This is a genomic window from Piscibacillus salipiscarius JCM 13188 (genome assembly GCF_001311865.1).
In the GTDB taxonomy this organism is placed as follows: domain Bacteria; phylum Bacillota; class Bacilli; order Bacillales; family Alkalibacillaceae; genus Piscibacillus; species Piscibacillus salipiscarius.
The window spans coordinates 1-57671 of the sequence record NZ_BBCD01000016.1; the positions used below are offsets into that span (position 1 = coordinate 1).

Annotated in this window: 45 protein-coding genes and 19 pseudogenes (1 of these 64 running past the window's edge); 11 read left to right on the forward strand and 53 right to left on the reverse strand. The window is 37.3% G+C overall.

The window, feature by feature from the left end:
* Positions 1-22: 22 nt before the first annotated feature.
* The 3 genes and pseudogenes from JCM13188_RS11325 to JCM13188_RS11335 all read right to left on the reverse strand — a co-directional run bounded on the left by JCM13188_RS11325 (position 23) and on the right by JCM13188_RS11335 (position 3818).
* Positions 23-1550, reverse strand: a pseudogene (locus JCM13188_RS11325) (AbgT family transporter).
* Between the two features lie 223 nt (positions 1551-1773).
* A pseudogene (locus JCM13188_RS11330) lies at positions 1774-3357 on the reverse strand (peptide chain release factor 3).
* A gap of 140 nt (positions 3358-3497) precedes the next feature.
* Positions 3498-3818 carry a winged helix-turn-helix transcriptional regulator gene (locus tag JCM13188_RS11335; RefSeq protein WP_054754159.1) on the reverse strand — a complete coding sequence of 107 codons (321 nt, stop codon included), beginning with the start codon at positions 3816-3818 and terminating at the stop codon, positions 3498-3500.
* A 112-nt stretch (positions 3819-3930) separates the two neighbouring features.
* On the opposite strand from JCM13188_RS11335, the gene JCM13188_RS11340 reads away from it, so the two are divergent.
* Complete coding sequence (locus tag JCM13188_RS11340) at positions 3931-4728, forward strand: STAS domain-containing protein (RefSeq protein WP_054754161.1); 798 nt, start codon at positions 3931-3933, stop codon at positions 4726-4728.
* A gap of 217 nt (positions 4729-4945) precedes the next feature.
* Here JCM13188_RS11340 and JCM13188_RS11345 read toward each other — a convergent pair whose 3' ends face one another.
* From JCM13188_RS11345 to JCM13188_RS11465, 26 genes and pseudogenes are all read right to left on the reverse strand, one after another.
* A complete protein-coding gene (locus JCM13188_RS11345) occupies positions 4946-5644 on the reverse strand; it encodes an NAD(P)/FAD-dependent oxidoreductase (RefSeq protein WP_054754164.1) in 699 nt (232 codons plus the stop codon).
* 55 nt (positions 5645-5699) lie between these two features.
* Positions 5700-5786 carry an FAD-dependent oxidoreductase gene (locus tag JCM13188_RS21005; RefSeq protein ID WP_369404978.1) on the reverse strand — a complete coding sequence of 29 codons (87 nt, stop codon included), beginning with the start codon at positions 5784-5786 and terminating at the stop codon, positions 5700-5702.
* Positions 5787-6108: 322 nt separating this feature from the next.
* Positions 6109-6660 carry a DUF8811 domain-containing protein gene (locus JCM13188_RS11350; protein ID WP_054754166.1) on the reverse strand — a complete coding sequence of 184 codons (552 nt, stop codon included), beginning with the start codon at positions 6658-6660 and terminating at the stop codon, positions 6109-6111.
* 155 nt (positions 6661-6815) lie between these two features.
* Positions 6816-8237, reverse strand: a complete 1422-nt coding sequence (locus tag JCM13188_RS11355; RefSeq protein WP_054754168.1) for a S8 family peptidase — start codon at positions 8235-8237, stop codon at positions 6816-6818.
* Positions 8156-8932, reverse strand: coding sequence for a protease inhibitor I9 family protein (locus tag JCM13188_RS11360; RefSeq protein ID WP_054754170.1), 777 nt, complete (start codon positions 8930-8932; stop codon positions 8156-8158). The genes JCM13188_RS11355 and JCM13188_RS11360 overlap by 82 nt, the downstream gene beginning before the upstream one ends.
* 459 nt (positions 8933-9391) lie before the next feature.
* Positions 9392-10533, reverse strand: a pseudogene (locus JCM13188_RS21010) (ABC transporter substrate-binding protein).
* Between the two features lie 107 nt (positions 10534-10640).
* Positions 10641-11348 carry an ABC transporter ATP-binding protein gene (locus JCM13188_RS11370; RefSeq protein ID WP_054754172.1) on the reverse strand — a complete coding sequence of 236 codons (708 nt, stop codon included), beginning with the start codon at positions 11346-11348 and terminating at the stop codon, positions 10641-10643.
* The gene (locus JCM13188_RS11375; RefSeq protein ID WP_054754174.1) at positions 11332-12057 is read right to left on the reverse strand and encodes an ABC transporter ATP-binding protein; all 726 of its coding nucleotides are present in this window, start codon (positions 12055-12057) and stop codon (positions 11332-11334) included. Before JCM13188_RS11375 ends, JCM13188_RS11370 begins: the two co-directional genes overlap by 17 nt.
* A gap of 25 nt (positions 12058-12082) precedes the next feature.
* A pseudogene (locus JCM13188_RS11380) lies at positions 12083-13076 on the reverse strand (branched-chain amino acid ABC transporter permease).
* 28 nt (positions 13077-13104) lie between these two features.
* Positions 13105-13971 carry a branched-chain amino acid ABC transporter permease gene (locus JCM13188_RS11385; RefSeq protein ID WP_054754176.1) on the reverse strand — a complete coding sequence of 289 codons (867 nt, stop codon included), beginning with the start codon at positions 13969-13971 and terminating at the stop codon, positions 13105-13107.
* 22 nt (positions 13972-13993) lie between these two features.
* Positions 13994-15580, reverse strand: a complete 1587-nt coding sequence (locus JCM13188_RS11390) for a long-chain-fatty-acid--CoA ligase (RefSeq protein WP_054754178.1) — start codon at positions 15578-15580, stop codon at positions 13994-13996.
* 24 nt (positions 15581-15604) lie between these two features.
* On the reverse strand, positions 15605-16357 hold the full coding sequence (locus JCM13188_RS11395; RefSeq protein ID WP_054754180.1) for an SDR family NAD(P)-dependent oxidoreductase: 753 nt from the start codon (positions 16355-16357) through the stop codon (positions 15605-15607).
* 67 nt (positions 16358-16424) lie between these two features.
* The gene (locus JCM13188_RS21015) at positions 16425-16715 is read right to left on the reverse strand and encodes a 2-phosphosulfolactate phosphatase (protein WP_369404979.1); all 291 of its coding nucleotides are present in this window, start codon (positions 16713-16715) and stop codon (positions 16425-16427) included.
* The gene (locus JCM13188_RS21020) at positions 16646-17113 is read right to left on the reverse strand and encodes a 2-phosphosulfolactate phosphatase (RefSeq protein WP_054754183.1); all 468 of its coding nucleotides are present in this window, start codon (positions 17111-17113) and stop codon (positions 16646-16648) included. Before JCM13188_RS21020 ends, JCM13188_RS21015 begins: the two co-directional genes overlap by 70 nt.
* A 13-nt stretch (positions 17114-17126) precedes the next feature.
* Positions 17127-18191, reverse strand: a pseudogene (locus JCM13188_RS11410) (phosphotransferase family protein).
* A gap of 19 nt (positions 18192-18210) precedes the next feature.
* Positions 18211-19380 (reverse strand): thiolase family protein, encoded by a 1170-nt coding sequence (locus JCM13188_RS11415; RefSeq protein WP_054754185.1) that lies wholly within the window; start codon positions 19378-19380, stop codon positions 18211-18213.
* 15 nt (positions 19381-19395) lie between these two features.
* Positions 19396-20168 (reverse strand): annotated as a pseudogene (locus JCM13188_RS11420) (SDR family oxidoreductase).
* Entirely contained in the window at positions 20158-21387 is a 1230-nt protein-coding gene (locus JCM13188_RS11425; RefSeq protein WP_054754187.1) for an acyl-CoA dehydrogenase, read from the reverse strand. Before JCM13188_RS11425 ends, JCM13188_RS11420 begins: the two are co-directional and overlap by 11 nt.
* A gap of 166 nt (positions 21388-21553) precedes the next feature.
* Positions 21554-22528, reverse strand: a complete 975-nt coding sequence (locus JCM13188_RS11430; protein WP_054754189.1) for a quinone oxidoreductase family protein — start codon at positions 22526-22528, stop codon at positions 21554-21556.
* A 57-nt stretch (positions 22529-22585) separates the two neighbouring features.
* Complete coding sequence (locus JCM13188_RS11435) at positions 22586-23149, reverse strand: TetR/AcrR family transcriptional regulator (RefSeq protein WP_054754191.1); 564 nt, start codon at positions 23147-23149, stop codon at positions 22586-22588.
* 68 nt (positions 23150-23217) lie between these two features.
* Positions 23218-24378, reverse strand: a pseudogene (locus JCM13188_RS11440) (acyl-CoA dehydrogenase family protein).
* Positions 24379-24437: 59 nt separating this feature from the next.
* A pseudogene (locus JCM13188_RS11445) lies at positions 24438-24841 on the reverse strand (MaoC/PaaZ C-terminal domain-containing protein).
* Positions 24838-25287, reverse strand: coding sequence for a MaoC family dehydratase N-terminal domain-containing protein (locus JCM13188_RS11450; RefSeq protein WP_279401758.1), 450 nt, complete (start codon positions 25285-25287; stop codon positions 24838-24840). The pseudogene JCM13188_RS11445 and the gene JCM13188_RS11450 overlap by 4 nt, the downstream one beginning before the upstream one ends.
* Positions 25288-25302: 15 nt before the next feature.
* Complete coding sequence (locus JCM13188_RS11455) at positions 25303-26064, reverse strand: SDR family NAD(P)-dependent oxidoreductase (RefSeq protein ID WP_054754195.1); 762 nt, start codon at positions 26062-26064, stop codon at positions 25303-25305.
* A gap of 93 nt (positions 26065-26157) precedes the next feature.
* Entirely contained in the window at positions 26158-26955 is a 798-nt protein-coding gene (locus JCM13188_RS11460; RefSeq protein ID WP_054754197.1) for an iron-containing alcohol dehydrogenase family protein, read from the reverse strand.
* Positions 26952-27356, reverse strand: coding sequence for an iron-containing alcohol dehydrogenase (locus tag JCM13188_RS11465; protein WP_054754199.1), 405 nt, complete (start codon positions 27354-27356; stop codon positions 26952-26954). The genes JCM13188_RS11460 and JCM13188_RS11465 overlap by 4 nt, the downstream gene beginning before the upstream one ends.
* A gap of 199 nt (positions 27357-27555) precedes the next feature.
* Between JCM13188_RS11465 and JCM13188_RS11470 the strand changes: the two genes are divergently transcribed.
* Positions 27556-28077 carry a metal-dependent hydrolase gene (locus JCM13188_RS11470; protein ID WP_054754201.1) on the forward strand — a complete coding sequence of 174 codons (522 nt, stop codon included), beginning with the start codon at positions 27556-27558 and terminating at the stop codon, positions 28075-28077.
* On the opposite strand, the gene JCM13188_RS11475 is transcribed toward JCM13188_RS11470, so the two are convergent.
* The 9 genes and pseudogenes from JCM13188_RS11475 to JCM13188_RS11515 all read right to left on the reverse strand — a co-directional run bounded on the left by JCM13188_RS11475 (position 28052) and on the right by JCM13188_RS11515 (position 34124).
* Complete coding sequence (locus JCM13188_RS11475) at positions 28052-28753, reverse strand: RluA family pseudouridine synthase (protein WP_054754203.1); 702 nt, start codon at positions 28751-28753, stop codon at positions 28052-28054. The two genes, JCM13188_RS11470 and JCM13188_RS11475, sit on opposite strands and share 26 nt — an antisense overlap.
* A gap of 102 nt (positions 28754-28855) precedes the next feature.
* A complete protein-coding gene (locus tag JCM13188_RS11480; RefSeq protein WP_054754205.1) occupies positions 28856-29104 on the reverse strand; it encodes a YkuS family protein in 249 nt (82 codons plus the stop codon).
* A gap of 68 nt (positions 29105-29172) precedes the next feature.
* The gene (locus JCM13188_RS11485; protein WP_054754207.1) at positions 29173-30126 is read right to left on the reverse strand and encodes a P1 family peptidase; all 954 of its coding nucleotides are present in this window, start codon (positions 30124-30126) and stop codon (positions 29173-29175) included.
* Between the two features lie 43 nt (positions 30127-30169).
* Entirely contained in the window at positions 30170-30391 is a 222-nt protein-coding gene (locus JCM13188_RS11490; RefSeq protein ID WP_054754209.1) for a hypothetical protein, read from the reverse strand.
* 219 nt (positions 30392-30610) lie between these two features.
* A complete protein-coding gene (lipP1, locus tag JCM13188_RS11495; RefSeq protein WP_054754211.1) occupies positions 30611-31558 on the reverse strand; it encodes a LipP1 family hormone-sensitive lipase in 948 nt (315 codons plus the stop codon).
* Positions 31559-31751: 193 nt separating this feature from the next.
* Positions 31752-32876: pseudogene (locus tag JCM13188_RS11500) on the reverse strand (MBL fold metallo-hydrolase).
* Positions 32877-32889: 13 nt separating this feature from the next.
* Positions 32890-33278, reverse strand: a pseudogene (locus JCM13188_RS11505) (DsrE/DsrF/DrsH-like family protein).
* 16 nt (positions 33279-33294) lie between these two features.
* Positions 33295-33865: pseudogene (locus JCM13188_RS11510) on the reverse strand (sulfurtransferase TusA family protein).
* Between the two features lie 13 nt (positions 33866-33878).
* Positions 33879-34124 carry a rhodanese-like domain-containing protein gene (locus JCM13188_RS11515; protein ID WP_439646634.1) on the reverse strand — a complete coding sequence of 82 codons (246 nt, stop codon included), beginning with the start codon at positions 34122-34124 and terminating at the stop codon, positions 33879-33881.
* A 335-nt stretch (positions 34125-34459) separates the two neighbouring features.
* Between JCM13188_RS11515 and JCM13188_RS11520 the strand changes: the two are divergent.
* Both JCM13188_RS11520 and JCM13188_RS11525 read left to right on the forward strand, forming a co-directional pair.
* Positions 34460-35634: pseudogene (locus tag JCM13188_RS11520) on the forward strand (hypothetical protein).
* Between the two features lie 132 nt (positions 35635-35766).
* Positions 35767-36903, forward strand: a complete 1137-nt coding sequence (locus JCM13188_RS11525) for a metal-dependent hydrolase family protein (RefSeq protein WP_279401759.1) — start codon at positions 35767-35769, stop codon at positions 36901-36903.
* A gap of 53 nt (positions 36904-36956) precedes the next feature.
* Here the strand turns inward: JCM13188_RS11525 and JCM13188_RS19125 are convergent, their stop codons facing one another.
* Together JCM13188_RS19125 and ku are read right to left on the reverse strand one after the other, a co-directional pair.
* Positions 36957-37091: a hypothetical protein gene (locus JCM13188_RS19125; RefSeq protein ID WP_279401760.1), complete on the reverse strand. Its 135-nt coding sequence runs from the start codon at positions 37089-37091 to the stop codon at positions 36957-36959.
* A 434-nt stretch (positions 37092-37525) separates the two neighbouring features.
* Positions 37526-38394 (reverse strand): annotated as a pseudogene (gene ku, locus JCM13188_RS11530) (non-homologous end joining protein Ku).
* 92 nt (positions 38395-38486) lie between these two features.
* Here ku and ligD (JCM13188_RS11535) point away from each other — a divergent pair.
* From ligD (JCM13188_RS11535) to JCM13188_RS21820, 6 genes and pseudogenes are all read left to right on the forward strand, one after another.
* Complete coding sequence (gene ligD, locus JCM13188_RS11535) at positions 38487-39776, forward strand: non-homologous end-joining DNA ligase (RefSeq protein WP_279401762.1); 1290 nt, start codon at positions 38487-38489, stop codon at positions 39774-39776.
* A 1-nt stretch (position 39777) separates the two neighbouring features.
* Positions 39778-40224: a non-homologous end-joining DNA ligase LigD gene (ligD, locus tag JCM13188_RS19130; RefSeq protein ID WP_369404973.1), complete on the forward strand. Its 447-nt coding sequence runs from the start codon at positions 39778-39780 to the stop codon at positions 40222-40224.
* 217 nt (positions 40225-40441) lie between these two features.
* A pseudogene (locus tag JCM13188_RS11540) lies at positions 40442-41838 on the forward strand (spore germination protein).
* Between the two features lie 7 nt (positions 41839-41845).
* Positions 41846-42124, forward strand: a complete 279-nt coding sequence (locus tag JCM13188_RS11545; protein ID WP_054754214.1) for a GerAB/ArcD/ProY family transporter — start codon at positions 41846-41848, stop codon at positions 42122-42124.
* Positions 42063-42947, forward strand: coding sequence for a GerAB/ArcD/ProY family transporter (locus JCM13188_RS11550; RefSeq protein ID WP_279401764.1), 885 nt, complete (start codon positions 42063-42065; stop codon positions 42945-42947). Before JCM13188_RS11545 ends, JCM13188_RS11550 begins: the two co-directional genes overlap by 62 nt.
* Before the next feature lie 63 nt (positions 42948-43010).
* Positions 43011-44014, forward strand: a pseudogene (locus JCM13188_RS21820) (Ger(x)C family spore germination protein).
* A 66-nt stretch (positions 44015-44080) separates the two neighbouring features.
* Here the strand turns inward: JCM13188_RS21820 and JCM13188_RS11560 are convergent.
* The 12 genes and pseudogenes from JCM13188_RS11560 to JCM13188_RS11610 form a co-directional block, all read right to left on the reverse strand.
* Entirely contained in the window at positions 44081-44335 is a 255-nt protein-coding gene (locus JCM13188_RS11560) for a phage holin family protein (RefSeq protein WP_054754220.1), read from the reverse strand.
* Between the two features lie 13 nt (positions 44336-44348).
* Positions 44349-45035, reverse strand: a complete 687-nt coding sequence (locus JCM13188_RS11565) for an N-acetylmuramoyl-L-alanine amidase (RefSeq protein WP_054754222.1) — start codon at positions 45033-45035, stop codon at positions 44349-44351.
* 151 nt (positions 45036-45186) lie between these two features.
* Positions 45187-46179: a zinc-binding dehydrogenase gene (locus JCM13188_RS11570; protein WP_054754224.1), complete on the reverse strand. Its 993-nt coding sequence runs from the start codon at positions 46177-46179 to the stop codon at positions 45187-45189.
* Positions 46176-47130 (reverse strand): annotated as a pseudogene (locus JCM13188_RS11575) (ArsA family ATPase). The gene JCM13188_RS11570 and the pseudogene JCM13188_RS11575 overlap by 4 nt, the downstream one beginning before the upstream one ends.
* Before the next feature lie 14 nt (positions 47131-47144).
* A complete protein-coding gene (locus tag JCM13188_RS11580) occupies positions 47145-47414 on the reverse strand; it encodes a cory-CC-star protein (RefSeq protein ID WP_054754226.1) in 270 nt (89 codons plus the stop codon).
* 135 nt (positions 47415-47549) lie between these two features.
* On the reverse strand, positions 47550-47738 hold the full coding sequence (locus tag JCM13188_RS11585) for a hypothetical protein (RefSeq protein ID WP_054754228.1): 189 nt from the start codon (positions 47736-47738) through the stop codon (positions 47550-47552).
* A gap of 120 nt (positions 47739-47858) precedes the next feature.
* Positions 47859-49590 (reverse strand): annotated as a pseudogene (locus JCM13188_RS11590) (carbon starvation CstA family protein).
* 723 nt (positions 49591-50313) lie between these two features.
* Positions 50314-50463, reverse strand: coding sequence for a hypothetical protein (locus tag JCM13188_RS19140; protein ID WP_279401765.1), 150 nt, complete (start codon positions 50461-50463; stop codon positions 50314-50316).
* Positions 50460-50978 carry a hypothetical protein gene (locus JCM13188_RS11595; protein WP_279401766.1) on the reverse strand — a complete coding sequence of 173 codons (519 nt, stop codon included), beginning with the start codon at positions 50976-50978 and terminating at the stop codon, positions 50460-50462. The genes JCM13188_RS19140 and JCM13188_RS11595 overlap by 4 nt, the downstream gene beginning before the upstream one ends.
* A 69-nt stretch (positions 50979-51047) precedes the next feature.
* Positions 51048-51389: a zinc ribbon domain-containing protein gene (locus JCM13188_RS11600; protein WP_054754232.1), complete on the reverse strand. Its 342-nt coding sequence runs from the start codon at positions 51387-51389 to the stop codon at positions 51048-51050.
* 19 nt (positions 51390-51408) lie between these two features.
* Positions 51409-51774 carry a hypothetical protein gene (locus JCM13188_RS11605; RefSeq protein WP_054754233.1) on the reverse strand — a complete coding sequence of 122 codons (366 nt, stop codon included), beginning with the start codon at positions 51772-51774 and terminating at the stop codon, positions 51409-51411.
* A gap of 155 nt (positions 51775-51929) precedes the next feature.
* Positions 51930-56243, reverse strand: a pseudogene (locus JCM13188_RS11610) (S8 family serine peptidase).
* A 520-nt stretch (positions 56244-56763) separates the two neighbouring features.
* On the opposite strand from JCM13188_RS11610, the gene JCM13188_RS11615 reads away from it, so the two are divergent.
* Entirely contained in the window at positions 56764-57363 is a 600-nt protein-coding gene (locus JCM13188_RS11615; protein WP_054754234.1) for a pyroglutamyl-peptidase I, read from the forward strand.
* A 68-nt stretch (positions 57364-57431) separates the two neighbouring features.
* On the opposite strand, the pseudogene JCM13188_RS11620 reads toward JCM13188_RS11615, so the two are convergent.
* Positions 57432-57671 (reverse strand): annotated as a pseudogene (locus JCM13188_RS11620) (phosphatidylglycerophosphatase A family protein); it runs 317 nt beyond the window's last position.

The window sequence follows — 57671 nt, forward strand, 5'->3', positions numbered from 1 at the left end:
ATTCAGGCTGAGATTTTACTAATTAATTATTATAAAAGAATGATGATCCTGGACCTAAGTCGACACCTAACATCATCCATACGAATAGTAATAATGTCCAGAACACTAAGAATGCCATTGAGTATGGGAACATAACTGAGATCATCGTACCAATACCCATCTTCTTGTCATACTTCTGTGCGAATGCATGATAATCGCAAAGTATGTCATAAGTGGTGTAATAATATTTGTAGATGAGTCAGCAATACGGTAAGCCATTTGAGTTAACTCTGGTGATAAACCTAATTGCATCATCATCGGTACGAAAATTGGAGCTAACATTGCCCATTTGGCCGATGCACTTCCGATAAACAAGTTAATAAACCCAACTACTAACATAAATAGAACTAGCAATAAGAATGGCATGTCATTTAAGTTTAAGAACTCAAGGAAGTTCGCACCTAGCACACCAAGAACAATACCCATGTTCGATTCTGCAAAGTAAGCAACGAACTGACCAGCTGTGAAGGCTAGTACAATAAACATCCCCATTGATGCCATTGTGTCTGTTAATTGACTGGCAACGTCCTTATCACTTTAATATTCTTCGTCACAATTCCATAAACGAGACCCGGAACAAAGAATAAGATTGTAATAACTGGAACAAGAGATTGCATGAATGGTGATTGAATAACCGCTCCATTCTCACCACGTAACGGTGCATCACCAGGTACGATTAATAGTGATAAGAGAACAGCTGATACGACAAATGAAATAATTGCCCAAGTTAAACCTTTCTTTTCAATTGGCTTTAACCCGTTTAAATCTTCACGGTAATCACCTTTATACTCGCCAAGACGTGGTTCAACGATTTTTTCTGTAACCCACGCACCAACAAGAGTTAATAGAAATACTGATGCAATGATGAAGTACCAGTTCATTGCAATGTTAATTGTTTCTGCATACTCAGGACTAATCATCGCTGCAGCATCAATTGTTAATTCACCTAACATCGCATCTGTCGCTGATAGGAACAAGTTGGCACTGAAACCAGCAGATACACCAGCGAATGCAGCTGCAAGACCTGCAAGTGGATGTCTTCCTAATCCTGCAAAGATAACCGCACCTAATGGAGGCAATACGACATAACCTGCATCAGAAGCTACACTTGACATGATCCCTGCGAATACAAGACCTGCTGTGATTAAAACTTTTGGTATGGATAGAACAAATCCGCGTAAAGCAGCACTAATCAGACCAGTGCGTTCCGCAATTCCAATACCTAACATGGTCGCTAGTACAACACCTAATGGAGCGAATCCAATAAAGTTGTCCACCATGCTTTCAAATATATATCGAATTCCTTCAGAGCTTAGAAGACTTTTAACTTCTACTGTTTTATCTTCCCCTGGATGTTCAACGCTTACGCCAAACATAGAAACAACTGCTGATACAACAATTACTAATAATGCTAATATGGCAAATAGCGTAATAGGGTGTGGTAGCTTGTTACCAACGCGTTCTATGCCATCAAGAAAACGTTGAAACAAACCTCTACGTTGTTTTTCCATGTTGATAATTCTCCTTCCAATTTAAATCTTCTGAAAACTTAGATTTCATGTGTTTTAGTAACGAGAAATATTATAAAGGGAAATCACACTAAATAAAACACCCTTTCCAAAACTCTAACTAGGAAAATAATTCTCACTATTGTTAACCTTTCGGATTCCAAAATGCTTACGTTTTAATAAAAGAGACTGGATCATAATTTGACCCAGTCCAAAACTTACTATATTAAGTTTGGTCATATTTATTGACTTCATACAAATCAATTAGTTCTATTTCTGGATGTTGGTCTTTAAACCATTTTAACGCAAACTCATTCTTGAATAAGACTACATGGTTTCCTTCACGATCTTCAACGAGCATATTACGTTCATCAAATAAGCTTTTGTTAACTTGATCCTCAGGAAGCCATCTTGGTACTCTCTCACCTATTGATTCAAGTAATACCTCAGAGTTATACTCATTTTTCATCCGGTATTTAAATACGTCAAACTGAAGTTCGCCAACAGCTCCAATAATATAAGATTCACCTTTGTTTTTCATAAATAGCTGGATGGCCCCTTCTTGAACGAGCTGCTCTATTCCTTTTTTAAACTGTTTCGACTTCATCACATTTTTTAGCTGTAACTCTTTTATAAATTTCAGGAGGGAACTGAGGAAGTTCGTTATACTCAAACAATTCCTTACCTTCTAGTAATGTGTCACCAATTCGATATACGTTTGGATCATATATACCGATTATATCTCCCGCATAAGCCTCTTCAACATTATCTCTTGATGATGCTACAAATTGCTGAGATTGCGATAGATTAATGGTCTTCCCGGTTCTCGCTAGCTTAACACTTAAGCCTTTTTCAAACTTACCAGAACATACTCTTAAAAAAGCGACACGGTCTCGGTGTTGGGGGTTCATGTTTGCTTGGATTTTAAAAATAAAGCCCGAAAAATCTGGATTGTCTGGTTGAACGACTCCTTCTTCAGTCTTCCTAGGTGCTGGTGGTGGCGCCATTGATATAAAACGTATCGAAGAATGTTTTGACCCCAAAAGGTGCAAGTGCACTTCCGAAAAATACAGGAGTTTGTTCACCTTTTAACACGTCCTCCATTGAAAACTGATCGCCTGCTTCATCTAATAACTCAAGTTCTTCTTCTGCCGTTTGATATTCATCAGTCTTTTTGAACTCATCATACTCAGCTCTTTCTAATTCTTCATATGGAATAAACTGTTCTTGTTCATTACCATGAAATTGGACAAACTGTTTACCTTGCCTGTCAAAAATACCAAGAAACCGTTTACCCATTCCAACAGGCCAGTTCATCGGATACGTTTCAATATCCAATACTTCTTCGATTTCTTCTAGTAATTCAAAAGGCTCTCGCCCTTCACGATCCAATTTATTGATAAAGGTAAAAATAGGAATGCCTCTCATGCGACAAACTTTAAATAATTTTTGTCTGAGCTTCAATCCCTTTAGTCGCATCTATAATCATGACAACACTATCGACTGCTGTTAATGTTCGATACGTATCTTCACTAAAGTCTTCGTGTCCAGGTGTATCGAGAATATTGATTTGCAAATCTTTATATGGGAAGTTCATAACACTGGAAGTAACTGAAATTCCACGTTGCTTTTCAATTTCCATCCAGTCTGATGTAGCGAATTTTCCTGATTTTTTACCTTTTACTGTACCAGCTGAGCGAATTAAATTTCCAAATACTAATAACGTCTCTGTTAACGTGGTCTTTCCAGCATCAGGGTGAGAAATGATTGCAAAAGTACGGCGTTTTTGCATTTCTTCTGTAATTGACATTCAAAAAATCCCTTCTATTTAAAATGTAAACTGTTTTTGATATGGGATTTTATCTTACATTTGCATAATTCTCCTTTGATTTTAACTATTTTTCACCCTACTACTATACAATAAAATTAAGTATGTTTCACTCTTGGAAATTATGATGTCGTCTTCTGATCACTATGCACTTCTCCCCATTCAACCATCATGTCTAATAACGGTTTTAAGTGTCTGCCGTATTCTGTTAAAGAATATTCGACTTTTGGAGGTACATCGGGGTAAGTTGTTTTAGTTAATAATCCATCTTGTTCTAATTCTTTAAGCTGTTTGATTAATGTTTGATGCTTGATTAACGGTATACTCCTTTTAATCTCCCCAAACCTCAAATTTCCTTCATATAATTTTAGTAAAATAACTGCTTTCCATTTACCGCATACGACATCTAACGTTACTTTAATATTTTCTAAATCTTGATCCATTTTAGCTCCTCCTCCCAGTACATTAAAATATACCTCTTTTATAATATTTTTAATCCTATAAAATTAAATTAGGGAGATATATTCATTTCATATCTCTAGAAAGGAGTCTTTTATGGAAAGAAATGAGCATTTAAATCAGGCAGGGAGCCTTTTACATGACCACAACCCTGAAATCTTAAATACATTAACGACTTCCTTAAGTAACGAGGATATAAAAAGAGAATTAAAGCATCTACTTCAAATTATTGAAGAAAGAGTTCTGTATGGTGATGATTTTCTAACCTATCAAGGTGTTAAAGAGGCCGGTTATGAAAAAGGAATAAATGATTCATCCAGCTTTCTAGAATTAGTAGAACTCTTCCCTTATCTTAGTGAGGGGATCTGGAACTATGTTCATGACTTAGATAATGACTATATGCTAACTATGGACGAGCGTCTTCGTTTAACAAAAGAAATAGAATTAACCATACTTCATTATAATGCAGGTTACACAAATGGTTACGTTGATATGATTGGCAATGATCGTAACCAGACGTTGAATCTAAAACTTAATGAACTTTCCGTTCCAATTATAAAAGTTGAAGACAATATTGGCGTCTGTCCGTTGATAGGCGAAATTGATGCTAACAGAGCATCTGTATTAATGAGTAAAACTTTAAATAGCGTCTCAGAAGATCGAATTGATCATTTAATTCTAGATCTAACGGGATTAGGCACTGTCGATCAATTAGTCGCTAAGTATTTATTTGATGTTGTTAATTCAATGGAATTAATTGGGACACAAATTATTTTTACCGGAATTAATAAACAACTTGCCATGACTGCAGTGTCATTAGGAATTGATTTAGGAGATAAAAATATCCACCAAACAGTTAAAGATGCTATGAGATCAATAAATAAAACTGCCTAAGCATGAGTTTCATCTAGTTACAATTTTAGCCACTTCACTCCCAAGAAACGGTCCACTCGTGATACCTGATGCCCCAAGGCCATTTGCAATCATGATTTTAGAGTAACCGGGAAGATAGCCAATATAAGGCGTTTATTAGGAAGCATCGGCCGAAATCCGATTCGCGATTCAATAAACTTCGCATCTTCTAATCCTGGTGCAAACTTGAAGGCCGTCTTTAATATTTCATATACGCCAACAGCCGAACTTGTTGAATCAAAATCATGATTTTCTTCATGCGCTGATCCAATAAAACCTTATTGTTTTCAAAACCCACAATATATTTATTATTCGGAAGCATAATGGCTGGCCATTTAGATGGATCATCATGTATCATTTCCAGTTGTAAAATTTGGGTTTTCTGTGAAGTCACATCTAATTTAACGCCAATATGTTTAAGGAAACGATCAGCCCATGCCCCATTTGTGACAATCAATGTTTCTGCATCAAAGGTCTGTCTGCCAATACGTATAGTTGTTTCATTAACCAGTTCTGCCTCACCATGAATGACTTCTGCACCATGTTGCTTAGCACCTTCTTTGAGGGCTTTTTTCATCCAATCTCCGTTTACTCTGGCTCCACCACTTACATGAATGGCTCCCATCCGATTAGATAACATTGGAAAATTTGACTTAACCTCTTCGCCAGTCAATTTAGAAATGTCTTCTATTCCTGTAGCGTTTGTTTTTCTATCTTCTAAATCATCTATCATTTTATCTAATTTATGATCACTTTTATGTAAATGGAGGGAGCCTACCTTTTTATAGCTAGTATTGGTAATGCCATCATTCGCAAGTTCGTTAATAATAGCGGGATAATAATGAGCTCCTTTATTAATCATTTCATATAATTTTGGATTATTTTTTGTGATAACCAAGGACTAATAATTCCAGCCGCAGATCGCGTAGCCTCACCTTGGTCATGTTGATCGATTAATAGAACAGGCGCCCCTTTTTAGCTAAATGATACGCTGTAGAACATCCAAGAATTCCTGCACCGACAATGATATACGGTTTCATAGTTGAACTCCTTTAAATTTAAGGTAATCACAGTTTATCAGACCAATTAAATGTACCCAAATAATGAGTTGTTTTATATGTCATTATTCATCACCTTTCTATTTAGAGGTTTCCCCTGTTCTATTCAAACTATTTCAACATAAACTTGAGTAAAAAAGCCAACCGAGACTATTCGTCTCGATTGGCTTTTAGAAACTTTACTTATTCACTTTAATATTGGAGTAAGGGAGCTCTGCGTTTTGAATCATGAGTAAGCTACTTTTTTCCTTTGCATCAACTGGAATATCTTTTTTACTATTAGCAAGAACTTCTGTAGTATATTCTAGCTCAACTTGTTGTTCATTTGTATTGTGCTTGATCCAGCCTCCATCGTTTTCATCATACTTTCCGTTAAACCATCAAATCCTACTACTTTATACTGGAACTCACCTTCAATTCCTGCATAAGAATTGTCAACAGGTAATCCCATATAATTATCATTGTAAGAGCCACCTAAATCAATATAATACAATGGTGTCATAGCGCCACTAGCGAGGTCGTATAGTACCGAAACCTGATCACCAGTCGCGTCTCCTCCAGATAATACTCCTAAATCAATGTTAAATAAAATACTATCTTCTACTCCATCCATATCAGAATCGATGTAGATATCATATTCAATCATATTAGGTGATTCCCAACTATCTTCACTTGTTACAACAAATTCTGTAACACCTTCTTCTGAACGCGCTCCAACAGCTCTCACATCATAGTGAGTTCCTGTTTCAGCTACATCTTCTTCTCCAAATGAGAAGAAATCAACCTGAGAATCTAAATTTCCTTTATTCGTTAACTTAATAGATTTGTTATTAGAGTTAGCATCAACACGGCTCATCTTCTCTAAAACTGCTTGATATGGTACGCGTAAAGTTTCGCCATTACCTTCTAATACGATGTAACCATCTAACTCTTGTAAGCCGTTAGTGCCAACTTGATTAGCATCAATAGTGAAATCAACTCTTAACTTTTCTTTCTTACCAGCTTCAACAGTTAATTGCTCAGGTAAATCAACTTCAACTGCACCTGATTGATCTCCAAAACGGTTTTCCCAGGAAATGTTGTAGGTTTTTGATTCATCACCTTTGTTCGTAATGGTAACCGTTTCATTTTTTGTTTAGTTGTCTCATCTTCAATCGGCATATAACCTAATGAAATAGCCTGTGGATATGCGACACTTGTTGTTTCAGCGGCAACATCCACTTGTACACGCCCAGCCCCTTGACGGGATAATGGATACACCTTGCCTTCTAAATCTTCAATGGTTGTCGTCGTGTTCATCATAAGTGATTTAATTTCTTCAGCATTCCAATCAGGTCTTAACTGTTTTAATAAAGCTGCAACACCTGCCACGTGAGGAGCTGCCATAGAAGTACCACTCATTTGAGTCGCACCATTACCACTTCCAACTGCAGCAGAGCTAATCGAATAGCCTGGAGCTGAAATTTCTGGTTTGAATCCGATATCACCACGACCAGGTCCTTTTGAACTGAAATCAGTGATCGTATCCGCTAGCTGAGGTTTAGCAATTTTAATCTCATCTGATAAACTTACCTCTACCGTTTCACCATTAGCTAAAGCATCTTTAATGCTATTTCCAGTAGCTTTAGAAACCATGACGCCTGGTAAATCGACTGGGTCACCCCCCATGACAATTGGGGCGCCTTCCGCATTATTCGCAACAATGCCTGCAACTGCTCCGTTATCAAGAGCTTTCTGTAGTTTCTCCGTAAATGAACATGTTCCTCGGTCGATCAATGCAATTTTACCTTCAGGATTGTCTAAATATTCATCCGCAGAACAACCTTGCCCAACATAAACTGCATCATTCGTAATATCTCCTGATTCACTTAGTGGAGTCGTAATCGCACCTTCCACTGCTTCATATTGACCAGCAATACTTTCAGGTGAATTAACTTCAATTGCACCGACTACAATTCCATCATCAACTGAAGCAGCAACACTAATCGCTTTATCAGCTACCGCAGGAGAACCTGTGATATATGGAACATCACCAGAGTTACCAGCAGAAGCCACTACAACTACTCCCGCTTCAACAGCTAAATTAGCTGCCTCTGCAGATGGATCATTTGGGTGACCATACGGCGAACCTAATGACATGTTTACAACATCCACATGGTCTGAAACATCCCCGTCACCATTTGGATCCATTGCCTTCTCTAACGCTTGAGCTGTAACAGCAGTTGAACCGCCAGCTCCAAATACTTTGTAGGCGTATAGTTCAGCATCAGGAGCAACCCCCTGTCCAACTTCACCTTCAACTTCTAAACCGGCTACTGTCGCTCCAACGTGAGTACCATGACCATGCTCATCTAAAGGATCAGCATCAGGTTTTGGAATACGTTTTTCAGGATCATCAGAACCAGCATCATATTCAGTTCCAACAAATCCCAACCGCCTACAACTTTAGCTGTCGGAAATGTATCTTCCTCAACGACATCCGGGTCGTTAGACTGATAAGCTTCAGTTGTACCTTCACCACCAAAAGATGCATGAGTATAATCAATCCCTGTATCAATAATAGCAACAGAAATTCCTTCACCTGTTATGTTGACTCCATCAACCACTTTCTCCCATACATCTGGAGCACCAATAAACGGAACAGATGTATCGTTATGCAGTTCAACAGGTTTTACTGGATAGATCGCTGCCACTTCATCTAGCTTAGATAATTTATTCAAGTCTCCTCTTTCAACTTGAGCATATAGACCATTATAGATCTTCTCAAAACTATCAATGACTTTACCATTGTTATGAGCAATTAAAGCTTTAGCATTTTTCTTCTTGTTATTAAGGCCTTTAGCATGTTCCTTTTGAGCTTTCTGACTCATTTTATAACCTTGCTTTTTAGCCTTAGTAAATTCTTTTAATACAGGGTCACCATCAAACTGAATAATGACTTCCACTTTCTCATCCATTTTGGCACCTTTAGGTAGTAAGTCTTGTGAAATTTTACCATCAACTGATGATAAATTCACTTCCTTATAACCTTCAGGAGAAGCTTGAATCGGTGAAGACATCGCCAATAACATCATAACCGATAGAAAAACCAACCAAGCTTTCTTCGATAAATATCTCACTTCTTTCATTTCGTACCCTCCCATATAATAAACAATACTTGCAGGTTAAAATTTCAACGGGAAGGGTCTTTTTCCTCTAATTATTATCAGAAAAATCAAAATAATATAATAGTCTCAGTATGTTTTTACTATATTTGAATATATGTAGGTCATAAGCAATATTCTTTCGACAGAAAGCTACTCATCCATTTAGCAAATTCTATAAACTAAATTGAAAAAATATTGTCTAGTAAACAAGAAAGTTTTCTAGTAAATTTGCGATTTTGTCTAGTAAAATCGTGAAATTGTCTAATAAATATACAAATTTGTCTAGTAAAACCTTGAAATTGTCTAGTAAATAGTTTCACGAAATGCGCGACACAAGCTTTACTTAAGTACATTTAGACTTACCTAAATATGAAGACGAATATTAAGGATTGACTTGTCCTTAGATATTCGTCTTCTTCTAATCTCAAATTCTTTTAACCATTATTGTTCTAAATCGACTGGTTTAATCTCACCATTTTCTACTACTGCCATACTTTGAACAACATCAAAGTTACCTTCTTCTGTAATGCCTGGTATGTCATATACCTGCTTCTCTTCAGGGAGTGCTTCAATTCCTTGTTGCATTGCGTCACGAATTGCATGAGCGTCATCTACCGTTCCCGCAGCTTTCATTGCTTCAACTAATATATATGCAGAGATGTAATGGAAACCTGCTTCAGAACCTGGAACTTTGTCATACTTCTCTTTATATTTTTCAACAAATTCGTCTGTTCCTGGATAATCAGAAAATTGAAGTGGATTGACTCCGACACTTCCTTCAAATGTTTCATAAGTACCTGTAACTTCTTTCATTTCATCTAACTTCGCTTGATCCATAATAATAAATCCGCCTTCAAACCCAAGTTCACGAGCTTGTTGTGCAACCTTAGCAGTTGGTTGTGAAGGTCCACCAATAAAATAACATCTGGATCGTTTTCTAAAGCATTGGTTAAGATTGTAAAGAAGTCAGTATCCTTTGCGAAGTCGATTGAAGAGTTAAAGACGACTTCACCACCTTGTTCTTTCCAATATGGTTCTAAATGTGAAGTCCAGTCTTTGCCATATTGCGACGATGTTGGGAGTAAGGCGATTTTCTTACCGTGGTTCTCCATTGCATATTTTGTGAATGGTGCAATATAACCATCATATCTAGGTGGGATCGCAACTGTTAGACTGTTGCCTTGTTGCGTAATGGCTGGTTCACTCGTATAGGCCATAATCAAAAATTCCTCTTGCTCATTTAACACTTGCTGGGCCATGATACCACCACTATGAGGGGTAAACACTACAGACGCGTTATTTTCTTGAACTAATCTTTGAGCATTTGAAGCCGCTTCATTTGGTAAGTATTTATCATCAAGTGAAACTAAATCAATCGTGTAGTTTTGACCGTCTACATCAAAACCGCCTGCTTCATTAATCTCTTCAGCAGCCATCTCTAAACCACTATACGTCGATTCTCCATAATAAGCTGCAGGACCACTTAATGGACCAGAGTAGCCTATACTAACTTCTTGTGAATCTCCGCTACCTTCTTGTCCTTCTGCATTACATGCTGCTAAGGAAAATACTAAAGCTACCATCGCCAACAACCATGCCAGTTTTTTAATTTCATACTTTCTCCCCTTTTTAATATAAATTTTAATCAACCTTAGGCCACAAGCTTTTTTCCGGCACCACCCCTTTTAATTTAGGCTCCAATATACGCTTTTCTAACATCTTCATTTGATAAAAGCTCACCCGCTGTACCGTCAACCACAATTTCACCATTTTCAAAAACATAGCCGCGGTCAGCAATCTTCAAAGCAGCATTTGCATTTTGTTCAGCTAACAAAATCGATGTGCCAGACTCATTAATTTGCTTAATTTTCTCGAACATCTGCTCAACAATTAAAGGTGCGAGGCCCATCGAAGGTTCGTCTAACAACATATACTTTGGCTCACCCATTAGGGCCCTACCAATTGCAACCATTTGTTGCTGCCCACCGCTTAAAGAACCAGCCGATTCATTTCGTTTTTCTTGAAGAATCGGAAACATCTCATACACTTCATCTAAGAGCCTTTTCACATGTGATTTCTTCTTACGATGGACATAGCCACCCATAATTAAATTTTCTTCCACACTCATCCCTGAAAACAATTTACGTCCTTCTGCACATTGTATAATTCCTAAATTGACAATCTGGTCAGGTGGTACCCCGACTAGGTTCCGGTCGTTGAGTAATATCTCACCGCTTATAGGCTTATTAAGGCCGCTTATGGCATCAAAGGTTGTCGTCTTTCCAGCACCATTCGACCCGAGTAAGACAACAATTTCACCTGGTGAAACATCAATATTAATACTTTTTACAGCTGTAAACGCTCCATAGTTTACAGATACATTATTTAACTTCAGCATGCTGCTCACCACCTAAATAAGCCTTAATAACATCCTCGTGGTTCATGATGTCATCAGGAGTACCTTCTGCGATTTTCTTACCAAAATTAAGCACCATAATCTTTTCGGCAATACTCATAATCATCTGCATTTTGTGTTCGATTAGACAAACGGTAATCCCATGATCCACCATCTTCTTCATCATGATCGCTAATCCATCTGTTTCATCAGGATTCACGCCAGCAGCTGGTTCATCTAAAAAGACAAGTTCAGGATCAGTCGCAAGGGCAAGTGCAAAAGCAACACGTTTTTTTTTTTGTTCTTGAGTTAAATTTTCGACTACACGATGCGCATAGTTAGTAAGATCTACAAAATCTAACACTTCATAGGCTTTATTGAGGCACTTTTGTTCTTCTCTTTTGAGTCTAGGCGTTCTAAAAACCGCATCAAATAAGTTAGAACTCGTCCTTAACCTATGACCAACGATGACATTATCCAGAACGGTCGCTTTCTCAAATAAATTTGTTGTCTGAAAGGTTCTAGCAATACCTAATTTAGCAATTTTATTAGAGGAGAGATGTGTAATGTCTTGCCCCTTAAAATACACCTCGCCACTAGTCGGCGGATAATAGCCACTCACTAGGTTAAAGAATGTTGATTTACCAGCACCATTTGGGCCAATAATGGCGTTGATTTTTCCTTCTTCAATTCCAAAATTGACATCATCCACCGCTGTTAATCCACCAAACTTTTGGTTAAATTTGTTGTTTCAAGAAGCACACTATCCCTCCTCTACCTTTGTTCCCTATGAATCTCATTCGATTGAGACTGCTTTTTGATTTTCTTTTAAGATTCCAATCAATCACAAAGCCTGAGATTCCTCTAGGATCGAATATTATAAGCAGGACGAGAATTGGCCCGAATACAAGCATACGATAATCTTGTAAAAACTGAAGTTCTTGCGAAATCCACACGATAATAAATGTACCTATTACAGGTCCAGATAACGTTCCAATTCCACCGATCAACAGATAAACTAGAAAATCAAATGTCATCGTTATATTAGAAATTTCAGGACCGATAAACCTAGTAAATGATGCAAATAAGCTACCTGCAAGTCCGGCAAAAACCGTTGATAGAATGAAAGCTAATAGTTTATTGCTAGTCGTTGAAATCCCAATCGTCTTAGCTAATTCTTCACTGTTTCGAATGGCAATAAACGACCTACCTTGTAACGAATGAACAATATTGTACATGACCACAATGGTTAAGACTAAAAAGAACAATACTAGATAATAGTTTGATATTTGACTGTTAAACTCAAGTGGACCAATAGCACCTGGTGTAGGAATTCCAAGAAATCCACGAACACCACCAGTTACACTGTCCCAGTTATAGATGATTAAATAGATGATATAACCGACACATAACGTGTAAATGGCAAAAAGTGTTCTTTCGTTCTAAGGGCAATCATGCCAATTAACGTACCAACCAACGCTGTGAATATTAACGTTAAAACAAATGCGACCCAATAGCTAATGCCATATGTCACTGTTAACACTGCCAATGTGTAGGCGCCTAAAGCAAAAATCCAGCATGTGCTAAAGATAAGTATCCAGTATATCCTGCTAGCAGGTTCAGACCATAAACGACAATGGTCCAAATAAATGTTAGGATTAAGATTCTGATCATATAAGCATTACTACTAACTAAAGGAAAGATAACAGCTAACAATAGGAGGCCCGACAAGGCAACTTTTTATTTAAAAATGGTATGCTCATGCTTTGCCCCCTTTCGCAAATAGACCATTCGGTTTAACTGTTAAAATGACAACTAATAACAAGAAGGCAATTAAATCTTTATAATCACTTGAAATATATGTTGCCCCTAAGCTTTCTGTAAATCCTAAAATATAACCACCCACAATAGCACCTGGTATACTTCCCATACCGCCGATGATAATAATGACAAATGCTTTTAATATCACTAGATGCCCCATTCCTGGGAAGACTAGATTAATAGGTGACGATAATGATGCAGCAATTGCTGCTAAGGCACCAGATATAAAGAATGTAAGCATCGCAACTTTACTTGTATTGATTCCTACTAAATTCGCTCCATCTCGATTTTGCGACATTGCAATGACCGTCATACCCATGTACGTTTTCTTAAGAAACGTATATAAAGCCACCATGACTAACACAGCTGCAACGATGATGATAATCCGCTGAAACGTAAATGTAATTCCAAATACACTAACCACTTGCCCATGAGGAGTTGCCATTTCTAAATAATCGGCTCCCCATACACTGTGAGCAAATGCTTCTAAAAAGAGTAACATTCCTATGGCTGCGATTTTGTCATGGATGGGAGGTGCATGTCTTAAGTGGTGAAATACTAATCGCTCCATTAAAACACCTAACAAGCCGACTACAATAACCGAGATGAAAATTGCAATCCAATAATGTAGTCCTAGCGATTGCATCATTGTTAAGGTAATGTAACCACCCATCATATATAGCGCTCCATGAGCAAAGTTAGGTATGTGCAAAATACCATAAACTAATGTGAGTCCTAAGGCGACTAAACTGTAAACGCTTCCAATTGTAAGTCCATTAAATAGCTGCTGGAATAAAATATCCATTCCCGCACCCCCCTTTAAGCGATTAGTTTGAGATATACTGATCTTTCAATTCTCTTTTCAGAATTTTACCAACAGCTGTTTTCGGGAACTCTTCTATAAAATCAACACTCGTTGGTACTTTAAAATTCGATAGTCGTTCTTTGCAGAAGTTAATGATTTCCTCTTCAGTTGCGGATTGCCCTTCTTTAAGTGATACGACTGCCTTAATGGTCTCGCCACGATACGGATCCGGAATACCAATGACCGCAGCTTCTAAAACTTTAGGGTTTTGATATAACACTGTTTCAATTTCAATTGGATAAATGTTAAATCCACTCGCGATAATCATTTCCTTTTTCCTTCCAACGATATAGAAAAATCCATCTTCATCCATTTTGGCTAGGTCGCCTGTGTATAACCAGCCGTCACGCACTGTCTGCGCCGTTTCATCAGGCATGTTCCAGTAACCTTTCATAATTTGTGGACCTTTAATCACTAGCTCGCCAACTTCGCCAATAGGTAATTCTTCAGTTCCTGTATCAAGATCTACAACTTTTGAGTCAGTATTTGGAATCGGTATACCGATGCTACCAGCTTTTTGAACTCCTTCAACTGGGTTTCGGTGCGTGACTGGAGACGCTTCAGACAGACCGTACCCTTCAGCGATTGATGCGCCAGTTGTTTCTTCAAAATTAGTTAGAACGTCTGCTGATAGTGGTGCGGACCCGCTTGTTACGGTTTCTAGAAACCCTAAGTCAATATTGTGCTCACGAGCATAATTTAAGATCGCAATAAACATAGTGGGAACCCCAGGAAACGACGTTGGCTGTAACTCCTGCATGGTTTTTACCGTTTCTTCGACTTCAAAACGAGGTAATAAAATAAGATTGCCACCCATTCTAAACGTTAAACACATACCACTTGTCATGCCGTAGACATGGAATAGTGGTGAAATGACAAGAACACGTTCTTCACCTTTATTAATTTGAGATTCTGCTGTCGCAGCACTTTGCAATGTATTGGCTACAATGTTGTAATGCGTTAGCATGGCTCCTTTTGAGCGTCCTGTTGTGCCGCCTGTGTACTGTAATACGGCTACATCTTCTTTTGGCTGAATGTGAACGGGTTGGTATTCTAATTGGTGTTGGATGAGTTGTTCGTAGTCTGAAGGGTTTGTAAACGAAACACTATAACTGTGTTCGACAGAGGTGTCTGGTAAGACATTGTTTACAATTGGCATGAGTGGCTCGTATGCTATGATAGCTGCTGCTTCCGAATCTTTAAGTACGTGCATGAGTTCTTGTTCTTTATACATTGGATTAACTTGTACAACGGTGGCCCCAGCAAACATGGCTCCAAAATAACTGAATACATACTGCGGGCAGTTTGGTAACATTAAAGCGATCTGGTCACCTTTTTTGATTCCGACATCTTGGAAATAAGCTGCCACCTGTTTTGCGTAAGCGTAGACTGTTTGATAATCAAAGGTCTTTCCCATAAAGGTTATGGCTGTATGCCTAGGGTATTTATTTACCGTCTCTAAAAACAAGTCTCCTAAACTCAGTTCTGGAATTTGAATCTCTTTAGGATTTCCTTCTGGTATAAACTTGTGCCAAGGTTTTACTGACATCTTTCTCATCTCCCTTATTTTTATTTACGTAATTAGCCAACCACCATCAGCTAAAACATCTGAACCTGTCATGTATGAAGCCTCAGAGGATGATAAAAATGTAATGATATTCGCAATTTCATCTGGTTTACCAACCCTTCCCAGGGCTGTATGCTGCTCAATAGCTGATTGAAAACGCTCATTTTGAAGACCAGCTTCAGTAAGAGGGGTTTCAATAAATCCGGGTGAAACTGAATTGACTCTAACATGTGGTGCTAATTCTGCAGCTAAAGCTTTTGAAAAATTAATAACTGCAGCTTTAGAAGCACTGTAGTGTGGAATTCTCGCTCCAGCTTTATGTCCTGATAACGAAGCGACATTGACAATCGAACGGTCTCTTTTAAGTCCTTCTAACATTAATTCACTTAAGGTTTTAGATACTAGAAACACACTTTTCAAATTAACATCTTGGACTCGTTGCCACTCTTCACTCGTTAAATCACGAATGGATGATTTACCAGAACTACCTGCATTATTAACCAGTATATCTAATTGACCAAACTCGCTTTGAATGTAGTCTTTTAATTGATTGACCGCTTGGTCGTCCGTCACATCAGTAGGATAAACGTAAGATAAACCATTTTCCTTAACAATCTCATTACTCACACGATCTAGTTTTTGTTTTGTTCTGCCTACTAAGACAACTTTTGCACCTTCTTTAGCAAGCCTTTTAGCAACAGCAGCACCAATACCGCTTCCTGCTCCAGTAATGACAGCTACTTTATTACCGAACCTCATCTTACACGCCTCCTTTCATTCAAATTTTTCACTAGAATGTTCTATTAAAATCCTTCCATCACTCAACTCAGGCACGAGATCGTATAGATTTTTGTGCGACAAATTCTAGTACATGGTCTAATTGATGCTTTGAAAGCATTCTTCCAACAGATGATTTTTGTAATACTTGAGTGGGCTGATCCTTTAAACCTTCATAAAAGGTTAAAGCGGCAAAAGCAGAATCCGTTAAGTCATACGATGTTTCAGCCAACAGCTCACTAAGTAAATGACCTGCTCCATAAAAATCTTCTATATTGAATACACCGCCAGAGCCGGCACATACGATGACAATTGTTTGATCGGTATGATCTGTTTTGATTTTTTAGATACTGACAAATTGTTGAGTAATGAAGCACAGTAAACTTTGTGAGCAGATGCTGATTTTTTAACGGCAACGGTTCCGTTCGTGGTCGACAGGATTAATGTCTGATCTTTAACCACATCCCTTAAAGCTAATGGGTTAGGTGAGTAAAACCCATCAAGTGTTAATCCATCGTACTCACCTGCTAATATACAATCGTCATCTCCTAATTCTTCAAATGTTTGTCTAGCTTCAGCCATATCCAAGACAGGAATGACTTCTTTGGCCCCGTCTTTTAGAGCACTAATAATGGTTGTCGTTGCCAGCAGCACATCAAACACAACCATGATTTGCTCTTCACTGATTTTATGTTCATCTATTTCTTCTTTAGTTAACAGCACATGAATTTTCGGCATAAAACACCTCTAACTAATTAGCCTTTCGATTAAGTGAGTAAAGTGCATATTCAATCAAGTTTTCAACAAAGTAGTTAAGTTTTGCAAATCTTTGATCCTGCGTTTGCCCCTTTTTATAACGATAATAGATTTGCTGACAGATGACGGCTAACTTGAAATAAGCAAAGGTTTGGTAAAAGTTCATATTGGTAACATTACGGCCACTTTTCTTAGCATAGGCTTCGATAAACTCATCACGCGACATAAAGCCTGGCTGCGTGGTAATTGGTTCATTACCAAGTCCTTTTTCAATAACTCTGAATCACCTGACTCCTGCCAATAACTCATAGCTACACCTAAATCAGCTAGTGGATCACCTACTGTTGTCATCTCCCAATCAAATAAGCCAACTAATTGCGTTAAATCGTTTTGATCAAACATGGCATTGTTGAGTTTAAAGTCATAATGAATAATAGTAGATTCTTTTGTTTCTGGAATATTATGTGCCATCCATCTTGTTAATTCATCTACTCCTTGTATATCATCTGTTTTGGATCGTTCGTAACGGCTAATCCAACCATGGACTTGTCTTTCTAAAAACCCATCTGGTTTGGTCATATTTTTAAGGTTCGTTTTGGTATAATCAATATCATGTAACTGGACAAGCGTATCAACCATGGCCTCAGATATATCTCGATTGGTCTTCTCAGATAACTTAATTTCTTCAGGCATATTGGAATCAAGTACTACACCTTTTTACGTTCCATGACAAAAAATGGTTTACCTTCTTCTTCGTTAGATAGAAAAAGTACGGTTTAGGAGCTACAGGGAAATGCGGATTAATTTCTTTTAGAATGTTAAATTCTCTTTCCATATCATGAGCTTTAGGTGCAACTGGTCCATGAGGCGGTCTGCGTAACACAGCTTCCCAATCACCAATTCTTAATTGATAGGTAAGATTTGAACTTCCCAAAAAGAATTGTTCGACTTCTAAGGGATCATCACTTAATCCGCTAACATGTTCTCTAATCAGTTGTTCAACTTTATCAAGGTCTAGTTCTTCTCCTTGTCTGACTGGAATCGTATCTTTTGGACTCATCTAAAAACCTCCCAATCTATTAAACAGCTTCTATAATTGTTGCAATCCCTTGACCACCACCAATGCAAGCTGTAATTAGGGCATTGGTTTTTCCTGTCCTGCGAAGCTCGTAGATCGCCTTCGTCACTAAAATCGCGCCCGTTGCTCCTAATGGATGTCCATGAGCGATTGCACCGCCATTCACATTTACTTTATCTAAATCCATATTCAGCTCACGGTTGCATGCTAATACTTGTGACGCAAACGCTTCATTAATTTCTATTAAGTCAACATCATCGAGTGTCATATTCGACTTCTCTAACACTTTTCGTGTGGCAGGTACTGGCCCAATGCCCATTATGTTAGGATCAACACCAGCTACCGCGCTTTGCTTTATAACCGCAAGTGGTGCTAAACCTAATTCGTCTGCTTTTTCTTTTGACATAATGATTAAGGCCGCTGCAGCATCATTTAAGCCCGAACTATTACCAGCAGTTACTGACCCTGCCATCATAAAGGCCGGTTGTAATTTGTTTAATGCTTCTATTGTTGTTTGAGGTCTAGGATGCTCATCCTGACCAAAAACAATCGGATCACCTTTTCTAACAGGGACTTCGATCGGAACAATTTGTTCTTCAAAGCGACCCTCTTCCATTGCCGCAGCCATTTTCTTTTGACTTGCTAACGCAAACTCATCTTGTTCTTCCCGGCTTATGTTATACTTTTTAACTAGATTCTCAGCTGTAATCCCCATAGGCGGATCTCCGATTTCTGTTGGAGATAATTGTGATTTTCTAAACTGAGGCGGAACAGGGCTAAATGCTTTAGATGGGCGGTCCATTAAGTATGGAGCCCTGCTCATACTTTCAACTCCGCCAGCAATATAAACATCTCCTGCTCCAGCCTCTATCGCTTGGGCTGCTAAATTAATAGCGTTAACCCCTGAGCCACACTGCCTGTCAATCGTTAAACCTGGTAAATTGACAGATAAACCTGTCTCAAGCGCAGTTAACCTAGCAATATTTCCGCCACCACTTAACACATTTCCCATGATGACATCATCTATTAAATTGACATCTAGGTTGACGCGGTTTATAGCTTCTTTGATTACTTCTGCACCAAATTTATGAGCAGGCACTGTTGCAAGAGTTCCTCCAGCCCTTCCAATTGCTGTTCTTACGGCTGATACTATAACAGCTTCTCTCATCAGTTATACACTCCCTTACTACATCGCATGTGAACCACCATCAACTTCAATCACATCTCCTGTTACAAAGTTAGAAGCATCCGAAGCTAAAAATAACGCAACACCTTTTAAGTCACTATCAGAACCGAACTTCTTAATGGTGTCCCTTTTAAAAATTCATCCCCGCCTTGTTCAATAAGTACTTTAGACATTTTAGTAGGGAAAAATCCTGGCGCGATGGCATTAACATGGATACCATGTGGCCCCCACTTTACAGCGAGATCACGTGTAAATGAAATAACGGCACCTTTACTAGAGTTATAGCCAATCGTATCCATTAAATTAGGGTCCGAACCTTTTAATCCTGCAATTGAAGATATATTAATAATCTTTCCTTGCTTTTGCTCAATCATGACTTTCCCAACGGCTTGAGACATGAGAAAAGTTCCTGTTGCATTAACTGTAAACACTTTATTCCAAGCTTCAAGCGGCATATCTACAACTGGAGCTCCCCACGTTGCCCCGCTGTTATTAACCAAAATGTCTATTTTCCCAAATTCATCTAATGTACGATCAACCACATTTTGAATATCTTCTTGATTTGTGACGTCACATTTAACCGCGATTGATTTAACACCCATTTGATTTAATTGTTCACTTACTTCTTCACATGCTTCAAGTTTTCTCGAACAAACCACCACATTAGCTCCTGATTCTGCAAAACCTTCAGCAATCTGCTGCCCTAATCCTCTTCCTCCTCCAGTCACAATGGCTACTTTACCGTTTAAATCAAATAATTCTTTAACGTGCATGGGTTAAACTCCTTTCCTGATACTTCTTTAATTCCTGTCTAGCAATCGTACGGCGATGCACTTCATCAGGCCCATCTGCAATCCTTAATGTCCGAATAGAAGCATAGCTGGATGCTAGAGGAAAATCTTCACTAACGCCTGCAGCTCCAAGGACTTGGATTGCCTTATCAATAACATTTAATGCCATATTAGGTGCAACCACTTTAATCATGGCAATTTCAGTTTTGGCTTCTTTATTACCCACCGTATCCATCATGTAAGCAGCTTTTAATGTTAATAGCCTGGCTTGCTCGATTTCGATCCTAGAATCAGCAATCCATTCTTGAATAACACCTTGGTCTTTTAACGGCTTACCAAAAGGCTCTCTCTCATGTATCCGCTTACAAATAATATCCAGTGCGCGTTCGGCTGCTCCAATCGTTCTCATGCAGTGATGAATTCGGCCGGGTCCTAATCGCCCTTGTGCAATGGCAAATCCTTTTCCTTCTTCCCACAAAATATTGGATGTTGGCACTCTGACATTATTAAATTCAATTTCTGCATGACCATGCGGGGCGTGATCGTAACCGAATACTGGTAACATTCGTTTTATATGTACCCCAGGCGTATCAAGAGGCACGATAATCATGGACTGCTGTTCGTATTTAGGTGCTTCTGGATCTGACTTACCCATAAAAATAGCAAATTCACACCTTGGATCTCCTGCACCTGATGACCACCACTTAGTGCCATTGATAATAAATTCTTCACCGTCGCGAGTAATGCTTCCGCGTATATTAGTTGCGTCTGAAGATGCTACATCTGGTTCTGTCATTGAAAAACAGGACCTAATTTCTCCATTCAGCAACGGTTTTAGCCACTTTTCTTTCTGTTCTTCTGTACCATATCGCTCTAATATTTCCATATTACCTGTGTCGGGTGCTGAACAATTAAATACTTCAGGGCCAATATGAGACCGTCCCATGATTTCGCATAATGGGGCATATTCCAAGTTCGATAATCCTGCTCCGTATTCACTATCTGGCAAAAACAAATTCCATAATCCTGCTTCTTTAGCCTTTACTTTTAATTCTCCTAAGATAGGTGGGTTCTCCCATCTCGACTCTTGCTGTGCTAATTGATCTGCAAAAACTTGTTCATTCGGATAGATACTCTCGTCCATAAACCTTTCCAATTTAGCTTTCAACTCTTTAACTTTATCTGTGTAATCAAAATTCATCATTCAGACTCCTTTTCCACAGTTTATTAACCGACCGGTTAGTATATTAATTTTATAATATAAAAAATATTCAGTCTATTCAAGGTGCATTTTGATATTTTTAGAAGACATTTTTACTGATTTTGCTTCAAAAACCCTTAGCCATGGTGTTCACCATGGCTGAATTTTAAGGCTTTAAAATTAATTTACCTTTTGTTTGACGCCCTTCTAATAGTTCATGTACTTTTTTAGCATCTTCAAGGTCATATACTCCACCAATCGTTAGCTTCAATTGGCCAGATTGAAGATAGGATAATAGCTCTTTTAAACTGTTTTGAAATAATTTTTGTTTACGCATAATTTGGGGCAGGAAAAATCCAATGACTGATTGATTTTTCCCCATCAAATAGGACGGATAAAGTTTAGGTTGAACTCGGCTCGCCACTCCATAGATTACAAGTCTTCCAAACGGTGCTAAACATTTAAGAGTTTGTTTAAACACATCTCCACCAACCATCTCTAAGGCAACATCAACACCTTCTCCATCAGTTATTTCTAAAACCTTTTGCTCCCAGCCTTCTTCTGAATAGTTGACGAGATGCGTCGCTCCCATTTGTTTGGCATGATTTAATTTCTCTTCAGTACTAGCAGTAGCAATAATCTTACTTGCACCAAATAGTTTAGCTAATTGAACCGCAATTGTGCCAACACCACCAGCTGCTGCATGAATAAGTACCGTCTCACCTTCTTCTATACGTCCCATCGTTTTTAAGATGTGATATGCACTTAATCCTTGTAGTGGTAACGCAACAGCCGTTTCGAAATCGACACCATCAGGAATAGGGATTAATGTTTTCTCAGATGTTTTTGCATATTCAGCATAACCTTTCGATTCAATTAGAGTGACTACTCGATCGCCAACTTTAACATGTTCAACCTGATCGCCAACTTCAGATACAACACCTGCTACTTCTGCGCCAGGAATGAATGGTAATGTCGTCTCAACGACATATTCACCTTCACGGCGCGCGGTATCGGCAAAATTCACCCCGACAGCTTTCACTTCTATGACGACCTCATGACCTGTTGGCACTGGCTTTTCCAAATCAACATTCTGCAAGACATCTGGTCCTCCAAATTCTTTAAACTGTACTGCTTTCATGTCTTTTACCTCCAATATACTAACTAGTAAGTATGTTAACGGTACTCAAGTCTACTTTTATTTAAGTAGACCATTTAAAACAAAATCCACATACCCTTCAGCTAATTCATCTTCTTTGATTGGACCTGTTGGGTCGTACCAGAAATAACTCCAGTTTGTAATTCCTAATATGGCAAAGGATAATATATCAGGTCTAACATGGTCCTTGAATTGTCCTTTCTCTATGCCTTCTTTAACTAATTGTTCAAGATTTTTTCTAAACTTATGACGCTTTGGTGAAATTCTTTCAAGTTGATCCTGACTGATATGCCTCATCTCACGGAAAAAGATTCTAGCACTTTGACCATTATTTTTAATTTCATACGTCAATACTTTTACAATTTGATCAAGTTTTTCTTTGAAATCTAAACTTGAATTACTTAATACTTCTTCTTGTTTATTTAGAATATTGCTTATAAACTCATAATGAATCATCGCTAGGACTTCTTCTTTGCTCGTAAAATAATAATAGAAAGTCCCTTTAGTTACACCGATTTCATTGACAATATCTTGCACTGACGTTTCCGTGAATCCTTTCTTACCAAAGAGCCTGATGCTCGTCTCCATGATCTTTTCTTTCAATATTAAAGCCCCCACAACGTAACAATTTTACTAAGATTATACCACTTATTAGTCTTTTTTAGGGGTTGTTAGATAAATTGTCCGACTTTAACATGACCTTTTAAGAGATTACGAGAAATAATTAATCTTTGGATTTCATCTGTTCCATCATAAATTCTCCAAAGTCTTGCTTCACGATACCAACGTTCGATTGGTAGTTCACGAGTGTACCCCATACCACCATGAATTTGTAACACTCGGTCTACGACATTATTGCCCATGTTTGCCCCATATAATTTTGCCATGGAAGCTAAATGACGATTATCTTCTCCAGCATCTAAAGTATATGCCGCATTAAGGACAAGCCATTTTGCTGCTTCTATTTCAACGGCTGAATCAGCAATTTGCCACTGGATAGCCTGTCTGTCTGCAATTGGTTTACCAAAAGTTTCTCGCTCTTTCGAATAATCAATGGCCATTTGTAGTAATCGCTCAGCTGCTCCAACAGCTCTTGCACCAACGACCCACCTAGCAAAACCAATCCACTCTAAGCCTAGTTTATAACCACCGTTAATTTCACCTAAAATATTCTCTTCTGGCACTCTTACGTTATCAAAATAAGTGATGCAGGTCCCCATTCACCCATTGTGTGGATGTATTCTGATTTCCAACCCATATCCCTGTCAACAATAAACAAGTGACGCCTTCTGGACCTTTTTCTTTGTCTGTCACCGCAATCACCATAACGAAGTCTGCTTCATTCCCACCTGTGATAAAGGTTTTTTCACCGTTTAAAACCCATTCATTACCGTCTTTTACAGCTGTCATCTTAATATTGCGTGTATCAGAACCGGCTCCTGGCTCGGTCATGGCAAAACACGATTTTTTCTCACCGTTAATCGTTGGAATTAAGTATTTCTTCTTCTGTTCTTCATTACCGTAATACAAAATATTGTCTGCTGATCCGCCAAAAGTAAACGGTACAAATGTTTTAGAGATTTCCATCAACACAATGGCCATCATCATTTGCCCAAGATCAGCACCACCGTATTCTTCTGGTGTATTAATTCCCCAGAAACCAGCCTCTTTAGCTTTCAGTTGCAGCTCTTCCATTTTCTCATTTGAAAGTCCAGGGCGACCTTCACGTTCATTTTTTAGCACTTCATTTTCTAAAGGAATTAATTCTTTTTCAACAAACTTACGAATAGTTTGTTGAACCATTTTTGCTCTTCTGTTAACCTTAACTGCATTTACACCACTCCTTAATCTATTTTACTGACCGTTTGGTATGTTGATGTCAAAAAAATATTTATTCCCATAATCTAAAACTAACCTGTCCTTGAATAACCTTTTGATCGTCCTGTTTTGTTACATCGACATCAAATACGAGTAACGAATCCTGGTGATCAACTAGTTTAGCATTTAACGACAATATATCTTCCAAAAAACCATTCCAGTAAAACGAACTCTGTAATCTTCAATATACCCTTCTTCAATATGTGCAGAAAATAACCGCGATAAATTCCCCATTGTCCACATTCCATGAGCTATGATCCCAGGTAGACCTGCGTTTTGCGCTTCCTGATCAATAGTATGAATGGGGTTGTAGTCATCAGAAGCCCCAGCATATTTGATGAGAGTTAAACGATCTACTGGTTCTAATTCAACTGACGGAAGCTGATCACTAACCTCTAAAGATTTTAATGAACTCAATAGCTTAACTCCTTTCTAACTGTTTCAGTTAAAATCACTACTCGTTGGCATTTATAAATGACTTCTCCATGTTCATCTTCACCATAATCCGTTAACGTCAACATGCCTAATGTGCCACTTTTTGCTTCTTTTTCAGCATAATTCGTAACTTCTCGGTAGCAATGAACCTCTTCCCCTACTAATAACGGACGGTGGTAATGAAAGCTTTGTTCACCATGAATTAATCCTGCACTTGGTAATTTCATTCCTTTAATCTCACCGTAATTTAATGTCACAGGATAGGTTGCAGGAACTAATAAATTCCCAAACTCCGACTCCTCTGCATAATTAACATCGGTATACATTGGATGCGTCTCACCGATTGCTTTTGCAAATTTCACAACTGCGCCTTGCTCAATTATATTTGTTACCTTATGAGATTTTTCACCTATAAAATCGTATAGCACGTTCATCCCCCTCGATTAATCTTTTGGTCCACCAGCAACGTAAATAACTTGACCACTTACAAATGAAGATGCTTCATCTGCATAAAACAAAGCGGCGTTCGCTATATCCTCAGGCTTTCCGCTTCTTCCAACAGGAATTTGACTGACGCTATGTTCCACTAATTGCTCAAAGGTAATGCCGATACGTTCTGCCGTCGCTTTGGTCATATCTGTTTCAATAAATCCTGGAGCAACTGCGTTTGCTGTAATGCCATATTTACCAAGCTCAATGGCTAACGTTTTTGTAAACCCTTGTAAACCAGCTTTTGCTGTTGAATAGTTGGCCTGTCCTCTATTTCCTAAAGCAGAGGTGGATGATATGTTGATGATCCTTCCGTATTTTTGTTCAACCATATACTTCTGAACGACTTTAGAGCAGTTAAACGCACCTTTAAAATGAACGTCCATCACCATATTCCAGTCATCACTACTCATTTTAAAAAGCAGGTTATCTCGAATGACACCAGCGTTATTAACTAAAATGTCAACGCTCCCAAATTGATTCACTAATTCTTCAACCGCTTGTTCGACTTGATCGATTTCTGTTACACTCGCCACTTTAGTGAATACTTCAAAGCCTTTACTCGAAAAATCGCTTTCTGCTTCAGCTAAAGCTTCTTCATTTACATCGATGATACCGACTTTAGCACCTTCTTCTAGGAATTTTTCAGCAACACCTTTTCCAATTCCGCGGCTGCCACCAGTCACTAAGGCGACTTTTCCATCGAATCTACCCATTCTCATATCCCTCCTAGTAGTATTTTACAAATCTATTATATGATAAGAAATCTGAAATTTACAACTTTTCTAAAAGTACAACTTTGACCTTCATTAGTTTGAATAGGCAACAGAATCAGTGTTCAACTGTGGTAAAAGTTTTTGATAAATTTGTTTAACATCATGAGAATTCACCTTTCTCGGATTAAGTGGAATCGTCAGTTGATCGTGCAATGCATCATGTACAAGTTTGTCTATATCACCTGGCATCACACCTTCTATATAGCTAAAATCTCTCGGAATATCTAATTGTTTATTAAATTCTTCTAAAGCTTCAACTAGAAAACTAGCAGCTGAATCATCATCACAACTAATTAATTCGGGTTTTAGAATTCTTGCAATGTCAGCATACTTACTCTTATTTGCAATTAAGTTATAATCGATTACTTTTGGCAAGATAATCGCATTGGCCAGTCCATGTGGTACTTTATATAAAGCTGTCATAGGGTGTGAACAGGCATGAACTAGCCCTAAACCAGCAGCATTAAAGGCTACTCCTGCCATTGTACTAGCTATATGAACTTGTTCCTTAGACTCGTGATTAAATGAATGAGCATAACTTGCAGGTAGGTGTTCTTTTAACATTTTCATAGATTGAAGGGCAAGGCTATCTGTGAAGGGGTTAGCATTTATGGACGTATAAGACTCTAGTGCATGTACAAATGCATCCATTCCAGTAGCAGCTACCATATGACGTGGTAAAGATGCTGTTAGAATTGGGTCTACGATTGCAACATCAGGTCCAATGAGTGGTGAGGCTAAAACCATTTTTCGCTCTTGTTGTTCATCAGTCACAACAGCTACTGAAGTCACCTCTGACCCCGTTCCAGCAGTAGTCGGAACACAAATCATAATGGTAGTTTCTGTTCAATAGGGTCTCCGCCATGAACGTAATTTAATACATGATCTTGATGACTCGCAACAACTCCTACTGCTTTCGCAAAATCTATTGGACTACCACCACCAATAGCCAGGAGTAGATCACAATTATTTTCTTTAAACACACTAGCTCCCTTCATAATTGAATCGGAGGAAGGGTTAGCTTTAACATCCGAATATACGTGAACTTTAAGGCCATGATCTTCAATCAAATTGGTAACGCTTTCAATTAGACCCGCTTCAACAAGTCCAGGATCAGTTGCTAGAAACACACGTGACGAACTGGATTTCTTAACTTCCTTTAACAGAAAATTATTCAATTTACCTGAGCCGAATAATATTTTAGTCGTGTTTGAAAAGTTAAATGATATCATATTCTCCCTCCTTTCTAGACCCTGAAATTTAGCTACCACTTTAAAAATTATGTTAAGTCTAACTCATGACTCTGTCAATATAATTTCAGAATTTTTAGTTATTAATATAGTTCTATTGTTTGATTTAGTTTGACGAGCTTTATGGTAAACTATTTCATACAACACTACTGTTCAAACAACTAGAAATAGGGGAATAATCTTGGAAGTAAAAACACATATTATAACTTCAGTAACCATCGCGGCTAGCATTTCAACATACATAGCCATTCCATTTTCAGCTGGTTATGTTTTTGGTACGATTTTAGGAAGCGTGCTCCCTGATTTAGATAAAAAAGACTCCTTTATCGGCAGGCGATCTTTAGGAGTCTCTTATATCATCCAGATGTTATTCGGACATCGTGGTTTCACTCATTCAGTTTTTTGCTGGATTTTAGTTACCATATTATGTTTGTATCATCCTTCACACTTTACTTATGGACTATCAGTTGGTTATGCAGGACATATTTTAGGCGACTTTTTTTCAAACCGAGGTGTTCCAATTTTTTATCCAGTTATTAAAAAGCCTTTTACGCCCAGTTCTCTATTAACATATAAAACTGGTGGACTTTCTGAAAAATTAATCTTAATGAGCACAGTCATTATATTACTCATCATTATGTTAGATGGGGATTTATTCCATGAACTCATTCAATCTGTTAGACAGTGGGTAGACCATCTTTAAAAATGGTCGCTCCACAAATGCCACGGAAAGTCCATAGGCGGGTTCGATGAGACTCGAACAGCTTCTTTTTGGTAGGATGTTCAATGGTTAACACATGCGACCAAAGCGCAATCTGTTGGCCTGGTTTATTTACCTTTGAACCATATTTTTGATCTCCATAAATAGGCCATCGCCGAGACGATAGTTGAACGCGAATCTGATGGGGCCTTCCAGTATGTAAGTTAATCTCGAGTAAGGATAAACCTTTTTTCGTACCGAGTAATTTATAATTTAATAATGCTTTTTTTGCTTTTTTATTTTTTGATGAAGACACATGAACTTTGTTTTCCTTTTGGTCTTTTAATAAAAAGTCTTTTAATTGACCCTCATGTTCTGCCGGTGTACCACGAACTACCGTTAAATACTGTTTATCAAAAACATTACGCCTAATTTGGTCGGATAATCGTGATGCGGCTTTGGATGTTTTAGCAAACACCATCACTCCTCCAACTGGTCGGTCAAGCCTGTGAACTAAGCCTAAGTATACATTGCCAGGTTTTTGATCGCGTTCTTTAATAAAATCTTTAAGGATGGTTAGTAGGTCGCGATCCTTTGACTGATCTGCTTGAACAGGCACATTGACGGGCTTTTCGACAAATAGTAGATGGTTATCTTCATACAAAATGTTAATCTTCACAATTGAAGCTCCTTTATATTAGTCTGACACTAGAATAACATATACTTATAACCTTATAATTAGAAATATTAAATCCCCTCACCAATGTAAGGGGGATTTAAATTATGATCGTTTTTGCAATCGCTCGTTTACTTCTTCTACTACCTCTTGTGCGGTCATTCCATCACAATTAACGATAGATGCATCGGATGTTGCTTCACTCATTCCCATGACATTCTGATTTTGTCCTGACACACAGCTACAATCACAGCCCGCAGCATTATCACCTTCTAGAGTGACAACATCATGACCACTCTGCTCTAATAATGCTTTTACATCAGATAAAGTCTCTTCTACTGCTATTCTTGCCATTGGCCTCACCTCCATTTTCCAAGGCTTAGTTTGTACAGCCTTTGGGAAAATTATGCAGGTATGGCCATTTATTCATATGCTTTTATTCCATTAATGGATTCAGCTTCTTTGATTGCTCTAATAATCGCTTTTTCTAATACTTGGGTAGCTAAACTTCCAATCACATCTAATGAAAATTGCCTGTCGCCATTGGCTAATGTAAAAATGGTATCGCCATCAAACATCGTATGGGCAGGATAAATGGTCCTGCCAATCGCATTATGAGCTATTTGTGATACTTTGGTAGCTTCTGATTTAGTCAGTTTTGCATTAACCGCAATGGCTCCTATAGTTGTATTCTGACCAACTCGGCCAAATGACTCAACCTGACTTAACATAAATTCTTCACTATCAACTAGTTCGCCAGTTTCAGGGTGAATCGCGCTAGCTAAACATTCACCAGTTTTGGGGTCACGTACCTCTCCTAATGAGTTTACGGCGACCATAGCTCCCACCGTTAATCCATTATCCAATGTTATTGCTGCGCTTCCAAGGCCGCCTTTCATGCATTGTTCAAAACCCATAATTTTACCAACCGTTGCTCCGCATCCAGCCCCTACATTGCCTTGTTTAAAAATACCACGTGCTGCTTTTTCGCAGCTACATACCCCCATGTCTGCATCTGGGCGCACACTAGCATCTCCTACCGCTAGATCAAATAATATTGCTGAAGGTACAATTGGTACCTTAGCCACACTGACATCAAGCCCTATGCCCTGTTCTTCTAAATATCTCATCACACCACTTGATGCATCTAACCCAAATGCACTTCCTCCTGATAAACAAATTCCGTGCACTTTATTCACCATGTTAACAGGGTCGAGCAGGTCCGTTTCTCTAGTTCCTGGGGCAGCACCTCGTACATCTACCCCGCAGACAGCACCCTCTTCGGTTATAATAACAGAACACCCTGTTAACGCTTTTGGATCTTCAACATGTCCCACTTTCACACCTGGAACATCTGTTATATTATCAAAGCTCATTAAAAGCACCTCCTAGGTTAATCAACCTCTCAGTTATGCTTTTCTATGCTTTGAATCGTTTTCCCTTTTTATATGGTAAAATTGATAAGACGTGTATCTTTTTAAATCGTCTAACGCCTTGCTTAGTAAAACAAAAGGCCAAAAAATCATCTTCATAAATTTTCACGACCCGAACAATTCGCTGACTGTAATCTCCATTTTGATCTAAATAAATCATCTCAAGTTGCTGTTTTTGTTCAAGTGCACGCTGAAGTATGCGTTCCATAAATAAACCTCCAACAAGAACGTTTTGTTCGTATTATATCACTTTTGACTAAAAATATGAACAAATTTGAAGTAACAAATTGTTTTTATTGGAAACACGGTGAAGTTTATAAGCAAACGTTGACTTTTCGTAGATTTAGGTAGGAAGGTTACAATATCAGAGAATATACATAACTTCAAACCCTAAAAAATAGCCCAGCTACAAGAGCCAGGCATCAACTTATCGCTCAACGACTTGATCATTGACTTCGGCGAGAAAGTGACTAATTTTCCTAACTGTCTTTCGAATTCGTTCTTCAAAAATGATCACATTCGTAAAGTATCCGTGAACCATTCCTAATTCAAGCTTTGCATCCATTTTGACACCAGCTTCTTTAAGCCTTCTAGCGTATGCTAATCCTTCATCACGTAAAACATCATTCTCAGCTACAATAACAATAGCCGGAGGTAAGCCGCTCAAATCTTCACACGTTAGCGGGGCTATGTATGGGTTATAATAATCCTCTTCATCTCTTACATAATGATCTCCAAACCACTGCATTAACGTTCGGTCTAACCCGTAACCATTAGAAAATTCCTCATATGATGAAGTGTCATAGCTTAAATTCGTTATTGGATAGACTAGCACTTGAGCTTTAACAGGCGGCCCTTCTCGGTCTTTTGCCAGCATTGCAACTCCTGTAGCTAAATTTCCACCCGCACTATCTCCACCTACAGTTATATTAGTAACATCACCATCTATTTCAATTGGATTTGCATAGACCCACTCTAAAGCAGAATAACAGTCCTCTAATGGTGTTGGATATTTATATTCAGGAGATAATCGGTAATCGACTGACACAACAATTCGCTTGGTTTGATTAGTCAAAATTCGGCATGTGGCATCGACTAAATCTAAATCACCTAAGACCCAACCACCTCCGTGATAGTAAATAAATACTGGAAATGGGCCCTCTCCTTCAGGTTTATATACTCTAATTGGAACCTCATAATCGTCACTTGCTTTAAAATGACGATCTTCAACTTCATGTACATCTTCAAACCCTTGACTGACTACTGGTATTTGTCTAAATAATGACCTTACTTCTTCTGTTTCCATTAATGACAGGTCGGGCATTTCCTCAAACATTTCTAAATAAACTTTCGACTGTTCATTTAGATTAGCCATAGACACCATCCTTTTCTGAATTTGTTTAATTATATTGGTGTCTGTTTTAGTTTAGAAGTTAAAATCTAGACTTGTTTCCAGTTTTTCCTTTTGATACTAGTTAAATTTATGGGGAAAATTTTTAATTTATAAGGAAATCCATGTATATATAAAACTGACCAGCCATTGTTTATAGCTGGTCATACCTGATTAATTATCTGATTGCGCAACGGTTTGGTCCAATTTCCATTTCACGTTGTTCTTCATCCTCTGGTTTCTTTTGACCCATGTTTGTTTGACGAATATCATTATACGAGTTTGGCTGTGGTGGTAAGTTATCTGTTACAGCAGACCTGAATTCTTCTTCACTTTCTATATTTAAGCCATGGTTTTCTTTATATAACTTACCTAACTTCTCTGATATACTACCATCTTGATTCATTTCTTTTATACTCATATAATGTGCCGGTAATACTATTAACTCCTCAGGCAATTTTTTTGTATCTCTTATATAACGTCTCTCTTAAATCTGCAACCCAATCCTCCGCTTTTCCAGCTAAGTCAGGTCGTCCAATTGAGTCAATGAATAGAATATCACCCGTTAATAGATACTGCTCATCAATGATATAAGACGTGCTTCCAATAGTATGCCCTGGCGAGTAAAAAGCTTTAATGGTCGTATCACCAACTTTGATTTCATCACCATCCTCTACTGGCTGATAATCAAATTGAACATCGGTTGCATCTTTGAGTGGTAAATAATAAGTTGCCTCATGTTTGTTCGCTAAATCTCTTCCACCTGAAATATGGTCCGCATGCAAGTGGGTATCGAGAACCGATTTTATTGAAAAGCTGTGTTCTTTTATAAATTCATCATATTGATTCGTCATTCGATTAGCATCAATAATTGCAGCTTCACCATTTGATTCGATTAAATAAGATAAACAACCTTTACCTATTCGAACAAATTGGTAAATCGTCCCACCTGACACTTTACCAATTTCGATCGGTTCTAAGTGCTCACTGTACGCTTTCATGCCACCTTCAATAGAATATACATTGTCATAGCCAGCCTCAGCAATTTGCTCAGCTACCATTTGGGATGAACCACCTTTAGCACAAATGACATAAATCGGTTGATCTTTTGGAAGCTTCTCTTCTACTGGCTCAACACCATCCATTAAATCAAAATAAGGTTGGTTATGAATTTCAACATTATCACCTTCAACCTTCCAGTCATCAAAATCATCCGTATTTCGAACATCTAAAATAAACAAATGTTCACCATTAAAATTTTACTCGTCAATTCTTTTACAGAAATATGTTTAACATCTGACATTAGGATCCCTCCTTTAGAATGTTAATGTCACATTTGCATCCTCAGCAAAGCTTAAGAACATTGCTGCACCACCGACTTCGATCCCTTCAACGAACTGATCCTTATCTAACTCATCACATCCATTGTCATTTGACAGCCAATCATTTTGACGTTTAAATCTTTTGCCATACTTAATAACTCCTCTACTGGAGGTACATTTGCTTTCTTAAACCCTTCTTGAAAGTGTTCTTTTCCTTGAGGTAAAGGTAATTGTTTATGGGCATCTTTGTGTATCAGATTTAACCCTTCAAATGTAAAGAATATCCCAACTTCTGCATCAGTTGCAGCTGCAGCTGTTGCTATATTAAACACTTTATAAGCATCAAACATCCCGCCATTTGCGGCAATAATCGCTACTTTCATAATGAAAATCTCCTTTTTAATGATTTTGATCTACAGGTCCATCCCACTCATTCATACCTGGTACTACATTTTTCACATTCTTATAACCTTTTGTTGCTAACTTTTGAGCTGCAAGGTCACTTCTATTACCTGTGCGACAAATAACATGCAAATCATCCTCTTCATTTAGTTCATTAAAAACGTTCTTCCAATTCACCTAAAGGAATATTAATAGACCCTGGAATATGTCCAAATGCATACTCGGCTGGTTCCCGAACATCTAGAATTGTAATCGTCTCATCACCATCTATCATTTCTCTTAAATCTTTTAAGTCCATTACATCTCCATGTTTTGTTTCTGATGTGTCTTCTTCACTAGCTTTTCGTAAATAATGTTTAAGTATATCTCCATCTTCTTTAGTTCCAAGATAATGATGGCCAGTACTTTCAGCCCAAGCTTTAATATCCGCAGTAGAACCTTGATCTGTTGCCTGCACTTCCATAACTTGTCCAGGTTCTAACTGATTAAATTCTTTTTTAGTTTTCACAATTGGCATAGGACATGCGAGTCCCTTTGCATCTAAAACTCGGTTTACATTAACCTCCATTCACTTCACCTCCTTAACGTTCAACTTTACCTTCCCATTCGAGCATCCCACCAGGCATGTTTTTGACCTTATACCCTTTACTTTTTAAAAAATCCGTTGCTTTACCACTTCTTCCGCCTGATCGGCACACCATTATATGTTCTTTGTTCTCATCGATTTCACTAAGTCGGTCAGGTAACTCCCCAAGTGGTATATGTTGAGCGCCTGGAATTTTCCCTTGTGCGACCTCATCATCTTCCCGGACGTCAATAATACTCAATTCTTTATGATCTTCGAGTTCTTTTTTTAACTTCTTCAGGCTTCATTTCTTGGTGTGACATATAAAAACCCCTTTTTTATTTTCATATCAAACTTAATTTGTCTCACATTTTGTGCTTTATACGATAACGGGTATTAAAAATTTTTAGAACCTTGAAAGCGCTTTATTAGGCTGTTTTTGAAATCGTTTCCTTTAGGTAAATATCAATACGTTAAGCATTTTCACACAAAGTATAACCACTATTTAGATTTGTATAAATAGTCAGAAATTAGTTATTTACAACCCTTTTACGCGGTGCTATAGTGAATATTAAATTTTATGAGGAGGGATTAGGAATGTCAGAATTACTAAATAATCCACTAATTGCAACTGTACTCATATTTTCACTAATTGCTTTTGGTGAATGGGTATCAATCATCACTCGAGCAAGAATTCCAATGTTATTAACAGCGATGGTGAGCTTCCTAATCCTGTCATGGACCGGCATTTTTCCGGAAGACATCATGGACCGCTCACAATTTGCCGTTTTAGGTTCAATCTTAATTGGGCCAGCCATTGTGCATATGGGAACTTTAATTCCACTTTCTATATTAAGAAGTCAATATAAAGCCGTCTTGATTGCACTCAGTGGACTCGTTGTTTCCGGGGTTCTAGTCCTATCAATTATTACTTTTGTATTTAGTTATGAGACAGCTGTTGCCGGGATCGGACCAATTAGTGGTGGTGTAGTCGCCTTACTAATTACACAAGAAAAACTAACGGAAATCGGACTTTCTGCATTAGTTGTGATCCCAGCATTAATTGTTGCTTTTCAAGGTGTGTTGGGGATGCCACTGGCGTTAAACTTTATGAGACGATATGCCAAAAAAATTGTTGAAGGTATTGATAATGGCACCTTCAGTCCAATGAAAGGAGCAACAATTGGGGAATCCATTTCAGGGGCTAAAAAACAAGGACCATTAAAATCGAGCACTACCATTAAACTATTTTTAGTGTTTGTAGTAGGTGCTGTCGGTGTCATCTTAGGAGAAGTCACCGGGATTCATTACAGCTTATGGTGTTTAGGACTTGGGATTGTGTCCGTTAAGTTTGGGATTCTGGAAAGCGAATCTCTTAACCGTGCTAATTCATTCACATTGACGATGATTGGGATTATTTTGTCGTCATTGGAACCATGGCTGATGTATCACCTGGGCAGGTCATTGATAACTTACCAGCTATTTTATCTATTCTACTGTTAGGCACTTTCGGAATTGCTCTTGGTGGTTTCGTCGGTTCTAAATTGGTCAAATGGGACCCATTAAAAGGGATGCCTGTTGCTTTAACAGCCTTATTTGGATTTCCAGGAGATTATATCCTATGTGAAGAAGTAAGTAGAAGTACAGCACGTAATGAGAAGGAAGAGAAGATGATCTTTGATGAGCTTTTAACACCGATGTTGATTGGCGGATTTACGACCGTTACGGTGGCGTCCGTAATCATTGCAGGAATTTTAATTCAAACTCTATAAGGAGGAATTTAAATGGGTAAAACATTATTCAAAAATGGATTATTAGTTGATGGAAATGGCGGTGAGCCAAATTAGATCAGGTCGTCGTCACCCAAGATCAAAAAATCCTTTACGTAGGACCTGAAGACAGTTATGAAGCAACTGGAGAAGAAAAATGTTGTTGATGCTCAAGGTGGCACGATTTTACCAGGTTTTATTGATACGCATGTTCATATGATGATGGAATATACACCTTTATCAGAACGTTTAACGAAGCCATTTTCATATATGTATTTTGAAGCGCAGAAGTACCTTGAAAATACCTTAAATGCTGGTGTTACTTCAGTTAGAGATGCTTTAGGTACTGATTTAGGAGTTAAAAAAGCTATTGAAGAAGGTTTGATCAAAGGGCCTAGAATGCAGCTTAGCATTAATGCATTAACCATAACTGGTGGTCACGGTGATGGTACACAATTAAACGGAGATGTGCTTGACCTTCTCCCTTCTGGTCATCGCGGGATGCCAGATGGACGATGTGATGGTGTTGCAGAGGTAAGAAAGAAGACTCGCGAAATGTTGCGTGCCGGTGCAGAAGTTATTAAAGTCCATGCAACAGGCGGCGTATTAAGCCCAACTGATCACCCAGAGTTTACTCAGTTCTCTTTAGAAGAATTAAAAGCAATCGTTGAAGAAGGTCGTTTCCGCAAAGGTGTTAAAGTCATGGCTCATGCCCAGGGATCTGAAGGTATTAAAAATGCTGTTCGGGCAGGCATTCATTCTATTGAGCATGGTATTTTTATTGATGATGAAGCCATCGAATTAATGCTTGAAAATGGCACTTATTTAGTTCCAACATTACTAGCTCCAGTATCAGTTTTAGAAACTGCTGATGAAAAAGGTATGCCTCAATCGGCTGTTGAAAAATCAAAAGAGGTCATCGAACAGCATCGTGCTAGTTTCACCAAGGCTTATCAAGCAGGAGTTAAAATAGCGATGGGAACTGATGCGGGTGTTATGAAACACGGAACTAACCTACGTGAATTAGGCTTAATGGTTGATGCCGGTATGACACCAATGGATGCTATTGTTGCAACAACTAAAACAGCATCAGAATGTCTTGGTTGGAGTGATCAAGTCGGCACACTTGAAGAAGGTAAATTAGCCGATGTGGTCATCACAAAAGGGAAACCACTAGATGATATTTATTCTTTAGCAAATAATGATGAAATCCAGTATGTATTAAAAGGTGGTCAAGTCCAAAAAATCTCCTATCTACTAAGCAAGAGTTAACCCATCATTAAAATTATCTAAAAAGGAATGCCGTCATGCAAATGGCATTCCTTTTATTTAAGATCTTCTTCCTTTTGGTTACATCCTTGAAGTTCAATAAGTTCCTCTTTCAATTGCTGGTGATCGTGTTCGAGCTTCTCTAAAGCATTTTGATACATATTTACTTTTATATTAGCGACATCTAACAAACGCTTATAATGTTCAAGTTTAATTTCTAATGAACTTAGATGTTCTCCTAAGTCTTCTTGTTTTTCTAAATTCCTGATTTTCTTTTTTAATTGTTCAATTAACAGATAATGATGAGAATGCTCAATTTCGTCAATTCTTTTTGTTTCTTTTTAAGTTCAGACTGTAAATAAATCAATTTTGTTGAAGTTGTATGGCATCTTGTTTTGATTCAGACATTTTTTCTCCTCCCCGCGCTCTGGGTACTTATCTATATGACCCTATTGTGAGGAAAGTTCAGCATACATAACAAATTCTAAAGACACTCACTCCATCGCTGCTGTTACTTGCGACAATTGAAGCTACTAATGTTCAATCATTTCTCCCTCTAAGGTTTTATGAAATACAATAAAAAAAGAACCTGATTATAGATCAGATTCTTTTTACACAAAATTTTTTATTTTGAAGCTTTTTCTTTCTTTTTAGATGAAGATGATTTTTTCTGTTTAGAAGTGGTTGTTTTAGATTTTTCGTGGTGCTTTTCTTTTTACTTTTCTGAGACTCATTTAATGATTTCTCTAATGCAGCCATTAAATCATCAACATTCTCTGGAGCTTTTGGTTCTTTTGCAGTCGTAATTTCTTCTCCTGCTTTCTTCTTCTCAATTAATTCCATTAAAGCTGTTCGATACTCATCTGTATATTTTTCAGGTTCAAATTCAGCTGTTAACTGGTCTATTAACATTTTTGCCGTTTTTAGCTCTTTCTCTCCCACATCAGTTTCTTCTGGAACATTCGGAACTTCTTGAAAATCTCTTACTTCATCAGGATAATGAATCGTTTCCATTACTAATGTATTTTCATAAATTCTAACAACGGCTAAATGCTCTTTTGAACGAATAGTGATTTTCGCTAATCCAATTTTCCCTGTGTCTTTTAAAGCCTGGCGCAATAAGGCATATGCTTTTCCACCCCCATCATTTGGCGAGAGAAAGTAACTCCGATCAAAATAAATAGGGTCAATGTCTTCTAGCTTAACGAAGTCCATTATCTCAACTGATTTATCTTCGGTTACATCTTTCAATGATTGTAAATCCTCTTCTTCAAGGACCACGAACTTGTTTTTGGTATATTCAAACCCTTTGACAATATCGTCATTTGTGACTTCCGTTTCGCAGACTGGGCACACTTTTTCATATTTTATAGGAGATTGACATTCTTTATGAAGATTTCTAAGCTTAATATCTTTATTTTCAGTTGCTGAATGTAATTTAACCGGAATATTAACCAAACCAAAACTAATGGTTCCTTTCCACATGGTATGCATACGAATCACCTCTTTAACTTTATTGTCTGTTGCTTTGTCATAATCATTCAAGTTTTGACTAAAAATAATGGAAACGTTTTGGAGGAGACATTATGTGGAAACCTATGATTCCCACTTTAGTGGATGAACCGCCACTAAAGAAAAATTGGATTTTCGAGACAAAGTATGACGGCTTTCGGTGCGGACTAAGTTGGACGAGTGAAGATATAAAGTTAATTAGCCGAAACCAAAAGGACTTAACTGAAAATTTCCCTGAAGTTGTAGAGTGGTGTAAGTCACAACAGCATAAAATTGAAGATTTACTGCCCCTATTTATCGATGGTGAAATAGTTATTTTAAGAACAGAGTTTCAGGCAATCTTTGATTTAGTGCAACAACGAGGTCGTATAAAGACTAAGAAAAAAATCAACCAAGCTAAACAGAATCGACCAGCTACATTTATGGCTTTTGACCTTATTCATTATCAAAATCATGACATTTCAAATCAATCTTTACGTGACAGACGTAAAAAATTAGAACAAATAAGCCAGCATTTACAAACTGAAAATTTTGCGTTTAGAAGACCCTTTAATTTAGTTCAACAATTTAATCAGTACGACGAAATTCATGGCGTTATTAAGTTACACCAAGCGGAAGGTATTGTCGCAAAAAAAACCTCTTCTCCATACTCAAATGGTAAACGCACAAATGATTGGGTCAAAATCAAAAATTATCGCATGGTTCAAGGCGCTATAACAAATTGGAATGCGAATAATGATTATTTTGAAGTAGCTTATTTCAATGAAGATCAGTTCAATACATTAGGAAAAGTTAAAAATGGATTTAAGGAAAAAGATAAAAAAACGTTAATTACATTTATTCAAGAGCACGGGGAACAAACGAGCTCTTCTTTATGGTCCGTCCACCCAAGTGCTTGTATCGATATAAAATGTTTAGATGCAAAAGACGGAGAATTACGAGAACCATTTTTTCATCAATTTCGATTTGATTTAGAACCTGATGATGTTACCAAAGATTTAGTAAGAGAAGGATTGGCACAGCTTCCTAAAGAGATTGAATTATCCAAACCTGATAAAGAGTTATTCCCGCATACTACTAAGCGAGATTATGTCCTATATTTACGTGAAGTTGCACCAATTTTATTACCTCGCCTGCAAGATAAGCGTTTAACGATGATTCGCTATCCTGACGGAATAGACGAACATTCATTTTATCAAAAGCATCTCCCTGATTATGCACCAGATTATATACAAACTGTACCAGGTGATGAAGATGAAGAAGATATATTATGTCAGGATTTAAAAGTTTATTATGGTTCGGTAATCATGCGGCATTGGAGTTTCACGTGCATTTCAAACCATACACTCTTCTTATCCAGATGAAATGGTGTTTGACTTAGACCCACCCTCTTTAAATGAATTTTCTTTGGCGATAGTAGCCGCGCAATTAATTAAAGAAATGTGTGAACATAAAGGCTTCAAGACATTTGCCAAAACATCAGGTAAAACTGGGCTTCAAGTTCATATTCCATTAGAACCAGAAAGTATGACATTTGATGAAACACGTGAATTTATGGAAGCTGTTGCGAATGTGTTAGTAACAAAATACCCAAATGATTATACCATTGAAAGATTGAAAAAGAATCGAGGTAACCGGCTTTATGTTGACTATATACAACATGCTCCAGGAAAAACAATTGTCGCTCCCTATTCGCCGCGTGCAACTCGCCATGCATCGGTTGCAACACCTTTGTATTGGGATGAGGTGACCGAGCAATTAGACCCAACTAATTTCACCATTCATTCTGTTCCAGAACGTATAAAAGAATAGGTTGTCCGTTTTTACAAATGCCAAACTCATGAATAGGAAAAGAAAATAAGGAAAAATTATGAATTATGATGATAAAGGTATAGGTGGGTCAAAATGATTTTCAAAACCTATTTTTTAAACAAAAAACGGATTAAAAACGCACAAAAACTCACCAGAGATTGACGAAACGGTTCAAGATTTAATCGATCAGCTTAAGAAATCAGACGATTTTAAAGAAGTGACTGTTAAAGAAGGCCTTAAACCATTAAAATTTTATTATTTTCATCCTTTAGTTGATAAAAAATTAGTACAGAATGATATTTTACCTTATCTACAAGAGGAATCCATTCATTCACTTGAAGATATCAAACGTTCTGTTCCGATAGAAAACATGGAAGTTACAAATGACATTGCAACGATTCAGCATCAAGTATTGTCAGGCTCCTGCATGGTACAGATCGGAGAGAAAAGCAGTGAGGTTATACTTCTAAGGGCTGTCAAGAATAACCACCGGGACGTGAATATACCTGAAGTTGAATTTAGTGTCGTAGGTCCAAAAGAAGCTTTTATCGAATCACTAGATGTTAATCTAAATTTAGTAAGAAGAAGACTACCAATACCAGAATTAAGAGTTGAAGAAATAACGGTTGGTAAAATTACTAAAACCAAAATTGCCATACTTAGCATCGAAGGGATTACGAATAAGGAGAATGTCAATACTCTAAAGCAAAGAATTAATGATATTGAAATTGACTCTGTTATTGATAGTTCATATATCGTCCAGCTGATCTCTGATAATCAGCATTCACCCTTCCCGCAATTTATAGATACTGAGCGACCAGACCGAATTGCCGCCGTACTTGGAGAAGGTAAAGTTGCATTTTTGGTTGACGGTGCTCCGCATGGCATTATTGGTCCAACGACACTTGTTGAGTTTTTCTCAGCATTTGAGGATTACTTTCTTAATTGGTTAACAGCTTCATTCTTTAGGTTAATTCGTTCATTTGCCGTTGTTTTCTCTATTCTAGTTACACCTATTTATGTAGCTGTATTAACCTATCATTATGAGATTATCCCTAAGGATTTGTTAGGGATTTTGGTTACATCAAGGCGTGAAATACCATTACCACCAATATTAGAAGCTATATTTTTAGAGCTGGCAATTGAGTTGTTAAGAGAGGCTGGAGCAAGACTGCCAACAAAAGTCGGACAAACAATCGGTATCGTGGGCGGAATTGTAATCGGAACAGCATCGGTTGAAGCTGGGCTAACGAGTAACGTGTTATTGATCTTTGTAGCCCTTGCTGCATTAGCATCATTTACAACACCTGTTTATCAAATTGGTAATACAATCCGTTTATTGCGCTTTCCATTTCTGTTTATGGCACATATATGGGGATTATTAGGCATTTCAATTTGTTTCTGTTTGTGATGTCCCATTTATTAAGATTAAGCTCTTTAGGAAGACCTTATTTAGAGCCTATCTATCCCCCGCGAGTTCAGGATTTAAAAGATGCGTTTATTAGATTACCTTGGTCGAGACAATCGAAACGTCCAGTAGAAGCCCAAACACAAGATACTATGAGGTTCAATCAAAAGAAAGCTAAGAAAAAGAAAACTGAAGTAGATGAGTAGGGATTACATGAGAGAACTACAGCGAGAAATTAAAGATCAATATAAAGTCTCCCCCTATTTAGCTATATTTTTAATTAGCTCTATTCAAATCGGTGTTGGAGTATTAGGCTTTCAATCGTACATTGTGGGTTACTTAAAAAATGATTCGTGGATGGCAGTCATTATTGCTGGAATACTCATTAGCATTTTGATTTTTATTATTTACAAAATTTTAAAATACGGTAATGGGGGATTTAATTGTCATTCATTACGACACGTTCGGGAAGTGGATTGGAGGATTCTTTAGTCTCATTTGGATTATATATTTTATCGGTATTAGCATTCTCGTATTAAGGTCGTTTATACAAGTTGTACAAGTTTGGATGTTCCCTGATTTAAACGTTATCTATCTAAGTATAGTGTATTGTATTTTAGTTTATTACGTGATCACAGGCGGATTTAGAGTTGTTGCAGGTGTGAGTTTTTTAGGAATGGTTATCCCTTCTTATTTAATCTTAACGATTTTATATCTTTTGGAATATACCGATTTTAGAAACCTTTTGCCTGTTTGGAATCATTCAGTGCAAGATTTACTTATAGCGACTAAACAAATGACTTTTAGCTATATCGGATTCGCAACTCTTCTAATGTTTTATCCATATATAAAAGATCCTGAGAAATCAAAGATTTGGGCACATGGAGGTAATGTCATAACAGTCGGTCTTTACTTAATATTAATTGTCATATCACTTGCTTATTTTGCTGCTGATCATCTTACAAAACTTTACTGGCCTACTTTAACTATGTGGAAAACGATTGAAATGCCATTTGTCGAGCGTTTTGAATATGTAGGCATCTCTTCTTGGGGGTTAGTCATTTTACCTAACATTTGCTTATCCTATTGGGCGGCAAGCCGAGGTGCTCGTCAGTTGTTTAGAATCAGTCAACGAAAAGCCTTAATAATCATTTTACTTATAACAGTTGGTGCTAATTATCTTTTAAAAACTCAGAAACAAGTTGAACAAATAACGACATATTATTCTCAGTTTAGCTTTTATCTTTTATTAGTCTATTTACCTCTATTACTAATCATTGTTTATTTCAGATTTAAAAGGAGAAAAAAATCATGAAGCGATTAGCCATCATTCTTTTGTTCAGTCTCATAATTTTAAGTGGGTGCTTAAATAAAAAATATTCTAGATAACATAAGAATGGTAACAGCCATAGGGTTTGATGTGGCTGAAAATGGCCTTCATGAAATTACGGTAGTCGTACCAAGATTTAATCCTGACAAATCTACTTCTAGTGAAACCTATACAACCTTTGCTAATATTACAAGCGGCGCTGAAGAAGCGTTAAATATGAGTGATTCTAAACCTTTTGTGAGTGGTAAAATTGAAGTTGTACTTGCTAGTCAAGAACTAGCACAAAATGGATTAATAAAACTGACTGATGGATTTCTAAGAGACCCTTCAGTAGGGTCTAGGGTATATTTAGCCATTACAGATATTACAACAAAAGAATTACTACAAGGTCAATACAGTAATCAAGATAACGGAATGTTCATCTCAGATATGCTCAGGCAGAATATGGATTCAGGGCCATTACCTGAGACAAATATTCACTTATTTTTTAATCAATTTTACGATCAAGCCCGTGACCCTTACCTTCCATTAATCGGAATAGAAGGCAAACGAATAACCATTAAAGGATTAGCTCTTTTAAGAGACGACAAAATGGTTGAGATATTAAGCAAGGATCAATTATTTACTTTTAAAACATTGGCGCATCGAAAAACGATCGGAGACCAATTATTAATTGAACTAGATAACGATGAGTATGCTTCTTTGTATAAAGTTAAAACAGTTCGGAGCATTAAGATGTCAAATTTGAAAGAGACACCAAAAGTTAATATTAACATTGATATGAATCTGACGGTCAGAGAATTTACAGGTCAAGATTTAAATCCTCAAAAATTGAAAGGTTAAAAAAGAAAACAGAGGAAAGAATTATAGAAGATTCTAAAGAAATGATTGAAACATTTAAAGAATTAAACATTGATCCATTAGGATTCGGAGATCAAGCCAGAAGCCGATTACGATCATGGAATAATACTAAATGGGAAGACCAATATCCTAACATCGAAGTGACCATTCAACCTAACGTCACTATTTCAGAGACAGGGATTGCGAAGTAAAGTTATCAACTAAATAAATCAAACCTGAACTATTGATCATTGCAAAGTTCAGGTTTTTGAATTCACTTACTGTCTAGCAGTCGTCGTTTGTTTGAATAATTGATGGCCAAATACAGCAGTTCCGGCTATTAAAATAGATTGTATGAAAGCTTCGAAAGATAATCCCAACATGACACTTGTTAAAATAATACTAATTAATAATAACGATAATGGAATAAAACGATTGGGAATTAACTGAGTTTGTTTAATAATTTTCCCTAATACCATTAATACTGGGACTAGAATTAAAGCTTCATCCATAATAAAGCTAAGTAAGTCCATCCTCATCCCTCCTTCATCCTTTTAAGTGGTCAATAAAAGCATTAAAACCTGATTCTTTTAACTCACGAACTCGTTTTTCAGCATTCTCTAAGCTTTTAAATGAGCCAGTTATTACACGATATAAAGTTTCAGGCTGACTTATTCCACTATTCTCAGAATGATAAGTGACACCTTCATCTCGGCATATAGCTTTTACTACACATTCATACATACCCAATCTATACTCTTTGTTTCTCAATTTGTTGCGGTGTCCACCATCTAGAAACTCATATTCTACGATGGTTGTTCTGCACCTTCCCGTGTCACGGTGCATATAATAATAGTCGCGCTTGCTTTGATTTGAGTAATGTTTAGTGAAGGTTCTGCGGACGGGATAGCCCATACGTTTGAATTCATCAGTTAGAAGGTTTTCAAACTGTCCTTTTGAATAAATACTATGAATGAATTCCGCTCCTTTTCCGCCTCCAGCATTAAAATGATGAGATATACATCGGTCATACTTTCTTACTTTACTTGTTCGCTCGTGTCTTGATAAAGTAACATCATTTGATCTTGTTGTAGTTGAAGTTATTCCTAGTTCATCTAATCTTTGGTTCACATATAGTGCCGCTTCTAAGGTCCATACTTTTTCTTGCTTACCATCATAAACTGCACCAGGGTCTTCCCCGCCGTGCCCTGCATCTTGAATCCAATTAACCATACTCATCTCTCCCTAAAATTATTCTACATATATAATCGTTGGAAGAGACAATATCGAGTATTAAATATATATAAACACGTAGTCAGTTAATTGTAAACTGAATATTCTATCATTTTTACAAAGAAAAAAACTAGCCCAAATTGGCTAGTTCTTAACTGATATCAAACCCGATTTTTCCAAAGTTTTTAGTGTCTTTTAAATACGTAAACGCTTCAAGATAATCTTCTAAATTGAACATATGGTCAATTTCTGGTTTAACATTATGTTGTCCAACGAACGCTAACATAGATCTAAACTCTTCTGCACTTCCCATTGTTGACCCTAGTAGATTAAACTGACCATAAAAGAAATGTCTAATATCTATTTCGACGGTATCTTCTGTTGTCGAACCAAACGTTACAATTGTTCCACCTTTGCGAATGATTTTAAGTGATTTATTAAATGTTGCTCGTCCAATACTCTCAACTAATAAATCAACCTGTTCCCCTTTTAACACTTCATTCCAATCTGAATTTGTATCTATAGCAAGGGCAGCTCCAAGTGATTTAGCCTTTTCAAGTTTACTCTGACTTCTAGATGTAACAATGACTCTTGCACCAATGGCTTTTGCAAACTTAAGTGCGTACGTCAAAACACCACTACCGATTCCTGGAAGCATGACTGTGTCTCCCTTTTTCACTTTCCCTCTTGTAAAGAGTACACGATAAGCGGTTAGAGCAGCCAAAGGTAAAACACCTGCTTCATGCCAGGACAAATGAGCTGGCTTGCTTTCAACATGATCTTGATCCATCACAATATATTCTGCAAACGTGCCATCATCTGGTAAACCTAATATTTCAAACCCTTCTGGTGGCGCCTCGCTAATATTTTTCCAACCAAGGCCTGGGTTTATAACGACTTCATCACCTACTTGCCATTGATCAACACTATCACCAACCTCTGTGATGACGCCTGCTCCATCAGAACCTAACACAAGCGGTTCATCACTTGCACCATGTCTGTAAGTGACCGCAATATCCCGTCTATTCATTCCAGCCGCTTTCAATTGAACCTTCACCTGATTACTCTTTACAATCGGTTCATCAATATCTGAATAAGACAATCCGTCTAACCCTTCAATTTGTTGATGAATAATCGCTTTCATCTAACTTCCTCCTTTACAACACCTCGTAGATGATATGAAAATACATCTAACTTATCCAAATCTGAAATATCTTCTTCGTATAACGGAACCTTGATTAATATTTGTTTATTAAATTCTTCTTCCATTTGTTTTAAATACTTTTGTTCAATTTGTCTACGTTTTTCTAAAAAGGCTCCATCAGCTGCTTCTGGTAATACTTTATTAACAATTAATGTGTTGACATGTAAATGGTATTGATGTAATTGCTTAATCGCTTGTTTCGTCTCAATCATAGGTAACCTTTCTGGAATGAGCACAAAAATAAAGCCAGTTTGAGTTTCATCTAAAATCACATCACGCACAGATGAAAATTTTTTCTTTCCTCTTTTGCAGAATTTCATAAATTGGATCATCGATCGGCTCGCCATCATTTAATAATTGAGTATAATTATCGTTAATCTTTTGCCTTTTTTGAAGCATGCCGTCGATCCACACACTCATTAGCTCTGGTAATGATAACAACCTAATTGTATGACCAGTTGGGGCTGTATCAAAAATAATTTTATCAAAATGATGTTTTTCATCTAAAATAATAGAAATTAATCGATCAAACAAAGCTGCCTCTTCTGCTCCTGGTGATGCTGCTGCAAGGTCGATCTGTCGATTCACTTCATCGACTAATTTTGATTTAACAAGTCCTTGTAAATTGCTTTTCACCTGTTCCATATACCTCTTAGTTTCTTTGGTTGAATCAATTTCAATTCCCCACAGGTTTTGATCAAGCTGTGTTTTGTCATGAGATAAAGGCTTATGAAAAATATCACCTAAATTATGTGCAGGATCTGTGGAAACAACTAAAGTATCTAGTCCTTGCTTTGAAAAGGCGAGTGCTAGTGCAGCGGAAGAGGTAGATTTACCTACCCCTCCTTTTCCTCCAACGAATATTATTTGTTGATTGGTTAGCTGATTCATAGTCTCACATCCTTTTAGCAACATCGTATTCCATCAAGAGGTGATTTTTCCATCCCCATACGCAAGTGCCAATCATGGAACTTTTCAATAATGTAGGGATATAGTTCCAGTGTGTAATAAAAGGCTGGATTAGGTATTCCTAATAAATCTGAGTAAACTAATAATAAAAACAAATCATCTTCGTCCCTTAATTCCCTTGCAATCTCAGTTTTGTGAGGAACACTTAACATTTCTTCATATAATTCGATCATTCTTTTAATTGAGAATTTCCTTTGTTCAGCCATGCTTAACACCCACTTCATGTGTTTGTTTTACTATTTTATCAAAATCATCAATATTTTCTAAATAATAACCATTCACAAAAATGGCATTTAGTTTTATTTTCGTAAACAAATATAAGATAGCCTTTTTATAGGTGATCATACCAGCTTGGGCTTGTTTAAATAAATATGAAGCAACACTACCAACGTTTTTGGGTCCACATAATTGATGCTAAGATGTTCTCCATATTTATTTTTCCACTCATTATACATCTTACCAAGTTTCATATAATCATCTTCTAAATGTTTAAATTCATTAGATAATGTGATGAACCCGTCATCACTCATACCACCACATCAACCAGATCCGATTGCTTTAGTCTGCCGAATGATGAGAACATTAATCATCCTCCCCACCTCCTAAATGAAGATGAAAAGCCGCACTGTAATAGCACGGCTTTAATCATATTAACTTACATTTTTAAGTTTATTATCTTTTTCTTTTCTGAGAACCGATATTGCAGTTAAAACAATCCAAATTGCGAATACAAACACGACGGCCCCTAATATAAATAATAACCAATCAGATTGCGCAGCCCACGGGGCCCATTGGGTAAAGACTTGCAGATACATAGCGTATAGAGTCATGACCATAATGAAGCCCATCGGTATTAGTGCAGGAAGTATATTACGTCCCTTACGTCCTAAGTAAATAGATAGTAAGAGCAAACTAATACCTGCTAGTAATTGGTTCATCGTACCAAATAGAGGCCATAATAGGTAACCTCCTGAACCTAATCCACGATCACCTGGTAATAATACTAAAATAGTCGAAGCCACGACTGCTAATGTTGTTGCTGAGTGCTTAGATGTAATCGACTTAACATTATATTCCATACCAAGTTCTGCGATAATATATCTCATCAAACGGACTGCTGAATCTAACGATGTTGCAGCAAAGCTGACAATAATAACGGCAACAATAGTCGCTGCTACACTTTCAGGAATGCCAACACCTGTTGCTAGTACTGCTGCACCATCAACAAAGACGTTAAACCTCCACCAGCTGCACTAAAGTCACTATAGAACCCTAAAAATTCACTTTCTGAATTAAAGAATGTGACCACTGCAATAATCGCAATTACAGCTAGTAAACCTTCACCTATAGAACCTAAGTAGCCAACAAAACGAACATCTTTCTCATTTGAAAGCTGTTTAGAAGATGTACCACTTGAGATCAGACCATGGAAACCTGAAATCGCACCACAGGCAACTGTGATAAACAAAATTGGAAACCACGGAGTATCGTTTGCTGCAGGGTTTGTCATTGGTGCTGTTACCTCTGGTGTTGTCAGAAATAGGCCTAAATATAGAATGACAAGACCTAAGATCATTGGTGTGAATTAATAAAATCACGCGGTTGTAGTAGTTTCCATACTGGTAATGTCGATGCAAAATAAAGATAGACCATTAATATAAGTATCCATATTAAAAATGCCATGCTAGTCGTATCTAGTCCAAAGGCAGAAGTGGCTCCTTCTCCACCTAGGTAAGAGACTACATCAATCTGTAATGCAGGAACATAACTAGTTAGAATAGCAGTTCCATACATCACTGCAAGCGCAGCTAATGATGGTAATAACATGCTTCCACTACGTTTATAAACATGGTAACCAATCCATATAGCAAGTGGAATTTGGATAAAGACTGGTAATATACTAGCCGGATTATTAATAAATAAGTTGGCAATAACCCAAGCAAATACCGCATTTACCATTAGAACTAAAATTAAAATAATGAATAAAAACAAGATTTTGCCCGTTGTCCAATTAGCTTGTGAGCTAAAGTTCCAACAGATTGTCCTTTATTACGTACTGACAAAAATAATGTACCTGAATCGTGCACACCTGCAGCAAAAACAGTACCAAGAATAACCCATAAAAAACGCTGGTAACCAGCCCCAATATACCGCAATAGCTGGTCCAACAATAGGAGCCGCACCTGCTACAGAAGTAAAGTGGTGCCCCCATAGTACAAATTTGTTAGTCGGGACAAAGTCGACCCCATCTTTATATTCATGCGCTGGGGTTTTGAAATTTGGATCAAGTTTATAAACTTTTTCTGCAATGTACTTCGAATAAAAACGATAACCAAAAAAGAACACAACAAAACCAATTAAAGCTAAATAAATACCATTCAATCCCGTAACCTCCCCTATTCATTTTTCTAGACAGTATTTTACCCCTAAATTATCAGAATTTCAAGATAACTTAAATAATTTTATATAATCAAACTATTATAATTTTATATTTTATTTATCTAAACTTTTTTCATAAACAATAAGACCCAGTTCATAATTGAACTGAGTCCACTTAGATTAGACACAATACCTACATCAAATACTTTAACTAGGTCTTATGAGCTATAATTCGGTTTGGTAAGTTAATTCTTTTTACTTATTTTCATTAATTTAGTTCCAACCAAACTAGTTATTAAACTAAGGAAGATTGATACAAGTAATAAAGTTATTAATGAAAACCCAATCACATAATGTTCATTAAATTCTGCTCTTACAATACTATAACTAAAATTAGATGCGTAAGTTAATCCAGTAAAAATTAAAGATATAAAACCACTATAAACTAATATGGTCTTAGTTTGATTTTTCGTGTGAATTTTCTAAAGGACAAGGAGTACAATAAAATGACTAAAATTGTAATAACAAGCATCATCCATAAGTAGTTTTCTAGATACACAAAACCTTGTTGGATTAATCGGTTATTTAAACTTGAATCAACTGTCTGAAGTATTTGATATTGAAAGTGTTCTGGATTAAAATCTCCGCCGCTCATTTCAAATGTATTTAAAAAGGATAAATTCAGCATATATACTGATAATTGAACGATTAATACTAGACCAGAAATTAGAGATGAACCAATAAGAACTTGATAAAAACTTCTTCTTGTACATTACCTATAATAAGTCCACTTAATATTAAATATAAGCTCATAATTGTTACAGCTGCTAAAGAGGCGAGTTTAACACCTTTAGCGTAAACAGATTGAGCTTTCATACCTTTTTGAAAGATAACACGGATAAAAGCACTACAAAACTAATTAAAAAGCTTTTCCACATTACTCCCCATGATTGATAAGAATAATTCGTAACCTCATTCACAGTTTGATACCCTTTTTCCATTGAATAATCTGTTAAAATACTAAGAACCCACATCATGATACTGTAAATAAAACTAAAGGAAATCGTCTGAATAAGCCAATCTTTTTCATCTGAAACTTTAACTCTAAATGCATAAAGCATACCAGCTAATGCAATCGTGATGACCGTTATAATCAAATAAAAAGAAAGTCCGAGCTTTGATTCCATAGTATGGTTTGTCAATGTTTCTGAAGTTTTTTGATTTGTAACTTCATCAAATGTTACATAGACTTCTCCCAAGTTGCCCAATAACATTATATCTACTGGTGACAGAGCAGAAATAACAGTAGGGCTCCAGTTCATCTGTTGCGCCCCTTCTGTTGCCTCTAACTTCATCATTTGATAAGAATCTAGTAAATAACGATACGACACCCCCCCATTGAACTTGTTCAAAGTCTTCCATATCATGTTGGAAGGGTTCTGCATATGAGTGATTGTCTGTTAGTGATAATGAAAATGCAGAAAAGACGTATAAAAAACGATACATAACAAAGCAAAAGGTATAGCTAGTAATAAAGGCCTTTTAAAATCGTTCATTTTTATATTATGATCCTTAGGTTTAACTCTTTCTGGTACTTTATGTATGACACACTCAAACGATTCACCGCAGAAATAACAATACTGGGCACCACTCACTTGATCGGAACCACAATTATGACAAACCATGTCACTTGTTTGTTTTGTTAAACCCGTTTGCATTGATTGATGTAAAGCATGTCCATCTTCTATGCAATAAATAGCTTGATTAGGGTTTCCGGTACCACATTTAGTACAGTAAATCACCGAACCCCCTCCTGCTCATTTAACTTTGTGCCACATGCATAGCAAAAACAGCCCTACTCATCGCCTCTACTCCGCATTGAGTGCAAGTTGGAAACGCAGTATTCGTCTGTTTTTGCACCTCACTTCCGCAATTAGAACAATATTGATCTCTATTATTTATCAGGTGTCCACAACCACAGAATTGTTCATAATCACCAGTATTTTGGGTTTGAAGCTTAAATATATTTTGATCTAATTCAGTAATTTCCTGACTGATGTCACTTAATTCTTCACTATAAATTTGCCCAATTCTATATTGATAATAAACTGATTGTCCTAGCTCAGCTAATAAAATAGATTTCTTTGCCCTTAATCTATTAAGCTCCTGTTCTATGTAATCGTTCATTTTCTCTCCCCCGTTAACTAAAACTTAATATTATTTTAACATACAAAATATTCTAATTAATTACTTAAGGGTGGAAATTACATATCTTTACTCAAAAAAGGGTGTAGAGCAATTCACTCTACACCCTTTTTGCTATGGCTTATTAATGTGTAATCTTACCAAAGGCTTGGACCATTTCCTTTATATAAACCAAGGCCAAGTCCGTTCCCTTTGCCTTTACTTTTACCTTTACCCTTTCCTTTTCCTTTCCCATTTCCATTACCATTATCATCTTCAACTACTGTAATTTTACCCTCAGCTTGTTTAAGTGTTTGGTTTCCAAATTCATCAGTAGCTTTTACTTGAATAACAGCTCCTTCTGCTTCTAATCCTTTAGGTGCTGTCCAGTAACCGATGTAATGGCCATCTTCCATTTCCATCATTGGCAATTCAGTTGCATTTTGGACACCAAATGTTAATGGCATTAGGATTGAGAATCTAGCATCTAAGTCTGTTTCACTATCAAACTCAATGATCACTGTTTCACCAGCCTCAACTGTTTGATCTTCTGTTGGTGTAAGATTCTCAATTTCAGGTGCAGTGTAATCCGCCTCTACTTCTATTGACTGACTGGATGTGTTACCTGCCTTATCAGAAGCTTCAACTTCAATGACATTAACACCTTTATCTAAGATGATTCGTTTAGAATATTGACCATCCTCAACAGTTGCTTCTTGACCATTAACCAATACTGAGTCTAAATGGTCATCGCTTATCTGACCTTCAACAGTTACGGTTTCACTATTTAATAGATCACCATCACTAGGGTTATCAATAGTTATCTCAGGTGCTGCTGTATCTAGGGTTACCGATACAACATCAGATTCATTAGCCTGTTCACCATTAACAATATTAATAGCTTGAAGGTCATTATTTCCTTCTTCTAATTGAACTGGCATACTGAATTCGCCATTTTCACCAATTTCAACTGATCCAACTTCTTCTCCGTTATTTAATAGTTGAACTGTCGTAGTTGGTGAAGCAGTACCTTCTACTGTAATTTCAGTTTCATTTGTAATTAATCCACTAGATGGATTGGTGATTTGGACGTCTTCTACTGCGTAATCTACACGAGCTCTGATCATGTAGTTACCTTCAGCAGCAGGAGATGGTGACCACGTACCACCTACAGACTGATAACTTCTTTCAGCATTTGGACTACTTTCATCAGTTGCTAGCCCTGGTACATTAGGGTTAGCACCCGTTTGTACATAGACCATGTAGAAGTCACCATCTACTTGAATGTTATATTCACGTAAATCAACAACTGTCCACTGATCTAAGTCTCTAATAGCCTCAGCATCAATAGGTCCTGCTAATTTTTCACCAGGTAAACCATCAGAACCACTAGCATCCCAAACTTCTACGGCGAATTCAGTTCCGCCTGGACTAGGCCAATCTGTTCCGTGGAATTGGAAGACACCATCAGTTACGACAGCTTCGTCCTCCCCTTCAGGAAGAGACATCTTAACAGCCCACTTATTGCCCGCATCATAGAATGCACGAGCGTTTTCAGCTGTGCCATCATCGTAACCAATTTCACCACCTGGGTAAGTGTACATCGGCTCCAATTCAATGTTAAGTTCTTGGTCACCATCGAGATTAACCTCGAACTCGTCACCGTGGAAACCTTGAGCATAGACTTTAAGAGTATAGGTTCCTTCGTATGCTGTTAGATCATAATTACCGTTAGCATCTGTTTGTACTGGATCAACGTTAGCATCTTCTACCAATAGTAACGTTGCCCCTTCTACAGGGTTACCAGAGTTTGCGCTAGTAACTTGACCCGATAATGTTGCTTGAGGTAATTCTTCTAAAACAAAATTAGCTGTTACCGTTTCATCCGCTTCTAAGTTTACCGATTGTTCCTCTGAAGCGAAACCATAAGTTTCAGCTTTAACTGTAAACTCACCTGCTGGATGTACGAATGAGAAACTTCCATCAGCTGGATTTGTATTTACTGACTTGCCACTTTCAAGTACAGAAACCTGCGCACCAAGTGGAAGGTTGCTTACTTCTTCATCATTTAATTCTAACGAATCAGAAGCTGGTTTCTTCATAAGTGGTTCAATCTTAGACGGATCTACTTCTGGAGCATCTTTCTTAGCTTTATCGATTATTTTCTTAGGCTGGATTGATGCTTTATTACCACCGATTGAAGTATCGGTTAAGGTTACATCATCGATATACCAACCCGCTCTAGTAATAATGCTATCTGAATCTAAGTTAAATGCTATATAGACACGTTCACCAGCATATTCAGATAGATCAAGCTCCATTGTATTCCACGCTTCATCATCACCAGTTAACTCTTGTAATGACTCCCAGTTTTCCATGTCTTGTGAAATAAAGACATTACCATAATCCCAACCAGATTCAATGTTATACCAGCTTTCAAATTGTAAGAAAGAGTCGCCTTCCGGTAAATCAATTGGAGGCATTAACAAGGTTGAGTTTTCACTATTGTTGTAATCACCACTTAAACCAGTTGCATAAACATTTTCACCAGAAACTGCCTCTCCTGGACCTGACGTCGGCTCACCACGCTCCCAAGAGATATTGTCACCATATACTTGCCAACCTATTGCAGGATCCTCAAAATCACTTGAGTAACCGACCGTAATTCCTGAATCGATTGCAACAGTATAGTCATCACTTACAACATCATTACCGCCAAAATCACTGACAGTAATTGAGTAAGTCAATTCACCTTCTAATACATCTTCTCCAGGAATAGTCGCCTCGAATATTCCGGATTTAAAGTTACCTTCAGTACGAGTAGCTTCAACTGTGTTTTCGTCACCGTTTTCGTTAACATAGCTAACTTCAACAGACGTTACACTTACGTTGTCACTAGCTTGTATAGATAAATCTAAATCCATTTCGGAGAATGCTTGTTCAGGTGCATCATGTTCAAAAGTAGGCGCTTCTTCATCCTCACCTTCCATAGTAACAGCACCCTCAATTGTACCTAAACCATCCATTACAGATGAAACTGCGTTATAAGCATCAACTAAACCAGAACCAAAACCATTGTTTGGTGATTCTGGATATTCACTGTTTGTTAACGGAGTTGCTGTTGACATTAAAATTTCTTCCATGTCATCAACAGATAAGCCAGCATTAGCTTCTAACAATAATGCTGCGACACCAGATACTGCTGGCCCTGACATAGACGTTCCATTCCAACCACCTTCATATCCACCGCCTGGAACTGAAGAACGGATGTTGACGCCAGGAGCTGAAATATCTGGTTTGATCTCATCGTATGGAGATGGACCTTCTAAAGAGAAGCTTGCCAAGTTATTATCACTATCAGTTGCACCTGTTGCAAAAGATTCAGGATAATTTGCAGGTACAGCAACTGACCCTGGACCGCCTGGGTTCGTAAGTGTTGTATTACCAGCTGAGAACTCTGGGAAAATTCCTGCAGCTCTCCAAGCTTTAACAACATCACGATACCATTCGTCTAAACCAGGACCGCCACCCCAAGAGTTGTTCACAACATCTGGAGCTTTAGTTACATCTCCACCTGGAGCTAATATCCATTCACCACCAGCTAGGATATCCACATCAGAACCACTTCCACTAGAGTTGAATATTTTAACTCCAATAAATTGAGCTCCCGGGGCTACCCCAACTTGGTTTGATCCGTCAGGCTCACTACCTACCATAGTACCTGTAACGTGGGTACCATGTCCATGATCGTCATATGCAGCTTCTTCACCATAAACTGGATCGTAGAAACTGTAGGTGTGATCAACCTCATCAGTTGATGCATCATAGCCACGGTATTTTTCTTTTAATGCTGGGTGATCCCACTGAACACCTGTATCAAGAGCAGCAACTACGATACCTGACCCGTCAATACCCATATCCCATACTTCTGGTGCATTAACTTGTTCAACGTTCCATTCTACATTAGTAATTTCGGATTCTATTTTTTAGCATCCGAATCTACTGAAACTTTATTTAATTGTCTAGTTTCGTTAGGTAATAGTTTTTCAACTTCATTGAAAGATGCTAGTTTCTCAGCCACCTTTTATTGGCAGTAACAGCAATAGCATTAACAATATGGTAAGAATGGTAATCTTTAACCACACCTTCTTGCTTTGCCTCTTCTAAGAAATTCTTAACGTTAGCCTGAGAAATATCTGCAGTTGCTTTTAATTCTGATATGACAGACGAACGTTGTTGCAATTCCGCATTAAATGAAGTTAGACCATTTTTCTGTGCTTTATTCTTTGCTTCTTTAGCTACTTTTTGTACATCAGCCTTTTCTTTAAATTTGACTAAGAATGTCACATTTTCTTCTGCATTGAATTCTTGAGTCAATCGTTTACTGATTTTTGTTGAACTGTCTTAGTTGACTCTTTCAATGAAGTAGATGCATTACCTGGTTCGGCAAATACCATGCTTGGCATTGCCATCGTCCATATTAGTGTCAATGAAACGATCAATTTAACCCATCTAGACAATGAATTTCCTCCTCCCAATTTTTAAAAACTATGAAGAGTCCTGTTGTAATTTAGCAATCCTCCTTCCTGTAAAAATTTCTAATGTAGAATCTTGATTGTTAGTGTTAATATAATAGAAAGAGAAGAACATTTTCTGTCAAATATTGTCGAATTTTTTCCTTAAAAATGGAAATGATTACTAAGTATTAGATGGTTAACCTTAATATGGTAAACATGTCCCAATTTAAGTAGAACTATATGATTAATTATCTGAAAAATGAATTATTATTCATAAAATTTAATAAATAGTATCTATCATGTTGTTTAGAATTAAAAGAATTAACTAGGGTTCCACAACTAAAGAACGTCATTTCTTCCTATTTATTGTAAAAAAACACCCATAATAAACTAGATTAATGTTGGTGGTTATATGTTTATTTAATGAAAAAACCCTACAAGGTATTTAAGACATCTATAAGGGGGGATATAAATTTTGAAAAAAATTTTACTTACTGGCTTTGAGCCGTTCTTGATGTTTAAGAAAAACCCAACAGTGGAAATTGCTCAATATTTGAATGGTAAAACCATCGATGAATATGAAATAACAAGTCGTATATTAACTGTTGATTTTAATCATTCAGGACAGGAGATGGTTAAGGCGATTGAGGAAGTGAAGCCAAATGTTGTGGTAGCATTAGGTCTGGCTGGTAATCGGAGGCACATAACACCAGAACGAATAGCGGTTAATTGTAATGATGGTCCAGAAGACAACCAAGGCTACAAACCATCAGGGGAGAAAATTGTAGATGATGGTCCAGATGGATACTTTTCGACATTACCCATTTATGAGATGGTCGGTATTATGAAACAGCATGGTTATCCAGCGTCAATTTCAAATAGTGCTGGAACATATTTATGTAATCATGTCATGTATCAAGCTCTACATTATGCCAAGACAACCGGGTTAGTTGATCAAGCTGGGTTTATTCACATTCCACCTTCACATGAGATGGCGATTGAGCAGCCCCAACTTGCAAGCTGGTCACAAACGGATTTGAATAACGCAATCGAATTGTGCTTAAGTAAGCTTTAATCTTAAAAGAGAAACGCCTACCGTAACCTTTTATTGGGGGTAGGCACTTCTTATTATTATATTAATCATTACAGCCGGTCTTCCTCATCTTGAATAATTAAATCTTCCTCTGTCATTCCATCTAAAAGATCTCTATACCTATGTGCAATACGGCTAGAAGCATTCGCAGCAATACTTCCAATGATATCGTCTAAAACGTGTGGCAACGTTCCCCTTCTTTTGTATCTAATCTTTCTATTACTCCAACTTTTGTTTGTCTAGGTGACCATAGGTGGTAACGGCAATACTTCCGTAACCTAGTGCAGCAC

Bases quoted from the DNA above. Each gene is read 5' to 3' on its own strand.
- JCM13188_RS11335 (WP_054754159.1), bottom strand. From the start codon at position 3,818: ATGGATCAAGATTTAGAAAATATTAAAGTAACGTTAGATGTCGTATGC.
- JCM13188_RS11340 (WP_054754161.1), top strand. From the start codon at position 3,931: ATGGAAAGAAATGAGCATTTAAATCAGGCAGGGAGCCTTTTACATGAC.
- JCM13188_RS21005 (WP_369404978.1), bottom strand. From the start codon at position 5,786: ATGAAACCGTATATCATTGTCGGTGCAGGAATTCTTGGATGTTCTACA.
- JCM13188_RS11350 (WP_054754166.1), bottom strand. From the start codon at position 6,660: ATGAGCCGTGTTGATGCTAACTCTAATAACAAATCTATTAAGTTAACG.
- JCM13188_RS11360 (WP_054754170.1), bottom strand. From the start codon at position 8,932: ATGAAAGAAGTGAGATATTTATCGAAGAAAGCTTGGTTGGTTTTTCTA.
- JCM13188_RS11370 (WP_054754172.1), bottom strand. From the start codon at position 11,348: ATGCTGAAGTTAAATAATGTATCTGTAAACTATGGAGCGTTTACAGCT.
- JCM13188_RS11385 (WP_054754176.1), bottom strand. From the start codon at position 13,971: ATGGATATTTTATTCCAGCAGCTATTTAATGGACTTACAATTGGAAGC.
- JCM13188_RS11390 (WP_054754178.1), bottom strand. From the start codon at position 15,580: ATGTCAGTAAAACCTTGGCACAAGTTTATACCAGAAGGAAATCCTAAA.
- JCM13188_RS11395 (WP_054754180.1), bottom strand. From the start codon at position 16,357: ATGAGGTTCGGTAATAAAGTAGCTGTCATTACTGGAGCAGGAAGCGGT.
- JCM13188_RS21020 (WP_054754183.1), bottom strand. From the start codon at position 17,113: ATGCCGAAAATTCATGTGCTGTTAACTAAAGAAGAAATAGATGAACAT.
- JCM13188_RS11425 (WP_054754187.1), bottom strand. From the start codon at position 21,387: ATGAATTTTGATTACACAGATAAAGTTAAAGAGTTGAAAGCTAAATTG.
- JCM13188_RS11430 (WP_054754189.1), bottom strand. From the start codon at position 22,528: ATGAAAGCAGTACAGTTTAAAGAATTTGGAGGACCAGATGTCTTGCAG.
- JCM13188_RS11455 (WP_054754195.1), bottom strand. From the start codon at position 26,064: ATGGGTAGATTCGATGGAAAAGTCGCCTTAGTGACTGGTGGCAGCCGC.
- JCM13188_RS11460 (WP_054754197.1), bottom strand. From the start codon at position 26,955: ATGATTTGTGTTCCGACTACTGCTGGAACGGGGTCAGAGGTGACTTCA.
- JCM13188_RS11465 (WP_054754199.1), bottom strand. From the start codon at position 27,356: ATGATATCATTTAACTTTTCAAACACGACTAAAATATTATTCGGCTCA.
- JCM13188_RS11480 (WP_054754205.1), bottom strand. From the start codon at position 29,104: ATGGCAAGAATAGCAGTAGAAGAGACTTTATCTGATGTAAAAGCATTA.
- JCM13188_RS11485 (WP_054754207.1), bottom strand. From the start codon at position 30,126: ATGAGCTTTGATAATATAACAGATGTTCCAGGTGTGAAAGTGGGACAT.
- JCM13188_RS11490 (WP_054754209.1), bottom strand. From the start codon at position 30,391: ATGGAACGCATACTTCAGCGTGCACTTGAACAAAAACAGCAACTTGAG.
- lipP1 (WP_054754211.1), bottom strand. From the start codon at position 31,558: ATGGCTAATCTAAATGAACAGTCGAAAGTTTATTTAGAAATGTTTGAG.
- JCM13188_RS11525 (WP_279401759.1), top strand. From the start codon at position 35,767: ATGAAGCAACTGGAGAAGAAAAATGTTGTTGATGCTCAAGGTGGCACG.
- ligD (WP_279401762.1), top strand. From the start codon at position 38,487: ATGTGGAAACCTATGATTCCCACTTTAGTGGATGAACCGCCACTAAAG.
- ligD (WP_369404973.1), top strand. From the start codon at position 39,778: ATGGTGTTTGACTTAGACCCACCCTCTTTAAATGAATTTTCTTTGGCG.
- JCM13188_RS11545 (WP_054754214.1), top strand. From the start codon at position 41,846: ATGAGAGAACTACAGCGAGAAATTAAAGATCAATATAAAGTCTCCCCC.
- JCM13188_RS11550 (WP_279401764.1), top strand. From the start codon at position 42,063: ATGGGGGATTTAATTGTCATTCATTACGACACGTTCGGGAAGTGGATT.
- JCM13188_RS11560 (WP_054754220.1), bottom strand. From the start codon at position 44,335: ATGGACTTACTTAGCTTTATTATGGATGAAGCTTTAATTCTAGTCCCA.
- JCM13188_RS11565 (WP_054754222.1), bottom strand. From the start codon at position 45,035: ATGGTTAATTGGATTCAAGATGCAGGGCACGGCGGGGAAGACCCTGGT.
- JCM13188_RS11570 (WP_054754224.1), bottom strand. From the start codon at position 46,179: ATGAAAGCGATTATTCATCAACAAATTGAAGGGTTAGACGGATTGTCT.
- JCM13188_RS11580 (WP_054754226.1), bottom strand. From the start codon at position 47,414: ATGGCTGAACAAAGGAAATTCTCAATTAAAAGAATGATCGAATTATAT.
- JCM13188_RS11585 (WP_054754228.1), bottom strand. From the start codon at position 47,738: ATGAGTGATGACGGGTTCATCACATTATCTAATGAATTTAAACATTTA.
- JCM13188_RS19140 (WP_279401765.1), bottom strand. From the start codon at position 50,463: ATGAAAGCTCAATCTGTTTACGCTAAAGGTGTTAAACTCGCCTCTTTA.
- JCM13188_RS11605 (WP_054754233.1), bottom strand. From the start codon at position 51,774: ATGAACGATTACATAGAACAGGAGCTTAATAGATTAAGGGCAAAGAAA.